Annotated in this window: 63 protein-coding genes and 2 tRNA genes (2 of these 65 only partly in view); 22 read left to right on the top strand and 43 right to left on the bottom strand. The window is 64.9% G+C overall.

Annotated elements, in window-relative coordinates:
- The 26 genes from G391_RS0103500 to rph form a co-directional block, all read right to left on the bottom strand.
- Positions 1–684, bottom strand: partial view of a ParB/RepB/Spo0J family partition protein gene (locus G391_RS0103500; protein ID WP_029086288.1) — the 5' portion only. 186 nt of this gene lie to the left of the window's left edge; the window shows 684 of its 870 coding nt (coding positions 1–684); the start codon lies at positions 682–684; its stop codon lies off the left edge, out of view.
- Positions 685–1,521: a ParA family protein gene (locus G391_RS0103495; RefSeq protein ID WP_029086287.1), complete on the bottom strand. Its 837-nt coding sequence runs from the start codon at positions 1,519–1,521 to the stop codon at positions 685–687.
- Positions 1,511–2,077 carry a 16S rRNA (guanine(527)-N(7))-methyltransferase RsmG gene (gene rsmG, locus G391_RS0103490; RefSeq protein WP_342663481.1) on the bottom strand — a complete coding sequence of 189 codons (567 nt, stop codon included), beginning with the start codon at positions 2,075–2,077 and terminating at the stop codon, positions 1,511–1,513. The genes G391_RS0103495 and rsmG overlap by 11 nt, the downstream gene beginning before the upstream one ends.
- Before the next feature lie 52 nt (positions 2,078–2,129).
- Entirely contained in the window at positions 2,130–4,007 is a 1,878-nt protein-coding gene (gene mnmG / locus G391_RS0103485) for a tRNA uridine-5-carboxymethylaminomethyl(34) synthesis enzyme MnmG (RefSeq protein ID WP_029086285.1), read from the bottom strand.
- A gap of 88 nt (positions 4,008–4,095) precedes the next feature.
- On the bottom strand, positions 4,096–5,373 hold the full coding sequence (mnmE, locus tag G391_RS0103480) for a tRNA uridine-5-carboxymethylaminomethyl(34) synthesis GTPase MnmE (protein WP_029086284.1): 1,278 nt from the start codon (positions 5,371–5,373) through the stop codon (positions 4,096–4,098).
- Between the two features lie 94 nt (positions 5,374–5,467).
- On the bottom strand, positions 5,468–5,707 hold the full coding sequence (locus G391_RS0103475) for a DUF6489 family protein (protein ID WP_029086283.1): 240 nt from the start codon (positions 5,705–5,707) through the stop codon (positions 5,468–5,470).
- A 90-nt stretch (positions 5,708–5,797) separates the two neighbouring features.
- The gene (pnp, locus tag G391_RS0103470; protein ID WP_029086282.1) at positions 5,798–7,951 is read right to left on the bottom strand and encodes a polyribonucleotide nucleotidyltransferase; all 2,154 of its coding nucleotides are present in this window, start codon (positions 7,949–7,951) and stop codon (positions 5,798–5,800) included.
- A gap of 206 nt (positions 7,952–8,157) precedes the next feature.
- Complete coding sequence (gene rpsO, locus G391_RS0103465) at positions 8,158–8,427, bottom strand: 30S ribosomal protein S15 (RefSeq protein ID WP_029086281.1); 270 nt, start codon at positions 8,425–8,427, stop codon at positions 8,158–8,160.
- Between the two features lie 10 nt (positions 8,428–8,437).
- Complete coding sequence (gene truB / locus G391_RS0103460) at positions 8,438–9,373, bottom strand: tRNA pseudouridine(55) synthase TruB (protein ID WP_029086280.1); 936 nt, start codon at positions 9,371–9,373, stop codon at positions 8,438–8,440.
- Positions 9,373–9,810 carry a 30S ribosome-binding factor RbfA gene (gene rbfA / locus G391_RS0103455; protein WP_029086279.1) on the bottom strand — a complete coding sequence of 146 codons (438 nt, stop codon included), beginning with the start codon at positions 9,808–9,810 and terminating at the stop codon, positions 9,373–9,375. The genes truB and rbfA overlap by 1 nt, the downstream gene beginning before the upstream one ends.
- 92 nt (positions 9,811–9,902) lie before the next feature.
- A complete protein-coding gene (locus tag G391_RS0103450; protein WP_029086278.1) occupies positions 9,903–10,676 on the bottom strand; it encodes a hypothetical protein in 774 nt (257 codons plus the stop codon).
- Positions 10,677–10,799: 123 nt separating this feature from the next.
- Positions 10,800–11,315: a hypothetical protein gene (locus G391_RS13705; protein ID WP_051257091.1), complete on the bottom strand. Its 516-nt coding sequence runs from the start codon at positions 11,313–11,315 to the stop codon at positions 10,800–10,802.
- Positions 11,316–11,430: 115 nt separating this feature from the next.
- Positions 11,431–14,367 (bottom strand): translation initiation factor IF-2, encoded by a 2,937-nt coding sequence (infB, locus tag G391_RS0103440; RefSeq protein ID WP_029086277.1) that lies wholly within the window; start codon positions 14,365–14,367, stop codon positions 11,431–11,433.
- 81 nt (positions 14,368–14,448) lie between these two features.
- Complete coding sequence (locus tag G391_RS0103435; protein ID WP_029086276.1) at positions 14,449–15,072, bottom strand: RNA-binding protein; 624 nt, start codon at positions 15,070–15,072, stop codon at positions 14,449–14,451.
- Between the two features lie 20 nt (positions 15,073–15,092).
- Positions 15,093–16,832, bottom strand: a complete 1,740-nt coding sequence (nusA, locus tag G391_RS0103430; protein WP_029086275.1) for a transcription termination factor NusA — start codon at positions 16,830–16,832, stop codon at positions 15,093–15,095.
- Between the two features lie 5 nt (positions 16,833–16,837).
- Positions 16,838–17,371: a ribosome maturation factor RimP gene (gene rimP / locus G391_RS0103425; protein ID WP_029086274.1), complete on the bottom strand. Its 534-nt coding sequence runs from the start codon at positions 17,369–17,371 to the stop codon at positions 16,838–16,840.
- A 149-nt stretch (positions 17,372–17,520) separates the two neighbouring features.
- The gene (locus G391_RS0103420; protein WP_029086273.1) at positions 17,521–18,024 is read right to left on the bottom strand and encodes a DUF1993 domain-containing protein; all 504 of its coding nucleotides are present in this window, start codon (positions 18,022–18,024) and stop codon (positions 17,521–17,523) included.
- A 69-nt stretch (positions 18,025–18,093) separates the two neighbouring features.
- A complete protein-coding gene (locus G391_RS0103415) occupies positions 18,094–18,744 on the bottom strand; it encodes a cyclase family protein (protein WP_029086272.1) in 651 nt (216 codons plus the stop codon).
- Positions 18,741–19,436 (bottom strand): tRNA (guanosine(46)-N7)-methyltransferase TrmB, encoded by a 696-nt coding sequence (gene trmB / locus G391_RS0103410; protein ID WP_029086271.1) that lies wholly within the window; start codon positions 19,434–19,436, stop codon positions 18,741–18,743. Before trmB ends, G391_RS0103415 begins: the two co-directional genes overlap by 4 nt.
- 85 nt (positions 19,437–19,521) lie before the next feature.
- Positions 19,522–20,715 carry a methionine adenosyltransferase gene (gene metK, locus G391_RS0103405; RefSeq protein WP_029086270.1) on the bottom strand — a complete coding sequence of 398 codons (1,194 nt, stop codon included), beginning with the start codon at positions 20,713–20,715 and terminating at the stop codon, positions 19,522–19,524.
- 77 nt (positions 20,716–20,792) lie between these two features.
- Positions 20,793–21,218 (bottom strand): helix-turn-helix domain-containing protein, encoded by a 426-nt coding sequence (locus G391_RS0103400; protein WP_035303516.1) that lies wholly within the window; start codon positions 21,216–21,218, stop codon positions 20,793–20,795.
- Positions 21,215–22,900 carry an apolipoprotein N-acyltransferase gene (lnt, locus tag G391_RS13700; RefSeq protein WP_245572025.1) on the bottom strand — a complete coding sequence of 562 codons (1,686 nt, stop codon included), beginning with the start codon at positions 22,898–22,900 and terminating at the stop codon, positions 21,215–21,217. Before lnt ends, G391_RS0103400 begins: the two co-directional genes overlap by 4 nt.
- Complete coding sequence (ybeY, locus tag G391_RS0103390) at positions 22,875–23,324, bottom strand: rRNA maturation RNase YbeY (protein WP_029086268.1); 450 nt, start codon at positions 23,322–23,324, stop codon at positions 22,875–22,877. Before ybeY ends, lnt begins: the two co-directional genes overlap by 26 nt.
- Positions 23,321–24,292, bottom strand: coding sequence for a PhoH family protein (locus G391_RS0103385; RefSeq protein ID WP_029086267.1), 972 nt, complete (start codon positions 24,290–24,292; stop codon positions 23,321–23,323). The genes ybeY and G391_RS0103385 overlap by 4 nt, the downstream gene beginning before the upstream one ends.
- On the bottom strand, positions 24,293–25,663 hold the full coding sequence (gene miaB, locus G391_RS0103380; protein ID WP_029086266.1) for a tRNA (N6-isopentenyl adenosine(37)-C2)-methylthiotransferase MiaB: 1,371 nt from the start codon (positions 25,661–25,663) through the stop codon (positions 24,293–24,295). It abuts the gene before it with no gap.
- 45 nt (positions 25,664–25,708) lie between these two features.
- On the bottom strand, positions 25,709–26,422 hold the full coding sequence (gene rph / locus G391_RS0103375; protein WP_029086265.1) for a ribonuclease PH: 714 nt from the start codon (positions 26,420–26,422) through the stop codon (positions 25,709–25,711).
- Positions 26,423–26,534: 112 nt separating this feature from the next.
- On the opposite strand from rph, the gene hrcA reads away from it, so the two are divergent.
- Complete coding sequence (gene hrcA, locus G391_RS0103370; protein WP_051257152.1) at positions 26,535–27,617, top strand: heat-inducible transcriptional repressor HrcA; 1,083 nt, start codon at positions 26,535–26,537, stop codon at positions 27,615–27,617.
- Between the two features lie 52 nt (positions 27,618–27,669).
- The gene (gene grpE, locus G391_RS0103365; protein ID WP_084169139.1) at positions 27,670–28,194 is read left to right on the top strand and encodes a nucleotide exchange factor GrpE; all 525 of its coding nucleotides are present in this window, start codon (positions 27,670–27,672) and stop codon (positions 28,192–28,194) included.
- Between the two features lie 62 nt (positions 28,195–28,256).
- Here grpE and lptB read toward each other — a convergent pair whose 3' ends face one another.
- The 5 genes from lptB to G391_RS0103340 all read right to left on the bottom strand — a co-directional run bounded on the left by lptB (position 28,257) and on the right by G391_RS0103340 (position 31,033).
- A complete protein-coding gene (gene lptB, locus G391_RS0103360; RefSeq protein WP_029086262.1) occupies positions 28,257–29,012 on the bottom strand; it encodes an LPS export ABC transporter ATP-binding protein in 756 nt (251 codons plus the stop codon).
- A gap of 16 nt (positions 29,013–29,028) precedes the next feature.
- A complete protein-coding gene (locus G391_RS0103355) occupies positions 29,029–29,535 on the bottom strand; it encodes an LptA/OstA family protein (RefSeq protein ID WP_029086261.1) in 507 nt (168 codons plus the stop codon).
- 13 nt (positions 29,536–29,548) lie between these two features.
- A complete protein-coding gene (gene lptC, locus G391_RS0103350) occupies positions 29,549–30,241 on the bottom strand; it encodes an LPS export ABC transporter periplasmic protein LptC (RefSeq protein WP_169719088.1) in 693 nt (230 codons plus the stop codon).
- A complete protein-coding gene (locus G391_RS0103345) occupies positions 30,238–30,885 on the bottom strand; it encodes a ribonuclease D (protein WP_084169106.1) in 648 nt (215 codons plus the stop codon). Before G391_RS0103345 ends, lptC begins: the two co-directional genes overlap by 4 nt.
- A gap of 61 nt (positions 30,886–30,946) precedes the next feature.
- A tRNA-Leu gene (locus G391_RS0103340) sits at positions 30,947–31,033 on the bottom strand.
- Positions 31,034–31,177: 144 nt separating this feature from the next.
- Here G391_RS0103340 and G391_RS0103335 point away from each other — a divergent pair.
- Together G391_RS0103335 and G391_RS0103330 are read left to right on the top strand one after the other, a co-directional pair.
- Positions 31,178–32,146, top strand: coding sequence for a complex I NDUFA9 subunit family protein (locus G391_RS0103335; RefSeq protein WP_029086258.1), 969 nt, complete (start codon positions 31,178–31,180; stop codon positions 32,144–32,146).
- Positions 32,147–32,154: 8 nt separating this feature from the next.
- Positions 32,155–33,009 carry an alpha/beta fold hydrolase gene (locus tag G391_RS0103330; protein ID WP_029086257.1) on the top strand — a complete coding sequence of 285 codons (855 nt, stop codon included), beginning with the start codon at positions 32,155–32,157 and terminating at the stop codon, positions 33,007–33,009.
- Here G391_RS0103330 and G391_RS0103325 read toward each other — a convergent pair.
- The 3 genes from G391_RS0103325 to G391_RS0103315 form a co-directional block, all read right to left on the bottom strand.
- Positions 33,006–33,968, bottom strand: coding sequence for a magnesium transporter CorA family protein (locus tag G391_RS0103325; RefSeq protein ID WP_029086256.1), 963 nt, complete (start codon positions 33,966–33,968; stop codon positions 33,006–33,008). The two genes, G391_RS0103330 and G391_RS0103325, sit on opposite strands and share 4 nt — an antisense overlap.
- A 62-nt stretch (positions 33,969–34,030) precedes the next feature.
- Positions 34,031–34,594: a CHAP domain-containing protein gene (locus G391_RS13695; RefSeq protein ID WP_051257089.1), complete on the bottom strand. Its 564-nt coding sequence runs from the start codon at positions 34,592–34,594 to the stop codon at positions 34,031–34,033.
- Positions 34,595–34,660: 66 nt separating this feature from the next.
- Entirely contained in the window at positions 34,661–35,761 is a 1,101-nt protein-coding gene (locus G391_RS0103315; protein ID WP_029086255.1) for an acyltransferase family protein, read from the bottom strand.
- 163 nt (positions 35,762–35,924) lie between these two features.
- On the opposite strand from G391_RS0103315, the gene ada reads away from it, so the two are divergent.
- The 6 genes from ada to G391_RS0103285 are packed head-to-tail and all read left to right on the top strand — an operon-like array spanning position 35,925 to position 40,731.
- Complete coding sequence (ada, locus tag G391_RS0103310; protein WP_029086254.1) at positions 35,925–36,968, top strand: bifunctional DNA-binding transcriptional regulator/O6-methylguanine-DNA methyltransferase Ada; 1,044 nt, start codon at positions 35,925–35,927, stop codon at positions 36,966–36,968.
- Between the two features lie 51 nt (positions 36,969–37,019).
- Entirely contained in the window at positions 37,020–37,889 is an 870-nt protein-coding gene (locus tag G391_RS0103305) for a TIGR01459 family HAD-type hydrolase (protein WP_029086253.1), read from the top strand.
- A gap of 53 nt (positions 37,890–37,942) precedes the next feature.
- Positions 37,943–38,332, top strand: a complete 390-nt coding sequence (locus tag G391_RS0103300) for a MaoC family dehydratase (protein WP_156893853.1) — start codon at positions 37,943–37,945, stop codon at positions 38,330–38,332.
- Entirely contained in the window at positions 38,333–39,283 is a 951-nt protein-coding gene (locus tag G391_RS0103295) for a bifunctional riboflavin kinase/FAD synthetase (RefSeq protein ID WP_029086251.1), read from the top strand.
- A gap of 9 nt (positions 39,284–39,292) precedes the next feature.
- Positions 39,293–39,871, top strand: coding sequence for a GTP cyclohydrolase I FolE (gene folE / locus G391_RS0103290; RefSeq protein WP_029086250.1), 579 nt, complete (start codon positions 39,293–39,295; stop codon positions 39,869–39,871).
- On the top strand, positions 39,868–40,731 hold the full coding sequence (locus G391_RS0103285) for a prolyl hydroxylase family protein (RefSeq protein ID WP_029086249.1): 864 nt from the start codon (positions 39,868–39,870) through the stop codon (positions 40,729–40,731). The genes folE and G391_RS0103285 overlap by 4 nt, the downstream gene beginning before the upstream one ends.
- Here G391_RS0103285 and fliE read toward each other — a convergent pair.
- Genes fliE through flgB form a run of 3 tightly spaced genes read right to left on the bottom strand, consistent with a single transcriptional unit; the run spans position 40,728 to position 41,888 of the window.
- Entirely contained in the window at positions 40,728–41,027 is a 300-nt protein-coding gene (gene fliE / locus G391_RS0103280; protein ID WP_029086248.1) for a flagellar hook-basal body complex protein FliE, read from the bottom strand. The two genes, G391_RS0103285 and fliE, sit on opposite strands and share 4 nt — an antisense overlap.
- A gap of 13 nt (positions 41,028–41,040) precedes the next feature.
- The gene (gene flgC / locus G391_RS0103275; RefSeq protein WP_029086247.1) at positions 41,041–41,460 is read right to left on the bottom strand and encodes a flagellar basal body rod protein FlgC; all 420 of its coding nucleotides are present in this window, start codon (positions 41,458–41,460) and stop codon (positions 41,041–41,043) included.
- 17 nt (positions 41,461–41,477) lie between these two features.
- Positions 41,478–41,888 (bottom strand): flagellar basal body rod protein FlgB, encoded by a 411-nt coding sequence (gene flgB / locus G391_RS0103270; RefSeq protein ID WP_029086246.1) that lies wholly within the window; start codon positions 41,886–41,888, stop codon positions 41,478–41,480.
- Positions 41,889–42,023: 135 nt separating this feature from the next.
- On the opposite strand from flgB, the gene G391_RS0103265 reads away from it, so the two are divergent.
- The 4 genes from G391_RS0103265 to G391_RS0103250 are packed head-to-tail and all read left to right on the top strand — an operon-like array spanning position 42,024 to position 45,314.
- Entirely contained in the window at positions 42,024–42,335 is a 312-nt protein-coding gene (locus G391_RS0103265) for a flagellar biosynthetic protein FliO (protein WP_029086245.1), read from the top strand.
- A gap of 3 nt (positions 42,336–42,338) precedes the next feature.
- Entirely contained in the window at positions 42,339–43,157 is an 819-nt protein-coding gene (gene fliP / locus G391_RS0103260) for a flagellar type III secretion system pore protein FliP (RefSeq protein WP_029086244.1), read from the top strand.
- A gap of 32 nt (positions 43,158–43,189) precedes the next feature.
- On the top strand, positions 43,190–43,909 hold the full coding sequence (locus tag G391_RS0103255) for a 16S rRNA (uracil(1498)-N(3))-methyltransferase (protein ID WP_029086243.1): 720 nt from the start codon (positions 43,190–43,192) through the stop codon (positions 43,907–43,909).
- A gap of 49 nt (positions 43,910–43,958) precedes the next feature.
- Complete coding sequence (locus G391_RS0103250; RefSeq protein WP_029086242.1) at positions 43,959–45,314, top strand: glutamate--cysteine ligase; 1,356 nt, start codon at positions 43,959–43,961, stop codon at positions 45,312–45,314.
- Here G391_RS0103250 and G391_RS0103245 read toward each other — a convergent pair.
- Positions 45,311–45,703: a GFA family protein gene (locus G391_RS0103245; RefSeq protein WP_029086241.1), complete on the bottom strand. Its 393-nt coding sequence runs from the start codon at positions 45,701–45,703 to the stop codon at positions 45,311–45,313. The genes G391_RS0103250 and G391_RS0103245 overlap by 4 nt on opposite strands.
- A 104-nt stretch (positions 45,704–45,807) precedes the next feature.
- Here G391_RS0103245 and G391_RS0103240 point away from each other — a divergent pair, with 104 nt between their 5' ends.
- Entirely contained in the window at positions 45,808–46,653 is an 846-nt protein-coding gene (locus tag G391_RS0103240; protein ID WP_029086240.1) for a CPBP family intramembrane glutamic endopeptidase, read from the top strand.
- 23 nt (positions 46,654–46,676) lie between these two features.
- Positions 46,677–47,429 (top strand): DUF72 domain-containing protein, encoded by a 753-nt coding sequence (locus G391_RS0103235; RefSeq protein ID WP_029086239.1) that lies wholly within the window; start codon positions 46,677–46,679, stop codon positions 47,427–47,429.
- A 15-nt stretch (positions 47,430–47,444) separates the two neighbouring features.
- Here G391_RS0103235 and G391_RS0103230 read toward each other — a convergent pair whose 3' ends face one another.
- The 4 genes from G391_RS0103230 to G391_RS0103215 all read right to left on the bottom strand — a co-directional run bounded on the left by G391_RS0103230 (position 47,445) and on the right by G391_RS0103215 (position 49,063).
- On the bottom strand, positions 47,445–47,699 hold the full coding sequence (locus tag G391_RS0103230; RefSeq protein ID WP_029086238.1) for a DUF1150 family protein: 255 nt from the start codon (positions 47,697–47,699) through the stop codon (positions 47,445–47,447).
- 106 nt (positions 47,700–47,805) lie between these two features.
- Positions 47,806–48,225, bottom strand: a complete 420-nt coding sequence (locus G391_RS0103225; protein ID WP_029086237.1) for an Hsp20 family protein — start codon at positions 48,223–48,225, stop codon at positions 47,806–47,808.
- Between the two features lie 164 nt (positions 48,226–48,389).
- Positions 48,390–48,465, bottom strand: a tRNA-Ala gene (locus G391_RS0103220).
- Positions 48,466–48,577: 112 nt separating this feature from the next.
- Entirely contained in the window at positions 48,578–49,063 is a 486-nt protein-coding gene (locus G391_RS0103215) for a TIGR02300 family protein (protein ID WP_029086236.1), read from the bottom strand.
- 132 nt (positions 49,064–49,195) lie between these two features.
- Between G391_RS0103215 and aroA the strand changes: the two genes are divergently transcribed.
- From aroA to mscL, 6 genes are all read left to right on the top strand, one after another.
- Positions 49,196–50,509, top strand: coding sequence for a 3-phosphoshikimate 1-carboxyvinyltransferase (gene aroA / locus G391_RS0103210; RefSeq protein ID WP_029086235.1), 1,314 nt, complete (start codon positions 49,196–49,198; stop codon positions 50,507–50,509).
- Positions 50,506–50,760: a hypothetical protein gene (locus G391_RS0103205; RefSeq protein WP_029086234.1), complete on the top strand. Its 255-nt coding sequence runs from the start codon at positions 50,506–50,508 to the stop codon at positions 50,758–50,760. The genes aroA and G391_RS0103205 overlap by 4 nt, the downstream gene beginning before the upstream one ends.
- A 44-nt stretch (positions 50,761–50,804) precedes the next feature.
- The gene (cmk, locus tag G391_RS0103200; protein ID WP_029086233.1) at positions 50,805–51,449 is read left to right on the top strand and encodes a (d)CMP kinase; all 645 of its coding nucleotides are present in this window, start codon (positions 50,805–50,807) and stop codon (positions 51,447–51,449) included.
- A gap of 144 nt (positions 51,450–51,593) precedes the next feature.
- Positions 51,594–53,294, top strand: coding sequence for a 30S ribosomal protein S1 (gene rpsA, locus G391_RS0103195; RefSeq protein WP_029086232.1), 1,701 nt, complete (start codon positions 51,594–51,596; stop codon positions 53,292–53,294).
- A gap of 168 nt (positions 53,295–53,462) precedes the next feature.
- Positions 53,463–53,744, top strand: a complete 282-nt coding sequence (locus G391_RS0103190) for an integration host factor subunit beta (RefSeq protein WP_029086231.1) — start codon at positions 53,463–53,465, stop codon at positions 53,742–53,744.
- A 32-nt stretch (positions 53,745–53,776) separates the two neighbouring features.
- Positions 53,777–54,190 carry a large-conductance mechanosensitive channel protein MscL gene (gene mscL / locus G391_RS0103185; protein ID WP_029086230.1) on the top strand — a complete coding sequence of 138 codons (414 nt, stop codon included), beginning with the start codon at positions 53,777–53,779 and terminating at the stop codon, positions 54,188–54,190.
- Positions 54,191–54,195: 5 nt separating this feature from the next.
- Here mscL and G391_RS0103180 read toward each other — a convergent pair whose 3' ends face one another.
- Positions 54,196–54,260 carry the 3' portion of a hypothetical protein gene (locus G391_RS0103180; protein WP_029086229.1) on the bottom strand. The gene runs 1,648 nt beyond the window's last position, so the window shows 65 of its 1,713 coding nt (coding positions 1,649–1,713); the start codon falls outside the window, past its right edge — the gene reads right to left on this strand; the stop codon is at positions 54,196–54,198.

The raw sequence follows: 54,260 nt of genomic DNA, 5'->3' as shown, positions 1-54,260 counted from the left end.
TGCCGGGCGTTCGGCGGCCCCCTTGGCCAAGGCTTCCGTCTGGCGCACGCTCAGGCCTTCAGCAATGATACGTTCCGCCAGGGCTTCGGCATTCTCGGCCGTTAGCAAGGCCCGGGCGTGGCCTGCCGAGATCAGGCCTTCCTCAACATGAACCCGCACGCCATCCGGCAAGCTGAGAAGGCGCAGTGTGTTGGCCACATGGCTGCGGCTCTTGCCGACGATTTCGCCCAGGCCTTCGTGTGTGCGCCCGAACCGTTCGATCAGGGCCCGATAGCCGAGGGCCTCTTCAATCGGGTTCAGATCGGCGCGCTGGACGTTCTCGATGATGGCGATCTCGAGCACCTGACGATCATCGAGTTCGCGAATGACCGCCGGGATTGTGGCCAGGCTGGCGCGTTGGGCTGCACGCCAGCGACGTTCGCCGGCGACGATCTGGTAGCCGTCGCCGTCCGGGGCCGGGCGGATCAGGATGGGCTGTAGAACACCACGTTCCTTGATCGAGGCTGTCAGGGCCTCCAACTCGGCCTCGGTAAAGGTGCGCCGGGGCTGGTCCGGGTTGCGACGGATCAACTCGATTGGCGTGTCGGTCGGAGCGGAAGGCGGGGCGACGTCGTGGGTATCGGAGGCGGCCTCACCCAGAAGGGCCGACAGACCTCGGCCAAGGCCTCTTTGGCGTTCGGACATTTACTCTGCCTTTTCGAGAATTTGCGTAGAGCGGCGACGCGCACGCTCGCGGCGGACCAGCTCCCGCGCCAGCTTGAGGTAGGCCTGGCTGCCGGCACATTTCAGATCATAGATGAGGGCGGGTTTGCCGAAGGACGGGGCCTCGGACACGCGGACGTTGCGCGGGATCATCGTCTCATAGACGGTGTCGCCGAAGTGCCCGCGTACGTCGGCCTCGACCTGGCCGGACAAGGCGTTTCTGCGATCATACATGGTCAGGACAATGCCCTGGATATCCAGGCGCGGATTGAGGCTGGAACGTACCAGATCCACCGTTCGCATCAGCTGGGTGAGCCCTTCGAGGGCAAAGAACTCACACTGAAGCGGGACCAGAACGGCATCGGCGGCTGACATGGCGTTGACGGTCAACAGATTCAGCGATGGCGGGCAGTCGATCAGCACATAGGTCGGCTTGAGCGTATCCTTGAGCTGCTTCAGCTTGTCGACGCCGTCGCGAAGTCGAAACGAGCGGCGCTCTGCCTGGCCTAGTTCAATCTCAATGCCGGACAGATCGGGATCAGACGGCACGAGCCACAGATTGGGAACCAGGGTTTCGACGGCGGCCTCATGCAGCGGGCGTTGGTCGACAATCACGTCATAGATGGTCACGCGCCGCTGTTCGCGCGGCACACCCAGGCCGGTTGAGGCATTGCCTTGGGGGTCCATGTCGATCAGCAGGACGCGCTCACCGACGGCGGCCAGGGCGGTGCCCAGGTTGATGGCCGTGGTCGTCTTGCCGACGCCCCCCTTCTGGTTGGCAATGGCTAGGACGCGGGGCGGTGGAACTTCACGCGACACGCTGGGAACTCCGGATGCGTAGGATGCGGCCCCGAGGGTCGCTGGCGGACGGTAGGACCTCGACATCGAATCGGTGGGACCGGCGTGCCGCGGCAATTTCTTCTTCGGCCTTTTCGCCCTTGAGGAACAGGGCCTCGGCACCTCTTTTGCGGTAGGGCGCTGCGAATTGCAGCAACCTGTCAAGCGGCGCGCAGGCACGGGCGGTAACGATATCGACCTGGAGGGCAAGGTCTTCTGCGCGGGCGTGGATAACCCGGGCTGGTAAAGACAGGGTGCTGACAACCTCATTCAAGAATCGAATTCGTTTGGCCTGGCTGTCGATCAGCCACACCTGACTTCCGGGGCTGTCTTTGAGGAGGACCGCCAGGACGACGCCGGGCAGGCCGGCCCCCGCACCGAGATCGGCCCACGTGCTGGCTTCTGGGGCCAGGGAGAGAAGCTGGGCGCTGTCGAATGCATGCCGGTTCCAATAGTCCGGCAGGCTGGCCGGCCCGACCAGATTCATGACCTCATTTCCGGCGACGAGCATCTCGCGATAGCGTTCGAGATCCGTCATGGCCGCGACGGAGGCTCCGGTCCGTGTCTGAAACTCTGCCGGGGTCATATGATCAGGCCGCCGCCTCGGGACGTGACCGGCGAACGTGCGCGAGGAGCGCGGTCAAGGCACCGGGGGTAACCCCCTCAATCCGCGCGGCCTGTCCCAGCGTTCGCGGCTGGACAGCGACCAGCTTCTCGCGGACTTCATTCGACAGACCGCCGATCGACGCGAAGTCAGTATGGGGTGGTATGACCAGATTCTCGTCGCGTCGAAGCGCCTCGGCATCGGCGGCCTGGCGTCCAAGATAGCCGGCGTAGGCGGCATCGATCTCTACCTGTTCGATGACCTCGCGGGACCATCCGCCGATCTCGGGCCAGGTGCCGACGAAAGCTGCGAGCGAGCCGCCGGGGTAGGCCAGAAGCTGGCTGAGCGACCGCCGTTGACCATCCTGATTCACGTTTAGTCCTAAGCGGTTGGCCTCATTCGGCGTCAGACGCGTATCGAACATCAGGCGGCGAGCGTGCATCAGGGATTCGGCTTTGGACTCAAAGGCCCGGCGTCGATCAGTGCTGACGAGGCCGTGATTGATTCCGACGGGAGTCAATCGTTGATCCGCATTGTCCGCACGGAGGGTCAGGCGGAACTCTGCCCGGCTGGTGAACATGCGGTAGGGCTCGGTCACCCCCCGCGTCACCAGGTCATCGATCATGACGCCGATATAAGCCTGGTCACGTCCCAGCACCACGCCGTCCTGTCCGCCAGCGGCTCGGGCGGCGTTGAGCCCTGCGATCAGGCCCTGCGCCCCGGCCTCCTCATAACCGGTCGTACCGTTGATCTGCCCGGCGAGGTAAAGTCCCGGCAGCGATCGCAGTTCGAGGGTCGGGTGCAGACTGGTCGGATCGACGTAGTCGTACTCGATGGCATAGCCGTAGCGTCGGACCCGGACCTCTTCGAGCCCCGGCATGGTCCGCAGGAAGGCCAGTTGGGTTGCCTCGGATACCGACGTCGAGACACCGTTGGGATAGACCGTTTCGCCGTCCGGGTTTCCGGGCAGGCCTTCCGGCTCAAGAAAGACCTGATGGCTTGTCTTGTCGGCGAAGCGGACGACCTTGTCCTCGATCGACGGGCAGTAGCGCGGTCCCTTGCCCGCCAACCGCCCGCCATAGACGGCGGATTCGGCGAGATTCTCAGCGATGATCTGGTGCGTGGCGGCGTTGGTGTGGGTGACCCCACAGGCGATCTGGTCGAGAATGGGGCCTGTTTCCAGGAAGGAGAAACGCGACGGCTGATTGTCAGCTTGCTGCATTTCCAGCTGATCCCAGGCAATGGTGTCGGCCTCAAGGCGTGCCGGGGTCCCGGTCTTGAGGCGCCCCATCCGCAGGTCCAGGGCGTATAAGCGTTCGGACAGGCCAATGGACGGGCGATCCCCGATGCGGCCCGCAGCGATCCGCTCATCGCCCCGATGGATCACGCCCTTCAGGAAGGTGCCGGTGGTCAGGATGACAGTCCGGCCATACCGGGTCTGACCTCGATCATCGACCACGCCGACGACACGGCCATCGGATACGATTAGATCCTCGATAGCCGCCGCTTCAATGTCCAGACCGTCGCTCTCGAACAGAGCTTGCTGCATGGCTTGTCGGTAGAGGCCGCGGTCGATCTGGGAGCGAGGGCCACGCACGGCGGGCCCCTTTGAGCGATTAAGAAGACGATACTGAATGGCGGCTCGATCCGAGATGCGACCCATCAGGCCGTCGAGGGCGTCGATCTCGCGGATGAGATGGCCCTTGCCGAGGCCGCCCATGGCTGGGTTGCAGCTCATCTCGCCGATGGTTTCGAGCTTGTGCGTCAGGAGGAGGGTACGGGCACCCGTCCGCCAGGCGGCATGAGCCGCCTCGCAGCCGGCGTGGCCGCCACCGATCACAATAACGTCCCAGGATGGGGTCAACACACAGCTCCGGAGAGGGAGGCGGGCCTATAGCAGACCGAGGGGCGCGACGGAACCGACCTCGCCCTGTTTCACGTGAAACACACGATCACTTTCCGATGCAGAAGCTGGAGAAGATCACATCGAGAACCGCCTCGACATCAACGCGTCCGGCGACCGCCTCAAGCGCCCGAATGGCCAACCGGACGTCCTCGGAGGCCAGCTCGGCCTCGTGGAGGTGATGAGCTGCCCGTTCGAGATGTTGGTGGGCGTCCCTCAAGCGGACGGCGTGCCGCGCTTGGGTCGCGGCTGGGAACTCCGATCCTGATGTGGCCGCCACGACAGCGGCCGTGAGTTCGGCGCGCAGGGCCGCTAGGCCATGGCCGGAAGCGATGCTGATGCCGACCCCGTCATTCGGGCGAAGATCGGCCTTGGTTCGGATCAGCCAGACGCCATCGGGAACCGCCGGCGGCGGCTCATCGACCGGCACGAGGTGGAGTTCCAGATCGGCAGCGGCGGCCCAGGCCCGCGCCCGAGCGACGCCCTCAGCCTCGATGACATCGTCCGTTTCGCGAAGGCCGGCTGTATCGGCGATCAGAACCTTGCGCCCGCCTAAGACGAGTTGGCCCTCGATCACATCCCGGGTGGTCCCCGCAATCGGGGTCACAATGGCGGCGTCGCGCTCGACAAGGGCATTGAACAGAGATGACTTGCCGGCATTTGGGGCTCCGGTCAGGGCAATACGGTATCCCTCGCGGATGCGGGTTCCGCGCGCACTTTCGGACAGGGCCTGCTCTAGATCGAGGAGAAGGGCGTCGAGGTCGGGGCGGGCGCGACCTGCGACATCTTCCGGCAACTCCTCGTCGGGGAAGTCGACGGCGGCCTCGAGCATCGCCAGCACATGAATCAGTCGCTGACGCCAGTCCTCATAGCGGCGGCTGAGCGCGCCCCCGAGCTGTTGAAGCGCTTGGTCCCGTTGAGCGGAGGTTTCGGCATCAACCAGATCCGCAACCGCCTCTGCCTGAGACAGGTCGAGCTTGCCGTTCTCGAAGGCGCGGCGCGTGAACTCTCCGGGCTCGGCGAGGCGCAGACCTGTGTGGAGGAGCGCCGCTGTCATCGTCTCGATCACAGCGAGGCCGCCATGCAGATGCAGCTCGGCGCTGTCCTCGCCCGTGAAGCTGGCTGGGCCCGGGAACCAGAACACAAGGGCCTGATCAATCTCGCGGTGATCAGCGTCGACAAGGCGGCGCAGAGAGGCCCGCCTCGCCGTCAGCGAGGTGGCTCCGATTTGGGCGAGCGCGCGCCCGGAAGCCGGTCCGCTGATGCGTATCACGGCAACCGCTCCCCGGCCGGGCGGGGTGGCGAGGGCAAAGATGGTGTCGGTCATCTGGGCGTCGGCGTTCTGAAGAAGGCCCCTCCACCCGTCCCGGCTGTGGTGGGCATGGGATGGTCCCGCTCCGCATAGGCGGGGAAGGGGTGGCTCAGGGCTTAGTGGTTCCGGTGGTGGCCATGTTCATCATCGACCGAAACTGCTCGGTCGCCTGAACGCCAAACGACGCCCAGGTTCTCATCAGCTCCTCGGGCTGCATCCGGGCCATGTTCTCATCCATCCGCCGCTGCATCTCTGCGACGAGATGATCGTTGAGAGGGGCGACATCGGGCAGACCGAGAAAGGTCCGGGCTTCCGCTGGGGTACAGTCGATCTCGACATTGATCTTCATGGGGCGCTCCCTAGTTTCACGTGAAACAGTGGCGATATGCGAAGGGGGCCGCAAGGGCCCCCTTCCAGTTTCCGGCGATGTTGGACCAGCCTATTCGGCCGACGCCTTCTCGCGCTCGGCGGCCAGCTTGTCGGTGATGTCCTCACCGGTCTCCTGATCAACCACCTTCATCGACAGCTTGGTCTTGCCGCGATCGTCGAAGCCGAGGAACTTCACCTTCACGGTGTCGCCTTCGTTGACCACATCACTGACCTTGGCGACCTTGCGCGGGGCCAGTTGGCTGATGTGAACCAGACCGTCCTTGGCACCGAAGAAGTTCACGAAGGCTCCGAAGTCGACGACCTTCACGACCTTGCCGGTGTAGATGGCGCCGGGCTCCGGCTCCGAGGCGATCGACTTGATCCAGTCGCGCGCAGCGTCGATCTTGGACTGCTCCGAGGCCGCAATCTTGATCGTGCCGTCGTCGCCAATGTCGACCTTGGCACCCGTTTTCTCGACGATCTCGCGGATCACCTTGCCGCCCGAACCGATCACTTCGCGGATCTTGTCGGTGGCGATCTTGATTGTCTCGATCTTCGGCGCGAACTCGCCCAACTCGGTGCGGGCACCGTCGATGGCCTTATCCATCTCATCGAGGATGTGCAGACGGCCGGCCGAAGCCTGGGCAATCGCCTTGCGCATGATCTCCTCGGTGATGCCGGGGACCTTGATGTCCATCTGCAGAGAGGTGATGCCCTCGCGCGTGCCGGCGACCTTGAAATCCATGTCGCCCAGGTGGTCTTCGTCACCCAGGATGTCCGACAAGATGGCGTATTCACCCGACGGCTCGAGGATCAGACCCATGGCGATACCTGAAACCGGGCGGGCCAGCGGCACCCCGGCGTCCATCAGGGCCAGCGACGACCCGCAGACCGTGGCCATCGAGGACGAGCCGTTCGACTCGGTGATCTCGGAGACCAGGCGGATAGTGTAGGGGAAATCTTCCTTCGACGGCAGCATCGGGCGGATCGCGCGCCAGGCCAGCTTGCCGTGGCCGATCTCGCGACGACCCGGAGAGCCCATGCGGCCCGCTTCGCCGACCGAATAGGGCGGGAAGTTGTAGTGCAGCAGGAAGCTCTCCTTGTACGTCCCCTGCAGGGCGTCGATCCACTGCTCGTCTTCGCCGGTGCCGAGGGTGGCGACGACGATGGCCTGGGTCTCACCGCGGGTGAACAGGGCCGAACCGTGGGTGCGCGGCAGAAGGCCGACTTCCGAGACGATGTCGCGAACCTTGTCCAGCGCGCGACCGTCGACACGGTGGCTGTTCTCGATAATGTCGCGACGCAGGACGTCGGCTTCGCATTCCTTGAAGGCGGTGCCGAACTTGGTGGCGTCGACGCCATCCGGATTGTCATCCGAGGCGACGAGGGCTTCGGCGGCCTTCTTCTTGGCGGCACCGATGGCTTCCTGGCGGTCCTGCTTCTTGGTCAGGGCGTAGGCGGCCTTGATGTCATTGCCGACCAGGTTCTTGATCGAAGCGACGATGTCCGAGACATCGGCCGGCACGAAGTCGAACGGGTCCTTGGCGGCGTGCTCGGCCAGCTCGATGATGGCGTCGATCACCGGCTGCATCGACTGGTGCGCAAAGACCAGGGCGCCGAGCATGGTGTCGTCCGGAAGCTCCTTGGCTTCGGACTCGACCATCATCAACGCGTCCTGGGTGCCGGCGACGACCAGGTCCAGGCTGCTGTCAGCCATCTGGTCGAGCAGCGGGTTCAGAACATACTCGCCGTCGATATAGCCGACGCGCGCGGCGCCGATCGGGCCCATGAAGGGCACCCCCGAAAGGGTCAGGGCGGCCGAGGCGGCGACCATGCCGACGATGTCGGGATCGTTCTCCATGTCGTGCTGGAGCACGGTCACGACGACCTGGGTCTCGTGCTTGAAGCCCTTGACGAACAGCGGCCGGATCGGACGGTCGATCAGGCGCGAAACCAGGGTCTCCTTTTCCGACGGGCGGCCTTCACGCTTGAAATACCCACCCGGGATCTTGCCGGCGGCAAAGGTCTTTTCCTGGTAGTTGACGGTCAGGGGGAAGAAGTCGACGCCGGCCTTGGGCGACTTGTTGAAGACGGCGGTGGCCAGAACCACGGTGCCGCCATAGGTGGCCAGGACCGCGCCATCGGCCTGACGGGCGATACGCCCCGTTTCGAGCGTCAGCGGGCGCCCGGCCCATTCGATGGTCTTGCGTTTGATATCAAACATTTTTCTGATCTTTCAGGAGGCCCACGGGCGAATTCCTCGCGGGCGACGGACGGGAGGGACTTCAGTCCTTCAGTCCAGTGAGCCGCCGGTCCCAGGACCAGCGATTTGGAAGTTGAGGACCGTTGGGGCCCTCGCGAGATCACCGACCTGAACGGCCGATGGAAATGCGAAAGGGGCCTGACGGCCCCTTTCTGGTGGATCCGGCCTTAGCGGCGCAGGCCCAACTTGGCGATAAGGGCCTGATAACGGGCCTCGTCGGTCTTCTTGAGGAAGTCCAGCTGACGGCGGCGCTGGGAAACCAGCTTCAGAAGGCCGCGGCGGCTGTGATTGTCCTTCTTGTGAGTCTTGAAGTGCTCGGTCAGGTTGACGATCCGTTCGGTCAGGATCGCGACCTGGACTTCAGCCGACCCGGTGTCGCCCTCTTTGCGGGCATTGTCGGCGATGACGGCGCTCTTGCGCTCGGCGGTAATCGACATCGAAAACTCCTTAGGTCTGGAGATTGAAAACGCGGTCCGGCTCAAGCCGTCCGGCCTTCAGGCTGCACAGGGCCACCGGCTCATTTCCCTGGACGGCGGAAACGGTCTGCGAGCCGGCCGAAAGCCGGGCCTGGATCGCTTCCATTTGCCGGGGAAGGAGAACGATGGATCGTCCCTGCCTCAGCCGGAAGGCATCTTCGTCGGTCACGGCCAGGTCCGGGATGTCGTCCAGAGCGGTCGTGATCGGAAGCAAGCCCTCCGAGGCGGCGCCCCTATGCACCAAATCCTCGAGGAATTCCAGCCCTACCGCGTTTTCCAGGCCGAAGGGGCCGACCCGTTCGCGCCGGAGCAGAGAGACATGACCCTCCGCTCCAAGAACCGAGGCCAGGTCGCGCGCCAGCGACCGGATATAGACACCCTTTCCCGTCAGGACGGTGATCTCGATATGGTCGAGGTCAGGAACGGCTGTGACCGATGCCTGATGGATGGTGACCGGCCGGGACTTGAGTTCCACCGTCTGGCCGTCACGGGCCAGATCATAGGCCCGCGCACCATCGACCTTGATGGCCGAAAAGGCCGGAGGGACCTGATTGATGTCGCCGACGAAGGCGGTCAGCGCCGCCGCGACCTGTTCAGGGTCGGGGCGAACATCGGAACGGGCGACGACTTCGCCTTCGCGGTCCTGGGTGGTGGTTGACGCCCCCCATTCGATGACAAAGCGATAGGTCTTTCGGGCGTCCTGCATGAAGGGCACGGTCTTGGTCGCCTCGCCCAGGGCGATGGGCAGGATGCCGGACGCCAGGGGGTCGAGGGTTCCGGCGTGTCCGGCCTTCCGGGCGTCGAAGAGCCGCCGAACGCGGCTGACCGCCTGGGTCGATCCCATCTCCAGGGGCTTGTCGAGACAAACCCACCCATGGACCGGCAGACCGCGTTTGTGGCGACCCATCAGTCCTCGTCGCTCCGTTCGAGGTCGGCCCGCACCCGCGGATCATTGAACAGACGGTCCATATGGCTCGCCGCATCGAAGCTCTCGTCGTGCCGGAAGCGCAAATCGGGCGTGAACTTCATGTCGATGTGTCGGCCCAAGGCCCCACGGATGAATTTGGCATGACCATTCAATGCCTTGACGATCTCGTCGATATGATCCCCGACCTCGGCGTCGGCCACGCCCGCGCCAAGGGGCTCGACGAAACAGGTCGCATGTTTGAGATCCGGGCTCAGGCGAACCTCGGTCACCGTCACCGACACACCCTTGAGGGCTGGGTCGTGAATCTCTTCCTCACGCAGGACTTCAACCAGCGCATGACGGATCAGTTCGCCGGCGCGTAGCTGGCGCTGCGAGGGTCCGGTGGTGTTGCGATCATGATGGCGATGGCGGCTCATGGCACGCTCCGTAGACGGGCGGCACCGGGGATCGGACCCGGTTGACGCGGAAAAAGGGGCGGGGTCTAGGCCCTGGGCGACGACTTGTCCAGTCAGCAGCCCGAAAGGCGCGGCTGACCCGAGGCCCGATAGGTCCCCGCGTCGGTGAGGATCCAGGTCGCCTTGGCTTCCGAGGCCCCGGAATACTGGACCGCGAAATCGCGCCCCGCCCGCCCGGCTTCCGGTTCGCCCTGCCAGCCCTGGCCAGAACCGGATGCCTCAAAGCCCAGTGGCAAATTCACAACGCGCAAGACAGGCTGGCTCGGCGCGAGCTCAACGATCTGGGCGACGGAACAGGCTCCGGTGCGACCCTCGGTCCGTGTGGTGACCACAACGGCAGGGGCGGGCATCAGGTCGCGGTGGACGGTGAAGGTCGGCGGTTGGCCGTTGACGCCGCCGGCAATAAACAGGGGCTCGGCCCCCACGCGCCGGAAACCGTCGGCCGTTCGAGTCAGATAATGAAAGGCGAGGACCCCCTTGCCGGTGCTGCCCTGGCCATAGCCGCGCGACACCAGCGCATAAAGGTCCGTCGAGAGCTGGATGACGTCGCCATCCCGGAATTCGTAGCTACCGGCGGTGGGCTCCGGCCAACGAACATCCTCCTCGTCATTCAAGCGGGGATCAGAGGCGGTTACGGGTGCGGCCGCCTCCCAGGCCGCGAAGAAGGCGCGGGTGTCTGCCTCTTCGGCGGTCAACTCTGGCGTCGCGATCTCGTCTTCGGCCGCTCCGGTCGAGACGGCCTCGTCTTCCTTGGCCTCGGATTGCCCCTGACAGCCTGCCATGCCCAGGGCCAGGACCAGACTCGTCAGGACTGCCAGACTACGCATCGGATCAGATTCTCTCCCCGCTGTGGGCCCCGTCGCTTCCGCAATAGCCACTATGCGACATCCAGCCCAGCGAGATAGTGATTTCTGTCGGAAAACGACCGATCCACACCGAATGAACCGGATCTACTGAGGCGGGCGCGCGGGGATCAGGTCGGGCCGCGTCGGTGCGCGCGCGTCCCACTCGCCCCGATAGCGATACTCCATGGTCCGGCACAAAAGAACCTGACCACTGGCCCCCTGGCCGACGGCATGAACCGTGAGGTCCCTCACCGCGCGGATACGTCCCATGATCAGCCAGACCGTGGTTGCACCGGGGCACAGGGCCCGGCCCAGCGCGGCACCCTGACCTTCCGGCATGACCCGATAGACGTTGGACTCGTCGGCTCCGTCCGGCAGCACGGCGCGCGTGCCGCCGGGCAGCTCGTCACGCTCAAGACTGGCAGACCCGGCTCCGACCGTAGAATACAGGCGTTCCGCCCGCACACCGCCGAACAGGCCCCGCTCGACCTGAAGCGTAATCCCGCGCGTCATCAGCCTGGCGGCGTCATTGGCAGGGTCAAAGGCGAAATATCGGTCCTCGGCCCGAGCGGGTGCAGCCAAGGCGATCAGGGGCAAGACGAGGAGCAGCAAGCGGCGCATGAGGGTTCCCCTGCCGCTCTCTCGCGGCGACAATGGGGCCGCCGAAGCGACCCCCAGAGCCTGATTCAGCTTTCCGTTGGGGCCGTGACGCGGTCCCAACGGAAATCACCATACTCTAGTCGAGGGTCCGGGCGACTTCCTCGAGATTGAAGCACTCGATGAGGTCGCCGACCTTGATGTCCTGGAAGCCCTGGAAGTGCATGCCGCACTCATAGCCATTGGTGACTTCCGCCACATCGTCCTTGAACCGCTTGAGCGTCTGCAGGGTGCCCAGTTCGAGCACCACCACGTCGTCGCGGACGATACGGACGCGCGCACCCCGGCGAACAACGCCCTCGGTGACGCGGCAGCCCGCGATGCGACCAACCTTCGAAATATCGAAGACCTGAAGCACCTCGGCATTGCCCAGGAAGGTTTCGCGCTGGATCGGCGACAGCAGGCCCGACAGCACGCCCTTGAGGTCGTCCAACAGGTCGTAGATCACCGCATAGTACCGGATTTCGACGCCTTCACGCTCGGCCAGTTCGCGCGCCTGTTTCGACGCACGAACATTGAAGCCGATGATCGGCGCCCCGGCACCCTTGGCCAGGGTGACATCGCTTTCGGTGATGCCGCCGACGCCGGACAGGATCACGCGGGCGCGCACCTCGTCGGTCGCCATCTTGTCCAGCGAGCCGATGATGGCCTCACCCGAGCCCTGGACGTCGGATTTGAGAATGAGCGGCAGCTCTTTGAGCTTGTTGGTCTGTAGCTTGGACATCATGTCCGACAGCGACACAGCGGCGACCGGGGAAACGGCCAGATCGCGGCGCTTGCGCTCGCGGTGGTCGGTCAGCTCGCGGGCGCGCGCCTCGTTTTCGACCGCGGCGAAGGCGTCGCCAGGCGACGGGGCTTCATCCAGGCCGAGGATCTCGACCGGCGTGGCCGGACCCGCCTCGGTCAGCTGAGCATTGCGCTCATCCAGCAGGGCTCGAACCCGACCCCAGGATGAGCCTGCCACGACGACATCGCCACGCTTGAGCGTGCCGCGTTTGACCAGAACCGTTGCCACCGGACCCCGGCCCTTGTCGAGCTTGGCCTCGATGACCACGCCATCGGCGCTGCGGTCCGGGTTGGCCCTCAGGTCGAGCATCTCTGCCTGGAGAAGGATGGCGTCCACCAGATTCTCCAGGCCTTGACGGGTCTTGGCCGATACCTCGATGATCTGGGTGTCGCCACCGAGGCTTTCGGCCACGATTTCGTACTGGAGCAGTTCATTGACCACGCGCGTGGAGTCCGCGCCGGGCTTGTCGATCTTGTTGACCGCGACGATCAGCGGAACCCCGGCAGCCTTGGCGTGCTGGATGGCCTCGATCGTCTGGGGCATGACCCCGTCATCGGCCGCCACCACCAGAACGACGATGTCGGTGATGTCGGCCCCGCGGGCCCGCATGGCCGAGAAGGCGGCGTGGCCGGGGGTGTCCAGGAAGGTGATGCGCTGGCCGTCCTTCAGGCGAACCTGATAGGCCCCGATATGCTGGGTAATGCCGCCGGCCTCACCCGAAGCCACATCGGTGGTCCGCAGCGCGTCGAGCAGCGACGTCTTGCCGTGGTCGACGTGGCCCATGATGGTGACCACGGGCGGGCGGGGCTCCAGGGTTTCGTCGGCGTCGACGGTTTCGTCGATGAAGCCGTCCTCGATGTCGTCTTCCGAAACGCGCGTGACCTTGTGGCCAAATTCCTGCGCGACCAGCTCGGCCGTGTCGGAATCGATCACATCATTGATCTTGAGCATCATGCCCTGACCCATCAGGAAACGGATGATGTCGACGCCGCGCGTAGCCATACGGTTCGACAGTTCCTGAACCGTGATGACGTCCGGGATAATGACGTCGCGCACAACCTTGGGGGCTTCGGTCTGGCCACCGCGGCGCTTTTCCTTCTCCCGCTCTCGGGCGCGGCGCACCGAGGCCAGCGAACGCATGCGTTCGGCGGCATCCTCATCTCCACCAGCCAGTGCCTGGATCGTCAGGCGGCCTTCGCGGCGCTGGGGCGCGCCCTTCTGACGGCTGACGGCTCGGTCGTCGCCCCCCGCCGGGCGCCGACGAATATCGCGTTCGCTCTCGGCCGGGCGGCGGTCACCGCTCGTACGGCCACCGGCTCCCCGCGACGGGCGAGCCACCTCCGGCGCGGCGGGTGCGTTCTCGGGTGTGCTGCGATAGCCGCCCCCGTCGCGCGACCGCGGAGCCGGGCGCGGGGCCAGGGCCGAATAGCGGACCGTTTCGCCACCGCCGGCACCACCACCGGCACCAGCCGGGCGGGGCCGACCGGCCGGACGCTCGCTCGAGGACTTGCCAGCCAGGTTGCCACCGTCCGTGCGCATGGCATGGCTGGGCCGCTCGCGATCACCACCCCGGTCGGGGCGCGGTGCACGCTGGCCAAAATTGGGCGATTTTTCGCGCGGCGCGCGTTGACCGAAGCCGGCGGTCGGGCGGCGTTCCTGACGCTCGACGGGCTCGACAGCAGGGGCCTCAGTCTTGGCGGGTTCGGCCGGCTTGTTTTCGACCGGTTTGGGTGCCTCGACCTTGACCGGTTCGGCGGCCTTGGGTTCAGCGACCTTCGGCGCCTCAGCAGCCACCTTGGCCGCCGCAGCGGCAGCGGCTGCCGCCTTGGCGCGTTCGTTGCGCTCGGCTTCCTGGCGGACCCGATCCTGTTGCGCGGCCTGAGCCGCCTCAATAGCGCGAACGCGAGCGGCCTGTTCGTCACGCGACAAGCCGCCGGCGTCTGCGGTCGCAGCGGCGGGCGCAGCCGGCTTGGCTGGGGCGGGCGCGCTCGGGCGCGGACGCGCAACATCAAAGCCCTGGGGCTGAGGGCGCGGGCGCGGGCCCGCACCGGCGCGGCGCTTGACCTCAACCTCGACCGTTTTGGAGCGGCCGTGGCTGAAGCTCTGGCGAACCACGCCGCTGGACACGGAGCCCTCCTGGCGCGGACGCAGGCTCAGCGGCGCACGCGGTCCGGTGGCGCTGGGCTTGGGTCCGTCGGTCTTGGGCTTATCGTCGTTCGTATCGCTCATTCGGTCGCTTCGTTCGGCCCGATAGGCAGGGCCATTCTCCAACAAAAAAATCGGGCCGGGACGACAATGTCCCGCCCGCCTCTAGTCTCGTCCACGCCACTCCAAAGGAAGGAGAGGACGAAATCCCGCCAGACGCCGCGCCTCAAAGGCCCACCGTTCAGCCCGCCGTCCCAAAGGAAGGACGTGGTGTATCGCATTTTCGAGGCCCAAGGCCAAACCCAAATCTGAACTGGAGAAAACCCCGCAGACCTCGACGGGTCTTTCAGACTTGTCGACGGCGACCAGAAGTTTGGTCCGCCCGTCCTCGGAGCCGTCGCTCGCCTCGATCAGCCAGGTGGCCCGGCCGGCCTTCAGCGCCGCATGGCATTTCTCAAAGCCAGAGATAAGAACGCCCTCGCGACGCGCCAAGCCCAACTGGTCCAGGCACCGCTTCATCAGGATGCGCTCGATCTGGTCCGACAGGTCCGGCGCGGCCTTGACCCCGGCCTTGGCGGCGCGCGCAAACAGGCCCTTTTTCGCTGCCGTATCAACAGCTTCCCGATTCGCGGCGACCCACAGGCCGCGGCCCGGCAGCTTGCGACCGAGGTCGGGAAAGACCTGGCCGTCGGGTCCGGGCACGAAGCGGATCAGGCAGGCCTCATCCATGACCTGGCCCGAGACCAGATCCTTGCGCTCCCGTTCAGCTGCCGGCGTCTTGCGATCCAAGACGGGCGTCCGAAGAGGCCTTAAGCCTCTTCGTCCTCCTCGGTGACTTCGGCGACCGCTTCAGCCTCTTCGGCCTCTTCGTCGCCGAATACGGCCTCGGCCTCGTCATAGCCCTCTTCGGCGTAGTCCTCTTCGTACTCGGGCTCGGGCTGCGGCAGGTCCGAGGCGTCGATCCAGCCGGCCGCGACGCGGGCCTGCAGGATCAGCATCTCGGCGTCCTCGGTCGACAAGGCGGCCTGTTCCAGAACGCCCGGGACGCGCACGCGCTCGCCGTCCTTGAACTCAAAGCCCCCACGCAGTTCGTCCGTGGCCAGTTCCGCCAGGTCCTCGACGGTCTTGACCCCGGCCTCGCCCAGCCAGACGGCCATCTGAAGGGTGACACCCGGGACGTCCATGACGGCATCGTCGACGCCCAGTTCCTTGCGCTTGGCATCCATTTCGGCAGCCTGACGCTCCAGGAAGTCGGTGGCGCGGGCCTGGATCTCGGCGGCGGTATCCTCACCGAAGCCTTCGATCTCCGAGATCTCATAGGCCTCGACATAGGCCACGTCCTCAACGGTGGCGAACCCTTCGGTCACCAGCAGCTGGGCGATGACCTCATCCACATCCAGGGCTTCCTGGAACAGGGCGGTCCGCTCGGCGAACTCCTTCTGGCGACGCTCTGAATCCTGGCTCTCGGTGATGATGTCGATCTGCCAGCCGGTCAGCTGCGAGGCGAGACGCACATTCTGGCCGCGACGGCCAATGGCGAGCGAGAGCTGTTCGTCCGGGACGACGACTTCAACGCGGCCCTCGTCCTCGTCCATGACGACTTTGGACACCTCGGCCGGAGCCAGGGCGTTGACGATGAAGGCGGCCTCGTCAGAATTCCACGGGATGATGTCGATCTTCTCGCCCTGCAGCTCGGCTACAACCGCCTGCACGCGAGAGCCGCGCATACCCACACAGGCTCCGACCGGATCGATCGAGCTGTCGTTCGACAGAACCGCCATCTTGGCGCGCGAACCCGGATCACGAGCCGCCGCGCGGATCTCGATCACACCGTCATAGACTTCAGGCACTTCTTGGGCGAACAGCTTGGCCATGAAACCCGGATGGGCTCTGGACAACATGATCTGCGGGCCCTTGGTCTCGCGCCGGACGTCATAGATGTAGGAGCGAATGCGGTCGCCCATGTTGAACTGTTCGCGTGGGATCGACTGGTCGCGGCGCATGACGCCCTCGCCCCGGCCTAGGTCGACGATGACATTGCCGTATTCGACGCGCTTGACCGTGCCGTTGACGATCTCGGTGACGCGGTCCTTGAACTCTTCGTACTGGCGCTCACGCTCGGCCTCGCGGACCTTATGCATGACGACCTGACGGGCCATCTGGGTCTGAACGCGACCAAACTCGAACGGCGGCAGATCCTCGACATATTCCTTGCCGACCTCGGCCTCGGCGTCGGTCTTACGGGCGATGGTCAGGCGGACCATGGCATCGTCGTTGAACTCGGCGGGCTCCATCTCGCCTTCAGCGGCTTCGGGCTCCCAGTCGTCGGCGACGACCGTGACGTGGCGCGTCAGGGCCAGTTCGCCGGTCTTGGGATCGATCTTGGCGCGGATGTCGTGATCGCTGCCGTAGCGGGCCTTGGCCCCTTTGACGATCGCATCCTCGATGGCTTCGATCACGATTTCCTTCTCGATCGACTTCTCGCGCGCGACGGCGTCGGCGATCTGGAGCAGCTCGAGACGGTTTGCGGAAACGCCAGTCAGGCTCATGTCCGTCAGTCCTCTTCAGTCAGGTTTTCGGCGGGGCGCTTGGCGGCCCCGAGTTTCATAAGTTCGTCGTTCAGCACCAGCTTGGCCTCGGCCAGCCAGGCAAAGGGGATCAGGGCCGTCTCGTCCTCGCCGTCCAGGTCGATCAGGATGTCCTCATCCTCGATCCCGGCCAGCCGGCCCTTGAAGCGTTTGCGGCCCTCGACCAGCCGGTCGGTTTCCAGCCGCGCCTCCAGACCCGCAAAGGTCTGGAAATCGGCCAGACGGGTCAGCGGCCGGTCGATGCCGGGCGACGACACCTCCAGCATATATTCGCCGGCGATCGGGTCGGAGGCGTCCAGCACCTCGGAAACGGCGCGCGACAGGGCCGCGCACTGTTCGACATCGATCTCGTGATCGGACGGGCGCTCGGCCATGATCTGCAACCGGCGTCGCTGGGTTCCGCCCATCATCCGCAGGCGCACGATCTCCAGCCCCAGCCCCTCGGCCACGGGCTCGAGCAGCTCGAGCAGCTTGCGATCCTCGCCGGTCTTGGCCTTCACGGTTCCTCAGCCCAACAAAAAAGCGGCCGGCCCGGTGTCGGGACCGCCGCTCTCAGAGGCGTCGTCCGACGCCTGCCGATAACGATGTGAGAGGCCATATAGCGAGGCGCGGGGGCTTTGTCAGCCCCCAACGCCGCCGTACGTCGGAATCACGTCAGTTCGATCGCGCCGAGGAAATCCCGCTTGCCGACATCGACGCCCCGGTTGCGCAGGATCGCATAGGCCATGGAGATGTGAAAATAGAAGTTCGGCAGGGCAAAGCTGGTCAGGAAGCCCTGACCCCGAAAGTTCAGCTCCATCGACGGAACCTTGACCACGATCTGGCGGTTCTCGGCCCCGTCCACGGCGTCCGGTGCCATCTGGCTGATGAAGGACCGGGTCAGGGCGACGGTGGCGCGCAGGTCGGCGATGGAGGCCTCGGTGTCGTCGGTTCTCGGCCAGTCGATCCCGGCCAGCCGCGCCATACAGGCGCGCGCCCCGAAGGCGGCCATGCGGATCTGGTTGGGGAAGGGGTGCATGTCCTCGGCCAGCCGGGCCTCGAACAGCTCGGCTTCGCTCAGGGACGAGGCCTCGGCCTTGTCCAGCAGGTTGGACAGCACGTCCAGACCACGAATGAACAGGGGCGCGGACGCTGAATACAGGGTGATGGCCATGCGCAGTCTCCTGGACCAGGGGGTGACGAACCTGACCTTGCTAGGCCGATCCTGGCGTCGCAGCCAGTCTCAATCAACCATGGCGAAGGCGCGTACCGGAAAGGTCCCAAAGGCCTTCACCTTGGGCGGCGCGGCGAAGAAGCGGAACGGCCCGTCCGGCAGCTGCTCCAGCCCGCGCAGATGTTCGACAATCAGCACCCCCTCGCCCAGCAGCCGCGAATGCACCGGCCGGGTCCGACTGCGGGTGTCGTCGATATTGTGGGAATCGATCCCCACCAGCATTGCCCCGCCCTCGGCCAGCCGGTCCGCCGCCGCCTCGGTCAGGAAGGGGTGGTTCTCATAATAGGCTTCGGTCCGCCAATGCCGGTCCCATCCCGTGTGGACCAGCACCGCCCGACCGGCCACATCCAGTCCCTCGAAAGCATCGACGTCGACCGCGCCGTCGGTCCGCGCCCGCACCACCAAACCCGGCAGATCCACAAGTCGCTCCAGCCCGACATCGGCCAGATCCTCGCCGTCGGCGTATCGGTGAAACGGCGTGTCCAGATAGGTGCCGGTATTGCCCACCAGGGTGATCTGGCCGATCTGAAACTCGGTCCCGGCCTCATAGTTCGCCTGCGATGCCTCGCGGCTCAGGAAGTCACAGACGTGCGGGGCCGGCAGACCCTTGTAGGTGACCAGGCCGTCCTCGATGACGTGGCTGAGATCGATCAGCCTCATGTCCGGGTGAACTCCAGGAAGATCGGCGGGGTGTCGCCAAGCCGCTTTTCCTCGTAGCGTGTGACCACATGATCGGTCGGGGCGGTGCGCCAGTCGTCGGCCTGTTCGGCGCTCCAGGCCAGGCCCGGCGTCCGGTTCAGGATCTCCAGCGCCCAGTCGGCATAGGCCTTCCAGTCGGTGACGAAGCGCAAGCGCCCGCCCGGCTTCAGTAGCCGTACGATCTCTGCGGCGGTTTCCGGCTGGATGAAGCGGCGCTTGTTGTGCCGGGCCTTCGGCCAGGGATCGGGGAACAGGATCATCACCCGGTCCAGCGATCCGTCCGGCAGGGCCGCCATGACGGCGCGGGCGTCATCGGCGTGCAGGCGCACATTCTTCAGGCCGCGCTCGTCGATGTGACGCAGGGCCGAGCCGACGCCGTTCAGAAACGGCTCGCAGCCGACCATCAGGGCCTCGGGGTGGCGCGCCGCCTGTTCGGCCAGATGCTCGCCGCCGCCGAAGCCGATCTCCAGCCAGGCCTCTTTCGCCCCGGGCATCAGGGCCTTGGGGTCGATGGGGCCGTTCGCTGGGTCGGGCACAGCGATATTCGGCAGCAGGCTGTCAAACAAGGCGGCCTGGCGAGGCTTGAGCGTTCGGGAGCGGATGCGCCCAAAGGACCTGAGCGGTCCCCAGGTTGGGGTATCGGACGGGGTCATGGCGAGGAGGTTCTAGGGGGTCAGGTTCTAGGCTCTAGGGAGGACGTCCCTAGCATCTGTCCTCTCTTCCCTCGAACCCTTTCGATCAGGCCAGGGCCCTGAGGCGCTCGATCAGATCCGTCTTCTCCCAGGAGAAGCCGCCTTCGGCATCGGGGGCCTGGCCAAAATGGCCATAGGCGGTGGTGCGCGCATAGATCGGGCGGTTCAGACCCAGGTGCTCACGAATCGCACGCGGCGTCGCGCCGCCGATCATGCCGGGCAGTTCGCGCTCGAGCACCGCCTCATCGATCCGGCCTGTGCCATGCAGGTCGACGTGGACCGACTGCGGTTCGGCCACGCCGATGGCATAGCTGAGCTGGATGGTGCAGCGGTCGGCCAGGCCGGCGGCGACGACGTTCTTGGCCAGATAGCGGGCCGCATAGGCCGCTGAGCGGTCCACCTTGGTCGGATCCTTGCCCGAAAAGGCCCCGCCGCCGTGGGGTGCCGCGCCGCCATAGGTGTCGACGATGATCTTGCGGCCGGTCAGGCCGGTGTCTCCGTCCGGCCCGCCAATCTCGAAGATGCCGGTCGGGTTGATGTGCCACACCGTTTCATCCGTGATGAAGCTGGCGGGAAGAACCTCACGAACGACCGGTTCAACGACCTCGCGCACCTGGGCCTGGGTCAAGCCTGCGGCATGCTGGGTAGAGACGACGATTGATGTGGCGCGAACAGGCTTTCCATCTTCATAGAAGAGGCTGACCTGGCTCTTGGCGTCGGGCTCAAGTCGCGTCTCGCCGCCGTGGCGCAGGGCGGCCAGTCGACGCAGGATGTTCTGGCTGTACTGAAGCGTCGCTGGCATCAGCTCTTCAGTTTCGTTTGAGGCGTAGCCGAACATGATGCCCTGGTCGCCGGCCCCCTCGTCCTTGTTACCCGCAGAATCGACGCCGACGGCGATGTCGGCCGATTGTGGATGCAGATGGTTGTGGAAGGCGAACGTCTCCCAGTGGAAGCCGGACTGGGCATAGCCGATATCCCGCACAGCCTGGCGCACGGCGGCCTCGATCTCATCCTCGACACCCGGGGCCCAGTTCCCGGCGGTATCCATGATGCCCTTGCCGCGAATCTCGCCGGCGATCACGACCAGATTGGTTGTGGTCAGGGTTTCACAGGCAACGCGCGCTTCAGGATCCTTGGACAGAAAGAGGTCGACGATCGTATCCGAGATACGATCCGCGACCTTGTCGGGGTGGCCCTCCGAAACGCTTTCGGAGGTGAAGATAAAGGACGTTCGGCTCACGCGCGCGCTCTCCTGAGGCTAGGGCGCGCGGAACATATAAAGATATCTTTATATCCGCAAGCGTGTGGCCGACAAGATCAGTCGTCGTCGTCGGCCAGGGTTCGAACGAGTTCCAGAATCCGCCGGCGTTGCTTGGGAGCGAGGCGCGGGAAGAGCGACGCCAGCTCCACACCTTCGGTCGTCATCAGGAATTCATGCGTGTAGCGTTCGGACTCGCTCTCGGCGAAGCCGGCGGCGGGATCACGGTTCGCGAGCCCATCAAAGAAGTAGCTGACTTCAACGCCGAGGAAATTCGACGTTTCAAAGAGCTTGGAGGCCGACACACGGTTCACGCCGCGCTCGTACTTCTGGACCTGTTGGAAAGTTAGCCCCAGGGCCTCGGCCAACTTTTCCTGGCTCACCCCCATCAGCTTGCGGCGCATCCGTACCCGCGAGCCAACGTGAATATCGATAGGATTGGGCTTTCGCTCGCTGGCGGCTTCGGACGTGGTCAAGGCTTTCATTCCCCCCGATCAGCCGACGCGCCGGCGGCATCATGCCCACCCCCATCAGCGTGGCGGGAAGAAATGCGCGTTTTCATGCTGAATCTCAAGCCAGAAATCAGCAAGCCGAGCATTACAATAAGGAAAGCGAAATCGCCAATTTTCGCATAGAGGGTCGGCGGGGCTGGTTCGGGCAGTCGAACATCCAGAACCCCACTCTCGCCTGGCTCCAGATGGGCCCCAATGCGTCCCCAAGGGTCAATGAGGGCAGAAATGCCGGTGGGCGTCGCGCGAACCATAGGTAGTCCGGTTTCGATGGCCCGATAAGCCGCCAGATTAAGGTGCTGCCGAGGCCCGGATGTGCGACCGAACCAGGCGTCATTCGAGATGTTGACGATCCAGCCGGGACGACCTCCGACGGTCGAGGTGAAGCCGGGATACAGGCTTTCGTAGCAGATCAGGGGCTGGGCTCTCGGGGCACCGGGAATATCCACCGGCTCGGGACGTGGTCCTGCCGAGAAATCGGCCGGAACATGAACCAGTGATCGAATTCCGGTGGCCGACATTATGCCACCGAGTGGCAGGAACTCGCCGAAAGGCACCAGACGATACTTGTCATAGACGTCCGCCACGCGAAGCTGGCCATCATCCTGCAGCACGAACAGGCTGTTGAAATACCGGGGTGTGCCATCCGGGAGGGCATCTGCACGGCTGAAACCGGCGATCAGGGTTTGGCCGGGCTCCAGCGCCTGGTCCATGGTGGACCCGACCCAGGAGGTGAAGGCCTCGTTGGCGCTGATCGGCAAGGCTCCCTCAGGCCAAACAATAATGTCCGGCCGCGCCCCGCTCTGGCTGGCGGACAGATTGGCGTAGCGACGAACGACGGCTTCGAACTGGTCCGGTTCCCATTTGGCCTGCTGGTCGACGTCGGGCTGGACGATCCGCACCACCGTTGGTGTCAGTCTCAGATCGGCCTGGGACAGGCGTTCGGCACCACCCAGGAAAAGCCCGGCGACCAGCAAGGCACCGCCGACCAGATAGCCTGCCTTCACCTTCCAGCGACCGGGGCCGATGGCCAGGCCCAGGGTCGACACTGCCAGTACCGTGATGAGGCCCAGCCCATAGACGCCGACATAGGCGGCGATCTGTGACGGCGCGGAGCCGGCAGGCCAGACGGCTCCCGCCGGGTTCCAGGGCATGCCCGTGAGGACGTGGCCGCGCAGCCACTCGAACAGTCCAAACAGAGCCGCGAACAGGAAGACCCTCTCAGCCCCGCGATTTGGTGCCAGCCATCGGTAGGCGGCGCTCGCCCCGCCCCAGAACAGCGCCAGTCCGGCCGGCAGCAGGGATCCGGCAAAGGGGGCCATCCAGGCCTGATCGGGATTGACCAGAAAGGCTTCGGCCACCCACCAGCAGCTGACGAAAAAATAGCTGAAACCTGCCGCCCATCCGACCCCGAAGGCTCCTCGCACCGTCGCGGTACGCTCCGACAGGCCCATCAGAAGCGGGTATCCGAGCAACCCAAGCCAGATCGACCAGGGGGGATGCGCCAGGGCGGCACCAATCCCGGCCAGCAGGGCCAGGGCCACGGCCGTCAACCGCAGAAGGTGCCCGCGTGGGCGAAAGGGGAACGCGGGTCCAGCCGCATTCTCGCTCACCTCCTCGGGAATCTGGTCGTCAGCCTGGTTCATCTCGGAACGCATAGGGGTCCTTCAGACCCAGCTGTGCAAGGATCATGCGCTCGCGCGATTCCATGATCTCGGCCTCGTCCTCGTCCATGTGGTCATGGCCCAGCAGATGCAGGACGCCGTGCACGACGAGATGTTGCATGTGGTCGCTCAGCGACTTTCCTTGTTCGCCAGCCTCCCGCGCGCAAACGCCGTAGGCCAGAATAACGTCACCCAGAAAGGGGCGGGCCGTCTCCGGGGCGGGAAAGCTCAGGACATTGGTCGGCCCGGCCTTGTCGCGAAATCGTTGGTTCAGATCCGCGACGGTGTCATCGTCGGACAGGCTGATGGTGACAACTCCGGCCTCCTCCAGCGCAAGAGTGGCCGCTGCCTCGACCCGGCTCTGAACGTCGAAGAGGATCTCGTTCCAGGCCTCATCGTCGATCTCAACCTCGATCATGCACCCTCAAGGTCCGGGCGAGGCCGGCGCGCTTCGGCATCGGCGTCGTAGGCGCGCACGATGCGGGCCACAAGCGGATGGCGGACAACATCATCGGCGGTGAATTCGGACACGCCCACGCCCTCGACGCCGCTCAACAACCGGATGGCATGAGACAGGCCGGAATCGCGCGGGTTCAGCAGATCAACCTGGCTCGGATCGCCGGTGACAACCATGCGTGCGCCCTCGCCCAGACGCGTCAGAACCATCTTCATTTGCAGGCGCGACGTGTTTTGGGCCTCGTCCACGATGACGAAGGCGTGGGCAAGGGTCCGACCGCGCATGAAGGCCAGGGGCGCGACCTCGATTTCGCCCTTGTCGCGACGACGCCGAACAGCGTCCGCGCCAATGATCTGATCCAGGGCCTCCCAGATGGGGGCGAGATAAGGGTCAACCTTCTCGTTCAGGTCGCCTGGCAGAAAGCCGAGTCGTTCGCCGGCCTCGACCGCCGGACGTGTGATGACCAGTCGGTCGACCTGTCCCTTGAGCAGAAGCGTCGCCCCATATGCGGCGGCCAGAAAGGTCTTGCCGGTCCCCGCCGGCCCGACCCCGAAGGTCAGGTCGCAACGCTCGAGCATGTCGAGATAGGACGCCTGCGCAGCAGTCTTGGGCGCAATGGGGCCGCGCCGACCGGAAATCAGAGCCTGACCGCCCGCGCCGGATTTGCCGGTACTTGTCAGCGAAAGGCTGACGCGAACATCGGCCTCGGATAGATCAACACCCGCATCGGCCCGCTCAGCCAACAAGAGAACGGCCCGCTTGGCGTCGGCGCGCTCCCGTGTCGAGCCCGTGATGGTCACCCCGCCGCCCGGGCTTTCGATCAGGACGCTGAAGGCATTCTCGATCAGGGCCAGGTGGCGGCTATTCGGCCCGATGACGGCGCGCAACGCGGCGTCGGACAGGGCGATAAACTCTTCGCCGCGCGCCACTCAGGCTGTCTCCACGATGAGCTCGCCCGCCAGGGAATTCTGCTGACCCGAGGTAATCTTCACCGGGACGATCCGACCAATCAGGCCCTTGGCATCCTCGACATGGACGGACTGCAGGTACGGTGAGCGTCCAATGGCCTGATCGCGATGGCGGCCGGGCTTCTCGAACAAGACGTTGAGCGTCTTTCCCGCTTGGCTGGCGTTGAAGGTCGTCTGTTGCTCGAACAGAAGGGCCTGAAGCCGTTGTAGGCGGTCTTCGGCGACCTCGTCAGGCACCTGTCCGGGCATGGCGGCGGCAGGCGTGCCGGGCCGTCGCGAATAGCGGAAGGAGAAGGCTGAGGCGTGGTTGACCGCTCGCACAAGATTCATCGTGTCTTCGAAATCGCGTTCCGTTTCACCGGGGAAGCCGACGATGAAGTCGCCCGAAATCGCCAAGTCGGGCCGGGCGACGCGGACCTTGTCGATGACCTTGAGATAGCTGTCCGCCGAATGTTTGCGGTTCATCAGCCGGAGAATCCGGTCCGAGCCTGACTGCACCGGCAGATGCAGGTAGGGCATCAGGGCGTCCAGCTCGCCGTGGGCGGCGATCAGGTCGTCGGACATGTCGTTGGGATGGCTGGTCGTATAGCGAATGCGGTCCAGCCCCGGGATCTCGGCGATGGCGCGGGCCAGCTTCGCCAGGGTCCAGACCGAGCCATCGGCACCCGTCCCGTCATAGGCGTTGACGTTCTGGCCCAGCAGAGTGACTTCGCGCACCCCCTTGTCGGCCAGCGCCCGCGCCTCATCGAGAATGGCCCCGGCCGGGCGGCTCCACTCGGCCCCACGGGTGTAGGGCACCACACAGAACGAACAGAATTTGTCACAGCCTTCCTGAACCGTCAGGAAGGCGGTGACGCCCTTGACCGCCCGATCGGCGGGCAGACTGTCGAACTTGGCTTCAGCTTCGAACGCGGCGGCCAGCCGTTCGCCCTTGTCGCGGGCCGCGCGAGCCAGAAGCTCGGGGATCTGGTGATAGGCCTGGGGGCCGACGACCATGTCCACGGCGGGCTGGCGGCGGATGATTTCCTGGCCTTCCGCCTGGGCGACACAGCCGGCGACCGCGATCGTTGAGCGCGGCAGGCCCTGCTCGATCCGCTCGGCCCGGATCGCCTTCAGACGACCGAGTTCCGAATAGACCTTCTCGGCAGCCTTCTCGCGGATGTGGCAGGTGTTGAGGATGACAAAGTCCGCATCCTCGGGCCGGTCGGTGGCGGCATAGCCCAGCGGGCGCAGGACATCAGCCATGCGCTCGGAATCATAGACATTCATCTGGCAGCCGTAGGTCTTGATGAACAGACGTTTTGACGGCTGGCCGGTCGGCTGATCGGTCATGGCGGGCGTTATGGGGACGCCTTGCGGCGGAGGCAAGGCGGGAGGCTATTCGACCGCCGACCGCTGCAGGGCGAACAGCTCGGCGCAGCCGATCCCCGCCAGCTCGAACAGCCGGTCGAACTCAGCCCGCGAGAAGCCGCGCTTCTCGCCGGTGGCCTGGATTTCGACGATGCCACCCTGGCCGGTCAGAACGAAATTGGAATCGGCCTCGGCCGCCGAATCCTCATCATAGTCGAGGTCCAGCACGGGAACGTCGTTGAAGATGCCGCACGACACCGCCGCGACCTGATCGAGGATGGGGTCGGTTGTCACGGCACCCTTATCCTTCAAGGTCTTAACGGCCATCGCCATGGCCACCCAGGCCCCGGTGATGGAGGCCGTGCGGGTACCGCCGTCGGCCTGGACCACATCGCAGTCGATGAGGATTTGCCGTTCGCCCAAGGCCTTCAGATCGACGACAGCGCGCATCGAGCGACCAATAAGGCGCTGGATCTCCTGGGTCCGGCCCGACTGTTTGCCGGCGGCGGCCTCGCGGCGACCCCGCGTGTGGGTGGCGCGCGGCAACATTCCGTATTCCGCCGTCACCCAGCCCTGACCCTTGCCGCGCAGCCACGGCGGCAGGCTTTCCTCGACCGAAGCGGTGACCAGAACCCGCGTATGACCAAAGCTCACCAGACAGGAGCCTTCGGCATAGCGATTGACGCCGGTTTCCAGGGTGACGGCCCGCATCTGGTCGGGGCGGCGGTTCGACGGGCGCATGGGCGATGTCCAGAAAGGCTTGAAGGAGACGTTGCGCGGCTTATCCTATCGGCGTGAACGTCGCCACCGCCAAGACCCGGACCAGCAGAGCGCGCGGCGCGGAGACGCGGGCATGAGCGGCTTCATTTCACCAGCAACGCCGTCGGCCTCGGGTCTGGCCGGACTGGACGCGCGCGCACGCGACATTTTTCGGCGGATCGTCGAGTCCTATCTGGAAACGGGCGAGCCGGTGGGATCGCGGACCCTGTCGAGGGGCGGAATTCAGCTGTCGCCCGCCTCGATCCGCAACACCATGCAGGACTTGACGCACCTGGGCCTGTTGGCGGCACCCCATGTGTCGGCGGGGCGCGTGCCGACTCATGCGGGGTTGCGCCTGTTCGTGGATGGCCTGCTGGAAATCGGTGACCTGTCGGCAGAGGAGCGCCGCGCCGTTGATGCCCGGCTGATCGGCAAGGGGCGTGGGTTCGATGAGGCGCTGGAGGCGGCGTCTGACCTCCTGAGCGGTCTGGCCGGGGGAGCCGGGGTCGTGGCCGCCCCCGTGCGAGAAGCGGGCGTGCGCCATGTTGAGTTCGTCTCGCTGTCGTCCGAACAGGCACTGGTCGTGCTGGTATTCGATGATGGTGCCGTCGAGAACCGCCTGATGAAGCTGGCACCCGGTGTGACGCCATCGAGTCTGCAGCAGGCCTCGAACTTTCTGAACACGCGCCTGCGCGGGCGGACGCTGGGGGAGGCTCAGGCGGAGATGGCGGTGGAGCTTCAGGCCGCGCGGGCGGCGCTGGATGCGACGGCGGCGGGGCTTGTCGAAGACGGTTTGGCGGCCTGGTCCGGCGGCGAGGCGAAGGATCGGGCGCTGATCGTGCGCGGTCGGGCCAATCTGTTGCAGGACCCAGAGGCGCTGGCGGATCTGGAGCGGGTGCGCCAGCTGTTCGAGGACCTGGAAGAGAAGGAGCAGCTGATCGGCCTGCTCGATGGGGTGCGTGAGGCGCAAGGGTTACGCATCTTTATCGGCTCCGAGACACGATTGTTCTCCCTGTCGGGTTCCGCTGTGGTCGCGGCGCCCTATATGACCGGGCAACAGAAGGTGGTTGGGGCGATCGGCGTGATCGGACCGGCGCGCCTGAACTATGCTCGCGTGATTCCCTTGGTGGACTATACGGCGCGGGTGCTGGGACGAATGCTGGACAGACAGGACTGACGTGACCGAGACCCCTGAGAACCCGATTGACGAGACTGACCTCGAAGCGGCGATGGACGGTGATGATCTGGCTCCGCTCGACGCGGTCATCGCAGAGCGGGATGACTGGAAAGACAAGGCCATGCGCCTGGCCGCCGAGGTCGAGAACATCAAGCGCCGGGCCGAGCGCGAGGCCAACGATGCGCGCGCCTATGCCATTCAACGCTTCGCGACGAGCCTCCTGGGCGTAGCTGACAACCTGCAACGTGCTCTGACAGCGGCACCGCAAGGCTCGGTCGATGCCGGAGTGCAGGGGTTGGTGACGGGCCTGGAGATGACTGAGAAATCGCTGATCCAGGCATTTGAGGCCAATGGCCTGACCCGCGTGGCACCGGAACCCGGCGACAGGTTTGATCCGAATATCCATCAGGCCATGGCCGAACAGCCCTCGACCGAGGTGCAGGCCGGGACGGTGATCCAGACCTATCAACCAGGCTATGTCCTGTTCGGGCGGACCGTCCGACCCGCCATGGTCATCGTCGCGGCCCGCGGTAGTGCGGCGGCCCCGCCGGGCTCATCGGTGGATACGCAGGCCTGAGAAGGGCTTGGGGTCAGGTCCTAGGGAGGAACGCCGCGTCCCTGGAACCGGATCCCCAGAACCTAGAAGGCTTCGCCCAGATACACCCGACGCACTTCGGGGTTGGCGATGATCTCGGCCGGCGTGCCTTCGAACAGAACCTCACCACCGTGGATGATCGAGGCCCGGTCGATAATGTCGAGCGTCTCGCGCACATTGTGGTCGGTGATCAGCACGCCGATGCCGCGCGTGGCCAGATATACAATGACCTCGCGGATATCGGCAATCGCCAGAGGGTCGATGCCGGCGAACGGCTCATCCAGAAGCATGAAGCTGGGTTCAGAGGCGAGGGCGCGCGCGATTTCCACCCGTCGCCGTTCACCCCCTGACAGCGCCATCGCCGAGGCCTGGCGCAGATGGCTGATCCGAAGTTCTTCCAGCAGGCGGGTGGTATCGGCCATCGCCTTGGCGCGGTCGTGCTCTCTTAGCTCGACGACAGACAGGACATTCTCTTCGACGGTCATTCCGCGAAAGATCGAGGCCTCCTGAGGCAGGTAGCCGACGCCCAGACGCGCGCGCTGGTACATGGGCTGGCCGGTGATGTCCTCGCCGTCCAGATAGATGCTGCCGTACTCGACCGGGACGAGCCCCGTTATCATGTAAAAGCAGGTGGTCTTGCCGGCCCCGTTTGGCCCCAGCAGCCCGGCGACCTCGCCGCGACGCAGGCGCAAGGACACGCTTTTGACGACCGCCCGCCCGCCGAAGGAGCGACCGATCGAATCGACGAACAGGCCCTCGTTATCGGCCTCAACACCGGCGGAATCTGGTTTCAGGGTCAGGGTGCTCAAGCGAAGATCACTCGTCGGGATAGAAGACGCCACGCACCCGCTGGCCGGCGGAGGAGGGCGCGCCGTCCATGACGGCGTTGTTGGTGGCGACCACGACGGTCAGGCGGCTGCCGGTCATGACGTTCTCCCCCTGGGTCAGGATGACGTCTCCGGTCACGACAATGGTGTCGCTGGCGGCGGTGTAGACCGCACGATCTCCACGCACGACCTGGGTCGGGGTGACGAAATAGACATTGCCGGTGGCGACCACCTCGCGGACATCACCGCCGCCGCTGCCGTTGCGGGCGGGTGTCGTGAACATGTCGATGGCATCGGCCCGGAGCCGATTCTCGGCCTGGATGAGTTCGGCGCGCCCGATCAGTTTGAGCAGGCCCTGAGCCTCCACATACTCGGTTCGGTCCGCCCCCCACGCGACCGGTCCGCCGCCGGGCGCGATCTGGGCACCGGCCGGTCCGACCAGCAGAACGGTTGAGGCCGCCAGGGCGACCGGGAGGCTGCGAATGAGAAACCGCATCACGAAATCCTGTTCAGTCGGCCATGTTGATGACGCCGGTGACCTTGCGGTCGCCGTCGCCTTCGAAAACGAGACGAGCACCTTGATCGTAGATGGCATAGGACGCGGCGTCGATGGTTCCAAGACGTCCGCGTCCACGGATGTTGGACCGGCCCGAAATGACGCCGGTGCTCGTGTCAATCACGGCGGCTCCGGTGTCGAACCTGAACCCGGTCCCGCCATCAATGACCGTGACCTCGCCGGACAACTCGATCCGGTCCTCCCGCTCATTGTAGATTCCCGCTAGGGCCGTAATCTCTGTGGGGCGCTCGCCTGTCGCATTCAAGCGCAATGCCGGACGGGTGAGGTGAATCAAGGTTGCTTCGCCCCGATCCTGAACGGCTTCGGCAGCGGCCAGGACGAAGGATTGGCCCTGAGCATCCTGACCATAGAAGCGCGGATTGGTCATGCGGATGTCTGACTGTTGAGCCGCCTGGTCGGCCATATCTGCCAGAACGGTTCGGGCGATGACCCAACCCACTGTTCCAAGCGTGATCACCGCCAGGGCAATCGGCAGGGCCCGGCGAAAGAAATGGATCATGCGCGACCGCTTGCGCCAGGCCTCCATAGCCTCCACGACGCGCCGGGCGTCCTCACGCCGAACCGTGGCCAGGTCGGTCGGGGCCTGTTCGAGCAAGGAGGGGACGGGGCCGGCGGGCTGGGTCATGCGTGAGCGAAGATATCCATCTCTTCCCATCCGCCAAGATCAAGGCGGGCGCGGGTCGGCAGAAAATCGAAACAGGCCTGAGCCAGGCCGGCGCGGCCTTCACGAGCCAGCATTAGGTCCAGCTGGTCGCGGATACGGTGCAGATGCAGGACATCCGAGGCGGCATAGGCCAGCTGATCCTTCGACAGGGTCTGATTCCCCCAGTCCGAGCTCTGCTGAGCCTTGGACAGTTCGACCCCGGCCAATTCGCGTGCCACATCCTTCAGGCCATGGCGATCCGTGTAGGTGCGCGCCAGCTTGGACGCGATCTTGGTGCAGTAGATCGGCCAGGTATCCACATCCAGATAGAGCTGGAACATGGCGATGTCGAAACGGGCGAAGTGGAACAGTTTCAGCACCGCCGGATCAACCAGCAGCCGCTTGAGGTTCGGGCAGTCATAGTTCGGGCGGTTCAGACGCACGATATGGGCGTTGCCATCCCCGGATGACAGCTGAACGACGCACAGTGGATCGCGCCGATAGCGCAGGCCCATGGTTTCCGAATCGACCGCCACCACCGGCCCCAGATCGAGGTCGTCGGGAAGATCGCCGAGGTGAAGATGGGTGGCCAAGGTCAAGCGCCCCTGTGAATCATTGTGGACCATATACGCGAACGGCGCCGGTCCAAAGAACCAGCGCCGTCTCGTGGGCCGTCGCCCGAAGAATTGGTGCCCAGGAGAGGACTCGAACCTCCACGACCTTTCGGCCACTGGCACCTGAAGCCAGCGCGTCTACCAATTCCGCCACCTGGGCCCGACCCGCCAGGGGCCGAAGGCGCGGACACATAGGGCGGAAGCCAGGGCGGGTCAACGGGTCTGTTGGGTTTCTCCGCATTGCCGTTCGCGGACACCTCGGCTATCCCCGGCTCGACTTCCCCTCGGTGAGAGATTTCCGGCAATGGCGCGTTCCGATTCCCTGGTCACAGTGTTTGGCGGTTCAGGCTTTCTGGGTAGCCAGGTGGTGCGCGCCCTGTTGCGCGGCGGCCATCGGGTTCGGATCGCTGTGCGCCATCCCAACCTGGCCTTTGAAAGCCAGACCCAGGGCCGGGTCGGGCAGATCCAGCGGGTCGCCTGTGATGTTCGCGACGACACCCAGGTCGCCGCTGCCCTGGAGGGGGCGACGGCTGCGGTCAATCTGGTCGGCGTCCTGTTCGAAAGCCCCTGGCAGAGCTTCTCGGCCCTGCATGGTGACGCCCCAGAACGGATCGCCAAGGCCTGTGCCAAGCGCGGCATCAGCCGTCTGGCTCATGTGTCGGCCCTCGGGGCCGATGCCGGGTCGTCGTCGAAATATGCAAGGACGAAAGGCGAGGGCGAGATTCGGGCTCGCGCCGCCCTGAAGTCTACGACCGTAGTTCGCCCCTCGGTGATCTTTGGCCGCGGCGACGGGCTTTTGAACCGGTTCGCGAGCCTCGCGACCGTGTCTCCGGCCCTGCCGATGCCCGGTGGTGGTGAGACCCGCTTCCAGCCGGTCTATGTGGGGGATGTTGCGGAAGCTGTGTCCAGGACGGTCGACGACCCCACTGCGGCAGGCAAAACCTATGAACTGGGCGGTCCCGAGGTTCTGACTCTGCGCCAGATCCTCGAACTGGTGAATCATGAAACGCGGCGGGACCGCGCCCTGTTGCCCCTGCCTGCGGCGGCTGCAAGCGCGCTCGGTCTGATGCTGGAGCCGCTGAGTTGGGTCGGCCTGGCCCCTCCTCTGACCCGTGATCAGGTCGCCCTGTTGAAGGTCGACAATGTGGTGAGCCAGGGCGCGCCCGGACTCGCCGATCTTGGGATTGAGGCTACCGGGGTCGAAGCGATCGCGCCCACCTATCTGTGGCGCTATCGTGTGGGCGGCCAGTTCGCTGACATGGCCCCCGCCTAGGGTCGGCCGTGCGACAAATCCTTTCGCCGGAAGGTCTGGCGCGGCTGGAATGGGGAGACGTTGGTCGCCCCGTCGACCTGATCTTCGTCCACGCCAACGGTTTCAACGCGCGCACCTATCGCAACCTGCTGGCCCCCTTGGGAGATGCCTGGCGGGTGCTGGCCCCGGATCTTCGTGGCCACGGCTTGACCGACCTGCCGACGGTGCCGACTAACCGGGCCAGCTGGAACGATATGCGAGGAGATCTGATTGATCTGGTCGCGAGCCTGAGCGGACCACCCGTCGTGCTGGCCGGGCATTCGATGGGCGGAACCCTGGCCTTGCTGGCGGCGGCCCAAATGCCCGAGCGGGTTCGTGCCGTGGTCATGCTCGATCCGGTGATCCTCGCGCGCTCAGCGGCAACGGTGATGCGGCTACCGGGCGGCTGGCGGATGGCGAAACGACATCCGTGGGCTGTCGCTGCGCTCAAACGTCGTTCCCACTTCGAGAATCTGGACGTGGCTTTTACGACTTATCGGGGGCGCGGCTCGTTCAAGGGCTGGCCCGATGCGACCTTGCGGGACTACGTCGATGGCGGATTCCGACCGACATCAGATGGCGCGGTCGAGCTGGCCTGTGCGCCGGCGTGGGAGTCCTCGAACTATTCCGCCCAGGCCAATGATGCTTGGGGGGCTCTGCGGCGACTGGACCGCCCGGTTCACATCCTGAAGGCCGAGATCGGCTCGACCTGTGCGGTGACACAGGGCGATGCTGCCCGCGTGCCACAGCTGAGTGTCTCGGCCCTGCAAGGCGGAACGCATTTCTTTCCCATGCTGATGCCGGAACAGGCCCGGGCAACCCTTGAGACGGCGATCACAAGTTAGAGCCAGCGCCGCTTCTTGAAGTACCAGAGCGGGAACAGGGCCGAGACGATCATCGCCAGCAAGGCCGCCGGATAGCCCCAGATCTGCGAGAGCTCGGGCATGTGGTGGAAGTTCATTCCATAGATTGAGGCGATCAGGGTCGGTGGCATGAAGGCCACCGCCGCCACCGAGAAGATCTTGATGATGGCGGACTGTTCAATGTTGATCAGACCCAGGGCGGCTGACAGCTGGAAGCTGATGGTCTGCACCAGACCACCGATATGTCCTTGCAGCGACTGAATGTCGCGCGACAGCGATCGATGATGCTCACCCGCCTCAGGGTGCAGGTCGAACCGGGAATCAAGCTGGATGAAGGTGAGGGCGCGTTCGATGCCGGTCAGGCTGTCAGAAATGCGTGACGAGGCATGCTGGGCGACGCCCAGGCGTTTGATGGCGCGTGCATAGTTGGTCTTTCCGGGGTCGACAAAGATGTCATTGGAAACATCATCCACCTCGCGAGAGAGCCGTTCGATGACATCCGCCGTGCGGTCAATGATGGCCTCGAACAGGTGCATCAGCACCATGACGGCTCCCGAACAAAGTTCAGGATCGCGATCAAACCGCTCGCCCAGGATCTTGAAGGCCCGGGGCTCAAAATAGCGGACCGTGACCAGGGGGCCTTCCGAGAGGATGAAGGTAACCGGACCTACCAACGGTAGCAGGGCGTCGGTGTTGTACAGGAGATCGGTCGTCAGATAGGTCGCCTGATCCTGGCGATAGAGGCGCGACGAGGCCTCGATTTCCGCCATCTCATCTGGTGTCGGGACGGGACGACCTAGAATTCGCTCGATGGCGAGTTCCTCGGTGCGGCTGGGCTCAACCAGATCGATCCAGACCGTGGCGTCCGGCACGGTCCATCCGTCTGGCGGATCGGACACTTCGGTCGGAGACGGTTCGCAGGACTGGAAAAGTCGGATCATAGGCGGCCCCCGTCTGGCGCGAACCCGACCTCAAGCCGCTCCGAATGTAAAGGGGGCAGGTGTCAGGGCTGGCCGGAGGCGGCGCTCAGCGCAGCAGTCTGATAGCCGCTGGCCTGCATGCCTTCGGCCTGGGCCGAGATGCGCTGCATGGCGGCGGCATCGTCCTGGTAGATGAAGCCATAGGTCGGATAGACACTGATGCCCAGGCCGTTTGACGGGTTGTGCCAGACGCGAACCTGGCTCCAGTCGTTTTCGGGCGAGACATCGACCACCGTGACGTCACGTTCGATCCGCCCGCGCGATCCACCCCAGTTGGCGTGGCTGATTCGCATGACACGCTCGGTCAGAATCTGGCTGACGACCGCCACATGTCCACGGGTCGAGGCTCCATGGGGTTGAAAGACGAGAACCGCCCCGACCTCGGGGGCGCGACCGGTCCGCAGGCCGCGGGTCTGGGCCGAGGCCCACCAGGTCCAGGCATCGCCATAGATCTGAATGCCGGAGAACTCCCGGGCGAAGCGCACGCACTGGTAGTAGGTGTCCTGCGCCACCGCGGCCGTCGCCGGCACCAGGGCCGACACGGCGACAACGGCCGCAAACAGGGCGGTGCCCAGGCGCTTGAACATGGAAGGTCCCGACGACGTTTATCCTAGGACCTGATCTAGCGGGGAGGTCTTAAGATCGAAAAGGCGTCAGGTCGCCGCAGGCTGAATTTGCCTGCGACCTTTCGACGCGCGCTGTTCAGCCCAGCGGCGCATGGCCGCCCGCGCCGGGCGTTCGATCAGGTGATGGGTCAGACCGGCCAGCGGCACAATCGCCAGAACGGCCGGCACCCACATCCACGAGGGCAGGTGCTCTGACCCACCATTTAGACGCGCCAGTCCATTGATGGCGAGGAGCTTCCACGGCACGCAGACCATGTAGACGGAATAGCTGATCTCCCCCAGCCAGACGCCGGTTTTTGATTCCAGTGGACCGCCGCGGCCCGCCAAGCCGGCCAGGGCGAGGATCAGAACGCTGAACAAGGTCACGGTGATTCCGTCCCAAAGCTGGAAGCCGGCGCAGGCCAGGATGAGGCTCGTGGTCATGACCGCCCACACACCCGGCCGACGCAGCCCACCGGACCGCCAGACGAGATAGGCCGCGCAGCCCAGGGCGAAACAGGGAACGATCCGTAACGCGCCCCAGTCGATCGTCGCCTGGGTCAAGGGGAAGCCCGCGACAGTCTCAAAGACGGCATAGGTCGCGCACAGGCCAGCCGTTGCCAGAACCAGTGCCAGCCCGGGGCGCGAGCGCAGTCGCCAGGTCGCCCAGGCGAAAACCGGGAAGCAGAGATAGGCGAACCACTCTGCCGAAATTGACCATGACGGATGGTTCCAGGCGGCCTCGGGGGCCAGACCCCAGGCCTGGGTCAAGGTCAGGTTCGCCGGCAGAGATGCCCAAGACAGGATGCTGTCGTCGATTGATATTCCAGCCAAGACGGCGGCCAGTCCCAGAAGACCTACCCCGATCAGGGTCGCCAGATGCAGCGGATAGACACGGGCCAGTCGTGCCCACAGGAAGGAACCGTAGCGGAAGGAGCCGTCTGCGGTGCTGGCCAGATAGACGTGACACAGGATGAAGCCGGACAGGACGAAGAACAGTTCAACGCCGAGATAGCCCTGGGCGACAAGGCCGGGGGTCCAGCCGGTGGCCGGCCCCAGGTCGAGCTTGGGCCAATAGTGGAACATGACGACCCAGAAGGCCGCCAGGAACCGCATAGAGGTCAAGGGCTTGAGGTTTTCCGGCGTCATGGCGGTGGTCCGACATCCCGATGATTGACGCGGCAAACTACCGTAGAGGCGATGAGGAACCGTTAAGCGGCCGACATTGACCGCAAGAGGCGGGACGCCGGGCCTCCTTTCGACGGGCAAGACGGCCCTGCTGAAATCGGAGATATGGCCTATGTTGATGGCAATGGATCGTTCCCAGACAAATGACAGTCGGTATGCGGCGCTGGCGCGTCGAGACGCGTCCCAGCGGTTGGCTTTTGTTGTCGGCGTCACGACAACGGGCATCTACTGCCGATCTGGCTGCCCCGCCCGAACGCCACGACGCGAGAATCTCGAGTTCTTCGATACGGTTGAACAGGCCCGGTCGCGCGGATACCGCGCCTGTCTGCGTTGCAAGCCGGACGAGGCGGCCCCCCAGGCTGATAGGGTCGCCAGAGCGTGCCGGATCATTGAGGCCGCGGAAACACCGCCATCTCTGGAGATGTTGGCGGCGAGCGTGGGGCTGTCGCCGCATCATTTTCACCGGATGTTCAAGGCAAAGACGGGCGTGACCCCGGCGGCCTACGCCCGACAGATTCGCGACGGCCGAGCCAAGGCGGCTCTGACGGAGGGGGGGCGCGTGACGGATGTGATCTACGATTCCGGTTTCGGCGCGCCCAGCCGCTTCTATGATTCAGCCGATCGGCGCTTCGGCATGACGCCCACGGCCTGGAAGAAGGCGGGGGCCGGAGAGCGCATCCGGGTGACGGTCGCGGCCTGTTCGTTGGGCCGGGTCCTGGTGGCGGCAACAGACAAGGGCGTGTCTTCGATCGAGCTGGGCGATGATGCCGATTTCATGCTGGCGCGGTTCAAGGCCCGGTTTGCCGAGGCCGAGACGCTGGCCGAGGACGGATATCTTCAGGCGCTGGTCAAGCGCGTCGTCGAATTGATCGACGATCCGAAGGATCCGGGTGCCGATCTGCCGCTGGACGTTCGTGGTACCGTCTTTCAGCAAAAGGTCTGGCAAGCCCTGCGGACCATTCCGGCCGGCCAGACCTGGACCTATGGGGAGCTGGCGGCGGCTATTGGCCGCCCCGGTGCCGCGCGCGCGGTCGGAGCGGCGTGTGGGGCCAATCCCGTGTGCGTTGTGGTGCCCTGTCACCGCGTTGTCGGGTCCAGCGGTTCCTTGACCGGCTACGCCTGGGGTACGGACCGCAAGAGAGAGCTTCTGCGCCGCGAAAGGGGCTGATGTGCTTTTTTGAGGTGGCCCGGTCAGGGGTGTCCCGGCTAGAGACGGGCCATGTCCGAGCTTCAAACCCTGACGGGTCTTTCCGAGATCGCCGACCGTTATGACGTCGTCCTGTGCGATGTCTGGGGCGTGGTGCATGACGGCAAGGTGCCGTTTGCGGCGTCGGTGGAGGCTCTGCGCCGCTTTTCGGAACAGGGTGGCGTGGTGGTGCTGATCTCCAACTCGCCGCGCCCGCGCGAGAGTTTCGTCGTCCAGCTGGATGACATCGGCGTGGATCGCAAAGCCTGGGCTGCTGTGGTGACGTCGGGCGACGCGACGCGGGCGGAACTGGCCAAACGCGCGCCGGGCCCCGCCTGGCGCGTTGGTCCCGAACGGGATGCGGGCATCTATGATGGCACAGGCGTCGAATTGACCGACGATCTGTCCGAAGCGGCCTTTATTTCCTGTACCGGTCTGTTCGATGACGATGTGGACCAACCCGAAGACTACAGAGACGGATTTTCGGATTGCGCGCGGCGCGGGCTCGAAATGGTCTGCGCCAACCCAGACAAGGTCGTTCACCGTGGCAAGGATCTGATCTGGTGCGCCGGTGCCCTTGCCGATGTCTATGCGGCGGTGGGCGGAACGGTCGTCATGGCCGGCAAGCCGTTCTCGCCCATCTATGAGTTGGCGTTGCGAGAGGCGGGCCGGCTACGGACCGGGGCCCTCGACAAGAGCCGCGTTCTGGCAATCGGGGACGGCCTGCCCACCGATGTCCTGGGGGCGAATCGACAGGGCCTGGACTGTCTGTTTGTCGCGGGTGGGATCCATGGGGCCGACGTCGTGGACGCCGCCGGCCGTCTCGACCCGTTGCTGGCCGAGGCTCGTCTGGCCCAGTCTGGGGCCACTGCCCGCTATGTTCTCAAGGAGCTGACCTGGTGAGCGCGCACGCAACCCCCGACGGGGGCTATATTCTCGATGAGTTGTCGGTCGGCATGACGGCAGAGCTGTGCGTGCCGATCACGCATGAGCGCATCATGGCCTTTGCCGAGGCCTCGGGGGACTTCAATCCGCTACACGTTGATGAGGCCTTCGCAAATGCCAGTGCCTATCGGGGCCGCGTCGCCCACGGCCTGCTGTCGGCCTCGTTCGTCTCGGCGGTCGTCGGCACCATCCTGCCGGGGCCGGGCGCGATCTACCTCGGTCAGACGCTGAACTTCCACAGGCCGGTGCGTATCGGCGATGTCGTGGTCGCGCGCGTCACGGTTCAGTCTATCGATCCCTCAGCGCGCGTCATTCTGCGGACCGAATGTCTGGTCGACGGCGACGCGGTCCTTGAGGGCGAGGCCACGATCCGGGTCCCGCGTCGGCGCAGGCGGACCTAGGTGCCGGTGGAGATCATCGAGGGCTGGAAGGACCTGACCACGCGACAGCGGGGTGCGTCCCTGGCGCTGGGCAATTTTGACGGCGTGCATCAGGGCCATCGGGCCGTGATTGAGGCGGCTGTCGTCAAGGCCCGCGCCCTGGGGGTTCCTGCCGGGCTGGTCAGTTTCGAACCTCACCCGCGCCGCTACTTCCAGCCGGATGCGGAGCCCTTCCGGCTGATGACCGCAGGGCAAATGGCGCGGGCCCTGGAAGGATGTGGCATTGATCGCCTGTATCTGCTGCCCTTCGATGCCGAGATGGCGAGCATGACCGATCGAGACTTTGCCGCGCAGGTTCTGGCGGACGGACTGGGCGTGCGCCATGTGGCGGTCGGCTTTGATGTGACCTTCGGCAAGGGGCGGACCGGTTCGCCGGCGGCACTGGCCGACTACGGGCGAGCATTTGGCTTCGAGGTGACGGCCATCCCGGAATTGTCCGCCGACGATGGGACCAAGCTGTCGTCCTCCGGCATTCGCGAGGCGCTGATGGGCGCCCGACCCGACCGGGCCACCGCGATCCTGGGTCGACCTTTTGCCATCGAAGGCGAGGTGGTTCACGGTGACAAGCGTGGTCGGACCATCGGTGTGCCCACAGCCAATGTCCGCCTGGGTGACTATGTCCGACCGGCCTACGGTATTTATGCGACGCGGACGCGCCTGCCTGATGGTCGGATCTTCGACGGCGTGGCCAATCTCGGCGTGCGACCGATGTTCCAGACCGAAGAGCCGCTGCTCGAGGTCTGGCTGTTCGATTTCGACGAAGATATCTACGGCCAGGTCATCGAGACTGAACTGATCGCCTGGATCAGGCCTGAACTGAAGTTCGACGGCCTCGAAGCTCTGAAGGCCCGTATCGACCAGGATGCCGCAGAGGCGCGCCAGGCCCTCGCAGAGCTCCCTGCGCAAGGATAGAATAGCTGAATGACTGACCGCTCCATTAGCCAGGCCGAAGCCGAGGCCGCCGTTCGCACCTTGATCCAGTGGGCCGGCGACGACCCGACGCGCGAGGGCCTCCTGGATACGCCGGCCCGCGTCGCCCGCTCCTATCGCGAGCTGTTTGCCGGCTATGACGAGTGCCCCCGCTCCTATCTGGAACGTACCTTTGAAGAGGTTGCCGGTTATGACGAACTGGTCGTGCTGCGCGACATCCGGTTCGTCAGTTTCTGCGAGCACCACATGCTGCCGGTGGTCGGCAAGGCCCATGTCGGCTATCTGCCGACCAATCGCGTCGTCGGCATTTCCAAGCTGGCGAGGGTGGTCAAGGGCTTTGGCCGACGACTCCAGATCCAGGAAAAGATGACCGCTGAGATCGCTCAGGCGATCCAGGAGGTATTGGAACCCCAGGGCGTTGGCGTGGTCATCGAGGCCGAGCATTCGTGCATGACCCTGCGGGGGGTCGCGGTGCCGGGCGCGTCCTTGAGCACCAGTTGTTTGTTGGGTGTCGTGCGTGACGATCCGCGCACCCGAGAAGAGTTTCTCAGACTGGCGCGCGGCGGATGAGGTCTGACGATCAACTCGACCGGGATCATACGCCCGAGGTGTTGATCGCCGAGGCTGACGCCGGGGACGCAGAGGCGGCGCATCATCTGGCATTGATGTCGGCGGCCGGACTGGCTCGACCCCAGGACTGGTCGGAAGCCTTTCGGCGGCTGGCTCAGGCCGCGGCCAGCGGGCATGTCCTTGCCGATGAGACCCGTCGAATTCTTGGGCCGAACCCGGATCTAGCGAGTTGGCTTCATTCGCCGTCGCCCCGGATTCTGGCCCAGGAGCCCCACGTTCTGGCGATTGATGGCTTTGTGTCGCATGAGGCGTGTGACTGGCTGTGCGCTCGTGCCCTGCCGCATCTCGAAAAGGCCCCGGTCTATGACCCGGAAACCGGCCAGCCCCTGATCAAGTGGAGCCGTTCAAACTCGGCGACCAGTTTCGACCTCCTGGATTGCGATCTGGTGATGATGTTGGTGCGCGAGCGCATCGCCAGGGCCACTGGGCTGCCCGTCGTTGGCCTGGAATCCGTTCAGATCCTTCACTATGCGGTCGGTGAAGCCTTCACGCCGCACTATGACTGGCTGGACCCTGAAAAGGCAGGCCACCGTCCCGACCTCGAGGAGCGGGGTCAGCGTGTGGCGACCTTCCTCACCTATCTGAATGACGACTACGAGGGCGGCGAAACCGAGATGGAGGCGATCGGCCTCAAGCATCGCGGGCGCAAAGGCGACGCCTTCTTCTGGGCGAACATCAAGCCCAATGGTCGTATTGACCTTGCGACGCGCCATGCCGGGCGTCCGCCGACAACCGGTGAGAAATGGGTCTATTCCCAGTGGCTCAGGAACCGGGCCCCGCGCGGTCTGATGAAATCCTAGATCGGCATTCGCATGATCTCCTGATAGGCGGAGATCACCTGATCACGGACCGCGACAACGGTTTCCAGGGAGGCCTCGGCCGAAGCGATGGCCGTGACGACGTTGACCAGATCCGTCTGACCCGCCGAATGGGCGGCCATCTGGGTTTCGGCGGCACGCGTCGCTTCGCCGGCCTGCCCGATGAAACCGGCCAGCATGTCGTCGAAGCCGGGCGCTGCGGCTTCCTGCGGCCCCGATGTCGGCGAGGCGCTGCCTTGAGCGGCCGAATAGGCGCGGAGCGCAGTCAGGGCATCCATGTCCTAGGGGTTCCTATCGCTTGAGCAGGTCCAGCGTGCGCTGTTCCATCGCGCGCGCTGTTTCGATGACGTTGAGGTTGGCCTCATAGGCGCGTTGGGCTTCGCGCATGTCCATCGCCTCGATCAGGGTGTCCACATTGGGTCGTCGGACATAGCCCTCGGCGTCTGCGGCCGGGTGGCCGGGTTCATAATCGAGACGGAAATCGCCCTGATCCTCACGGACCCGGGCCAGTTCGACCCCCGTGGCACCGTCGATTTCGCGGGTCTGGAAGACGGGAACCTGACGACGATAGGGGTCGGCCCCATCAATGGGTGCCGTCGATTCCGCGTTGGCGATGTTCTCGGCGATGATCCGCATGCGCGATTGCTGGGCCCGCAGGGCTGAGGCGGCCACCGCCATGGTCGAGTTTCTCGGGGCAACGGGATCAGTCATCTGTCACGCCTCCAGGATCATCCGCCCGGCTTGCGCGAGGCAAGCCGCAGCATGTTGAGGGACTTCTGATAGAAGCCGATGGCGGCGTCATATTCCATGCGGCTTTCGGCCATGCGCAGCATCTGTTCTTCGACCACGACCGAGTTGCCGTCAGGCGTGGTTTCGGAATCCGGCGTCCGTTCGATGATGAACGGCGAGGTTGTCGCTCCGGGAGCCGTCGGAATGTGGCTGGCAGAGGTCCGGGCCATGGCCAGTCGGTTTGCGCCGCTCAGCGCATCGGCAAAATCTGTCGGTCGAGCCAGATCGCGGGCGGCATAGCCGGGGGTATCGGCGTTGGCGACGTTCTGGGCGACCACGCGTTGACGCTCCGCGAGCCAGCCGAGCCGACCGCGCAGGTTCGAAAACAGGGGGATGTCGTCGATGCCCATAGCGGGCCCTTCCTCATCTACCGGGCATAAAATGCCGCAGCCATGGTTAACCGGACCTTTCAGCAAGACGACGTTAACCATGTTCGAAGAGGTTAGAGCCTTGCCCGGAACGGGCGCGTAAGGCCGGTTCGCCACATGAATTTTCTGAATTTTGCCTGGGCCGTCTTCAGCCTGGCCATCACCTTGGGTCTGATCGGCCTGGTGGCGGTGGGCCTGCGTCGGTATGCGCCCCAGTGGCTTGAGAAGCTGCAGGCGGATCGTGGTGAGCGCCGCCTCAAGGTCACCGAGACGCTGGTGCTTGACCCCGCACGGCGACTGGTTCTGGTTCAGATTGACAATGAAGAACGGTTGCTTCTGCTCGGCGAAGGCAAGGAGCTGACGGGTCCGCAGGCGGTCCGACCCTTGCGCGCCATGCCGTTGGGCGACCGCCCCGAGCGGGGGGCCTAGGCGATGGGCCGGTGGCTCGCCAAACCGACGCAAGACGAACTGATCCGGGCGGCGCGCCTGTCATTGGTTGTGACTCTGTTCTGTCTGGCTTGGCCGGTTGCAGCCCTGGCCCAGGACCTGGTGACCCAGTCAGGCCAGGGGTCATCGATCAATATTGATCTGGGCACCGGGGCCGGTCTGTCCGAGCGGGTCGTTCAGCTCATTGGCCTGATGACGGTGCTGTCGCTGGCTCCGTCCATTGTCATCATGACCACCAGCTTCGTGCGGATCGTGGTGGTGCTTAGCCTGTTGCGAACGGCGCTTGGCCTCCAGCAGTCGCCGCCCAATGCGGTGCTGGTGTCCCTGGCCTTGTTCCTGTCGGCCATCGTAATGGCCCCCACCTGGACGGCGGCTTACGATTCCGGGATCCGACCCCTGCTGGATCAGCAGATGGAGTTGCCGCAGGCCTTCGATCTGGCGGCCGAGCCAGTCAAGACCTTCATGCTCAGCCAGGTGGGAGAGGCCGATCTGGCCCTATTTACGCGACTGTCGAATGTCGAGGCCGGAACCACGGCCCAGGACCTGCCGCTGCGGGTTGTGACGCCCGCCTTCATGATCTCGGAACTGAAGCGCGCTTTCGAAATCGGATTTCTTCTGTTCGTGCCGTTTCTGGTCATCGATCTGGTGGTGGCCAGCGTCCTGATGTCGATGGGCATGATGATGCTGCCGCCGGTGATCGTGTCCCTGCCCTTCAAGCTGATCTTCTTCGTTCTGGTGGACGGTTGGCGGCTGGTGGCGGGGTCCCTTGTCGAGAGTTTCCAGCGAGGTCTGGGCGGCGGATAGCCGCCCGCCCCGTCTGCCGCTAAGGTCGCGGCATGATCCGCCTGTTTGTCGACCATCCGCTGTCACCGGGCGTTGTGCTGGAACCGTCTGCCGATCAGGCACGATATCTGACAGGCGTCATGCGCAAGGGCATTGGGGACAACCTGCTCGTCTTCAATGGCCGCGACGGGGAATGGCGGGCTGAAATCACCGAGGCGTCGAAACGCTCCTGTGTGCTCACCGCGCTCGAGCGCACGCGCGAACAGGCGGTCACACCGGACCTCGAGCTGATCATCGCCCTTGTGAAGCGCAATCGGCTCGAAACCATTGTCGAAAAAGGAGCGGAGCTTGGCTGCCGTCGCGTTCGGCTGGCGATCACGCGCTACACCCAGGCCGATCATGCGCGCACAGACCGGCTTGCCGCCATCGCCATGGAGGCGGCCGAACAGACCGGGCGGCTCGATGTGCCGGAGATCGTCGCTCCCGAGAAGCTGGATCAGATCCTTGAAGAATGGCCTCAGGGGCGCCGTCTGATGTTTTGCGACGAAGGCGGCGGCGTTCAGCCGGCGCTCAAGTCCCTGCCAGACGATGAGGCCCCATGGTCGGTCCTGATCGGCCCTGAGGGGGGCTTTTCGCCGGAAGAGCGGACGCGGCTTCGCGGTATGGACTTCGTCGTGCCGGTTGGGCTCGGACCTCGAATCCTGCGGGCAGATACCGCGGCGATCTCGGCCCTGACGCTCTGGCAGGCCGCCAAGGGTGACTGGCGCTCTTGAGCCGGAGGCCGGAACGGCCCATCTAGCGGCCACGACAAGGGCCCGACTGATGAGCGAACCACTTTCCCGTAATGATCTGGTTTCTGCCCTGGACAAGGGCATGAAGCCGCGTGACCAGTGGCGGATTGGGGCTGAGCATGAAAAGTTCATGTTCGAGCGCTCGGACCTGCACCGGCCCTCCTACGATGAACCGGCGGGAATTCGGGCCATGCTGGATGGCTTGACCCGGTTCGGCTGGGCTCCGGTGCGCGAAGGTGAAAACGTCATCGCCCTGGAGCGGCGGAACGCCGAAGGCATGAGTTCGTCTATCAGTCTGGAGCCCGGTGGCCAGTTCGAGCTGTCCGGTGCGCCGCTGAAGACCGTACATGACATCTGCGACGAAACAGGCCGTCACCTGGTTGAGGTCAAGACGGTGGCCGACGAGCTGAGTTTGGGGTGTCTGGGACTTGGATTTGATCCGCTATGGCGGCGCGACCAGATCCCGGTCATGCCCAAGGGCCGCTACGACATCATGCGCGCTTACATGCCCAAGGTGGGGAAGTTGGGTCTGGACATGATGCTGCGCACCTGCACCATCCAGTCGAACCTCGACTTCGAGTCCGAGGCAGACATGGTGCTGAAATTTCGTACGGCCTTGGCGCTACAGCCGATTGCAACGGCTCTGTTCGCCAACAGCCCGTTCACGGAAGGCAAGCCGAACGGATTTCTGTCCGCCCGCGCCAATGTCTGGACCGACACCGATCCCGACCGCACCGGCATGATCGACTTCGTCTTCGAGGACGGCTTCGGTTTCGACCGCTATGTCGACTATGCGCTCGACACGCCCATGTATTTCGTCAAGCGCGACGGACGGTATGCCGACGCCTCGGGCCAGTCGTTTCGGGATTTCCTGGAGGGCAAACTGCCGGCACTTCCGGGGGAGTATCCAACCATGAAGGACTGGGAGGATCACCTGACCACCCTGTTCCCCGAGGTGCGGCTGAAGTCCTATCTGGAAATGCGTGGGGCCGACGGCGGGCCGTGGAGCCGCATCTGTGCCCTGCAGGGCCTGTGGGCGGGGGTGCTCTATGACGCGCCGTCGCTGGCGTCATGCTGGGACCTAGTCAAGGGCTGGGATATCGAGGATCACGAACGTCTGCGCCGCGACGTAACCCGCCTGGGCCTCAAGGCCGAGGTGGCGGGGCGCTCCGTGCGCGATGTCGCGCGTGACATGGTGGCCCTTGCCCGCATGGGCCTGAAGAACCGCGGGCAATTCTCGGGCGGCATGGTTGATGAGCGCGGCTATGTGTCAGAGCTGGAAGACATCGCCGACAGTGGCGTCACGCCCGCCGAGCGTCTGCTGGATCTGTACCACGGTGATTGGCAGGGCGACGTCAGCCGGGTTTATCGGGACTTCGCCTACTAGGGCGGCGGCGCCGGCTCCTGGGGCGTCTCGTCGCCGTCGATCCGGTAGTAGTCACCTTTGTCGGCGGTGAAGATGTGAACGCCCAGCTCGGTTTGCGTCGGTCGGTCGAAACAGCCCATGGCTACGGCCATACTGGTCCGCGCCGGCGGGTCCCAGAACATTACCGAGCCGCAGGTGCCGCAGAAGCCTCGCCGGACCCTGTCTGACGACTGAAACCAGCGGATCTGGTCCTCTCCGGAGAGGGTCAATCTGTCGCGAGGAACATCGGTCGAGGCCCAAATGTGACCCGACCAACGCCGGCACTGGCTGCAATGACAGGCATCCGGCGCGTGCAGGTCGCCGCGAACCTCGACGCGGATCGCCCCGCAAAGACATGATCCTGTGTGCATGCAGCCCTCCCTCGTGTCGGTCCGACCCTAGTGGTCAAGGCGGAAATGGCCAGCTTGCTGTTTCAGCAGTTGTCAGATGTGCAGCATCGCGGCTCAATCAACCCATGTCGAACCGCACCCAGATCTGGCTCTTTCTCGGCCTCGTTGTCGTCGCCTCCATCGTCTTCAACACCTTGATCATCGGTGGTGGTGGCCTTGGCAATCCGGCCACCCACAAATGGGTCGTCTACATCATGTGGGCCCCGGGCCTGGCGGCCATCCTGACAACGTTGTTGGCGACCCGATCGCTGCGGGGGCTGGGCTGGTGTCCCTGGCCCGTCGGCCAGTTGGCGGTCGGCTGGGCCGTGCCGGTGATCTATGCCGCGCTAACCGTGGCCGGGGCCGTTCTCCTCGGGGCCGGCGGGTTCGATATTTCGCGCTGGCAGGAGGCGGCGGTGGCCCGGCTGGGGCTGAACGTCGGGCCATGGGTTGGACTGCTGGCCTTGTCCGCGGTGGGAACCCTGACCAGCCTGACCCGGGCCGTCGGTGAAGAGATCGGCTGGCGCGGCTTCCTGGTCCCGGCGCTCGGGCGCGAAATGGGTTTCTGGCGGCTCAGCCTGGTGTCCAGCCTGATCTGGCTGGCCTATCACTTGCCGGTGCTGCTGTTTGGTGGCTATGCGGGAGAGGGGACGCCGGTCTGGTACAGCCTGATCTGCTTTACCGCCCTGATTTTCATCATCACCCCGTTCTTCAACGCCATCCGCTTGCGATCCAACAGTTTCTGGCCGGCGGCCCTGGCCCATGCGTCGCACAATCTGTTCATCCAGGGGATCCTGGTGGCCGCCTTTGTCCCCGGCCCACAGGCCAAGTGGCTGACGGGGGAATTTGGTGCCCTCACCTCGCTGGTGGCCCTGGGGGTGGTGGGGATCTATTTTGTCGTCGTGGGTGTGCCACGCACGGCGCACGAGTAAGCCCCAGCGGGAGGCGAAACCCAATGACTCATCCCATTCGCATTGGCGTTGGCGGCTGGACCTATGAGCCGTGGCGCGGTGTCTTCTATCCAGAGAAGCTAAGCCAGAAGAAGGAACTGGCCCATATGGCCGGTCGCCTGACCTCCATCGAGATCAACGGCACCTACTATTCCAGCTTCAAGCCCGATACCTGGATGAAGTGGCGCGACGAGACGCCGGATGATTTCGTCTTTGCGGTCAAGGCCAGCCGGTTCTGCACCAATCGCAAGGTGCTGACGGATGCCGCCGGGTCAATTGAGATGTTCCTGAACCAGGGGCTCACGCATCTGGGCCCCAAGCTGGGGCCGATCAATTGGCAGTTCATGGCAACCAAGACGTTCGACCCGGAAGACTTCGAGGGCTTCCTGAAGCTGCTTCCCGCCGAGAAGGACGGTTTACGGCTGCGCCATGCTCTGGAAGTTCGCAACGGCACGTTCGAAGGCCCGGCCTTCTACGACCTGGCCGCCAAGTACGGTTGCGCGATTATCTATGCCGAAGACCCCGAGGCACCGGAATGGCCGCGCATGGATCAGAACACGACCGACTTCCGATATGCGCGCCTGATGACCAGCCGTGAAGACCAGCCCACCGGCATGACTTCGGAGGAATTGGACGCCGTGGCCACGCGGGCTCTGGCCTGGGCGCAAGGTGGTGATGTCTTTTCCTACTTCATCTCCGGAGCCAAACTGCGCAATCCGGCCGCTGCCGAGGCCCTGATTGAAAAGATGAAGGCCTGACCTGCGCCGCGACCGTCAGTGCACCGACACCGGGGCCAACTCATAGGCGACGGCGGCTGCAAAGGCCTCCTCGCGCTTGAGAAGTACGGCCAACCGCTCGCCGTCCGCGCCATAGACGCCATAGATGATCTGGTCCGGTCGGATCGTTACGCCGGGCCGCGTCTGAATGCCGGCTTCCTGCCCGAGATCCCCCGCGCGCAGCGGGCGGACATAAACGAGGTTTGGGGCCCCGAGTTCGGCAAAAGCCTTTCGCGAAAAAGCAGTCGTCATCGTGTCTGGTCCTTGACCAAAGGAACGCCCATGCGGCCTGCGGGTTCACGCCAGCCGGACATTCCGAGTTTCAATTGTCCTGCGAAAAGGGGCGGAAGTAGGGACTCTATCCGGCCCGGATGGGGATCTGCCGCACCACCTGGCTGGCCGGGGGCTGAGTCAGATCGACGTGTAACAGGCCATGTTCGACCGTCGCGCCGACAACCTCCATTCCATCCGCCAGGACAAAGGCCCGGTTAAAGCCCCGAGCCGCTATGCCGCGATGAAGATAGGTGCCTTCGGGGGCCGAGGGTTCGCTGTCGCGACGCCCCGAAATGGTCAGCTGGCGTCCCTCGACGGTGACGGACAGCTGGTCTGGTGAAAAGCCGGCCACGGCCAGTGAAATGCGGACGCCGTCGTCTCCGACAGCCTCGACATTGTACGGGGGATAGCCCTCCGCCGCGATCTTGGCGGCGCGGTCGATCAGCGACCGGGTCTGCTCGAAGCCGAGCAGGAACGGGCTGTCAAAAAAGACAGAGCGGGACATGAGCCCTCCTTGGGAAGCGACCCTTGCACAGGTGAGGCCCTCCGAAGAAGCGCCTCGTTAGGCTCTAGGTGGGGTCCGCGGAGCTTCTGGTCAAGCGGCCTAACCCGCGCTTCCGCTAGGCCCGGATAGGACGAAGGCCCGGCGGGGGTCCGCCGGGCCTTCGATGGTGGAGCTAAGCGGAGTCGAACCGCTGACCTCTTGAATGCCATTCAAGCGCTCTACCAACTGAGCTATAGCCCCGATCGTCTCGGGTTTGCGGGATGGCCTCCCGCAAGGCGGCGGAACCTAGTCGCACCGGCCCGCCCGATCAAGCCCCGCTGAGCGCGAAATTCGACCGGGCGGATCAGGGCGATCAGTCGTCGTCGTCCTCGCCGGGAATCCCGTCGATTTCGTCGTCGAAATCCTCGTCGTCGTCGTCCTCAAGGAAGGGCACAGAATCGTCGTCGTCATCGGCGACGTCATCGTCGTCGTCAGCGTCGCCCATGCCTGGCGCGACCTTGTCGGTGTCGTCACCGTCGTCGTCGTCGTCGCCGACCGGGATCTCGTTGGCGGCTTCGTCGATCTCCGGGGTCGCCGGCTCGTCCTCTTCCTCGTCCTCGTCGTCGTCCTCCGAGGTCTTGGGCTTGGACTTGACCTGATCCTCGGTGTCCTCGTCCTCATCGGTCTGGTCGTCATCGGCCACACCGGGGCGCCCGCGCCCGCGGCGCAGACGGATGGCCTCTTCGGCTTCGAATTCGGTGTCGCACTTGGGACAGTGCGCGGGGCGACGATTCAGATCGTAAAACTTGGCCTGGCAGTTCGGGCAGATCTGCTTGGCGCCGAGCTCGGGATTAGCCACGGTCAAAGCCTTGCTGTTCGTGAGGTGGGGTTTGACCCCAGACGTATCGGGCGGCTCCCTTGCCACCGGATTTGGCCGCTGTCAAAAGCGATTTCATCGTCACGCGTTGAGAGGCCCATGGCCCGGGATCAGATGGACCGCCAAAGCCTGACCGCCAGGCCCTCGACAGCCCTGTCTGGAAAGGTGCGTGCGCCAGGCGACAAGTCGATCTCGCACCGAGCCTTGATCCTATCGGCCCTGGCGGTCGGAGAAGGCCGGATTGACGGCCTGCTGGAGAGCGATGACGTCCTGGCCACGGCCGCCGCGGTGGCGGCGATGGGGGCTGAAACCGAACGGCTGGGGCCGGGCGTGTGGCGCGTGGTCGGTCAGGGTGGCCTGCGACAGCCCGACGGGATTATTGACTGCGGCAACTCAGGAACAGCCGCGCGCCTGCTGATGGGGGCGGTTGCCGGCTACCCGATCGCGGTGCGGTTTGACGGGGATGAAAGCCTGAGGGGGCGTCCGATGGCGCGTGTCAGCGAGCCCCTGGTCCTGATGGGCGCGCGGGTGTCTGCAGACCGTCTGCCGCTGACGGTGGGCGGCGGCGGGCATTTTGGCGCCCCGCTGAACGCCGTCCAGTGGACGTCTCGAAACGCCTCGGCGCAGGTCAAGTCCGCCATCCTGCTGGCAGGCTTGCGGGCAGACGGCGTGACCTCGGTGACCGAGCCCTCAGCCAGCCGGGATCACACCGAGCGAATGTTGCCCCTGTTTGGCGTGGAGGTTCAGCGCGACGGACTGACGGCAGCGGTCGGAGGCGGTCAGGCCTTGTCGGCGACGGATCTGAGCGTGCCGGGTGATCCGTCGTCGGCCGCCTTTCCGTTGGCGGCGGCTTTGCTGATCCCGGGCTCTCGCGTGACCGTTGAGGGGGTGATGCTCAATCCAGCCCGGACAGGCCTGTTTGAAACCCTGGTTGAGATGGGAGCCGATCTGACCATTGCGAACCGGCGCGAGCAGGGTGGCGAGACGGTCGGCGACATCACCGCACGCGGATCGCGCATGCGGGGCGTGGAGGTGCCCCCCGAGCGCGCCGCCTCAATGATCGACGAGTACCCCATTCTGGCGGCCCTGGCCTCGGCTGCCGAAGGACCGACAATCATGCGCGGTCTCGAGGAGCTGAGGGTCAAGGAGAGCGATCGGATCGCCGGAACGGCGGCGATGCTGAGGGCCTGTGGGGCCATCGTCGAGGAAGAACCGGCGGGCCTGATTGTTCAGGGACAGGCGCGCGCGCCCTCCGGCGGCGGTCGCGTCGAAACCCACGGCGATCACCGTCTGGCCATGAGTGCCCTGGTGCTGGGTCTGGCGGCGTCACGCCCCGTCAGCGTGGACCGGCCCGACATGATCGCGACCAGCTTTCCCGGCTTCGTCGATCTGATGACCGGCCTCGGCGCGCAAATGGGTCCGTCATGAGGCTGGTGACGGCCATTTGTGCGACGGCGGTGGGCGGCTTGATGTGGCGCGGGCTCAGCGGGGCCATGCAGAACGGCGAGATCATCGCCTTCTCACGCCGGCGGTTCGTGGACATGGTGTCGATGGCCGATGACCCCACGCGCTTCGGCTTCAGTTTGATCGCCCATGCGGTCATTCTGATCGCCGCCGTGGTAGTGACCTTTCGGGCCCTGGTCGAGAAGCCCAGCAACCGGATACGGCGTCGGCCTTGATGGCGTGCTTGGCAAAGCCACACTTCGGCGGCTAAGGGCGAGGCGTGAGCACCGACCTTATCATCGCGGTTGATGGCCCGGCAGCATCGGGCAAGGGTACGATCGCGGCGCGGCTCGCGGCGCATTATGACCTACCGTATCTGGACACCGGCTTGCTCTACCGGGCGGTCGGGCTGGCGGTTCTGGCGGCAGGGTGCGATCTCGACGATCCCGAGCAGGCTGCCGTTGCAGCCCGGTCGTTGGATCTGGCGGCTCTGGATGACCCGGCCCTGATCGGGCGCGCCGCCGGCGACGCGGCCAGCCGCGTGGCCTTTCATCCGCCGGTCCGAGAGGCGCTTCTGGCCTTGCAGAAAGACTTTGCCGCCCAACCCGGCGGTGCGGTGCTGGATGGGCGTGACATCGGCACGGTGATCGCGCCTGAGGCCGATGTGAAGATCTATGTCACCGCTGATCCTGACGTGCGCGCCGAACGCCGCTGGAAACAGCTGGTCAACCGCGGCGAGACGGTCGCCTTTGAAACCATCCTGGAAGACATCCGCGAACGCGATGCCCGCGACGCCGGGCGAGACGCGGCACCGATGGTGGCGGCGCAAGACGCGGTCTTGCTGGATACGTCTGACTTGGCTATAGACGCCGCCTTCGAGGCGGCCTGCCGCATCGTCGAAGAGGCGCGAGCCCGCAAGGGCTGAAATCAAACGCACCTCCGCTCGACGGCCGCAGGCGTTCGGGACCCCCCGGTCCCCGTCCGAGACCTTTCAAACCCTAACCGAACGAACGGGCGGATTCCCGTGTTGGCTTCGCGCCGCACGTCCGCCCCTGGAGCAACCTCAAACATGACTGACACCCTCAACCCCACTCGCGACGATTTCGCCGCCCTGCTGGACGAACAGCTCACCGGCCGCGACTTCAACGAAGGTCAGGTCGTCCACGGCCTGGTCGTCGGCGTCGAAAAGGACTTCGTCATCGTCGACGTCGGCCTGAAGACCGAAGGCCGCATATCGGTGCGTGAGTTCACCGGCGGCGACGCCTCGGCTGCGCCCAAGGTCGGCGACACCGTCGAGGTCTATCTGGAGCGCGTCGAGAACGCGATGGGTGAGGCGGTCATCAGCCGCGACAAGGCCAAGCGCGAAGAGGCCTGGAACCGTCTGGAAGGCGTCTTCGCCTCGGAAGAGCCGGTCATGGGCACCATCGTCGGCCGCGTGAAGGGCGGCTTCACCGTCGACCTGGGTGGCGCTTCGGCCTTCCTGCCGGGCTCGCAGGTGGATATCCGCCCGGTCCGCGACGTCGGCCCGCTGATGGGCAAGGAGCAGCCGTTCCAGATCCTGAAGATGGACCGTCCGCGCGGGAACATCGTCGTCTCGCGTCGCGCCATCCTGGAAGAGGCTCGCGCCGAACAGCGCACCGAGCTGGTCAGCCAGCTGGCAGAGGGCGAAATCCGCGAAGGCGTGGTCAAGAACATCACCGACTACGGTGCGTTCGTGGACCTGGGTGGCATCGACGGCCTGCTGCACGTCACCGACATGAGCTGGAAGCGCGTGTCGCATCCGTCGCAGGTCCTGGCGGTCGGCGACACGGTCAAGGTCCAGATCGTCAAGATCAACCCGGACACCCAACGCATCTCGCTGGGCATGAAGCAACTTCAGACCGATCCGTGGGATGGTGTCGAGGCCAAGTATCCGGTCGGCGCCAAGATGACCGGTCGCATCACCAACATCACCGACTACGGTGCGTTTGTTGAGCTGGAAGCCGGCGTCGAAGGTCTGGTCCACGTTTCGGAAATGTCCTGGACCAAGAAGAACGTCCATCCGGGCAAGATCGTCTCCACCTCGCAGGAAGTGGACGTCATCGTGCTGGACGTCGACGCCTCCAAGCGCCGCATCTCGCTGGGCCTCAAGCAGGCCCAGGCCAATCCGTGGGATGCCTTCCTGGAAGCCCACCCGGTCGGGTCCACCGTCGAGGGCGAAGTCAAGAACGCCACCGAGTTCGGTCTGTTCCTGGGCCTGGACAACGACATCGACGGCATGGTGCACCTGTCGGACATCGACTGGAACACGCCGGGCGAAGAAGCCATCCAGCGTTACCGCAAGGGCGAAATGGTCAAGGCCAAGGTGCTGGACGTTGACGTCGAGAAGGAACGTGTCTCGCTCGGCATCAAGCAGCTGGGCGGCGATCCGCTGGAGGGCGACGCCTTCGTTCGCGGCCAGACCGTCACCGTGACCGTCACCGAGGTCACCTCGGGCGGTATCGAGGTCAAGTTCGGCGATGACGATGCGCCGGCCACCGCCTTTGTCCGTAAGTCGGATCTGTCGCGCGATCGTGCCGATCAGCGTCCCGAGCGTTTCGCCGTGGGCGATCGTGTCGACGCGCTAGTCACGGCCGTTGACCGCGCGACCCGCCGCATCTCGGTGTCGATCAAGGCGCTGGAGATGAAGGACGAGAAGGAAGCCGTTGAGCAGTACGGCTCGCAGGATTCGGGCGCTTCGCTCGGCGACATCCTGGGTGCTGCCCTCAAGGAAAAGGCCGACAAGTCGTAAGACTGCAGGCCAACGTCAGGAAATTGCCCCGTCCGGTCCGCCGGGCGGGGTTTTTTCTGAATCGACTTCAGGTCGAATCCCCCTTTTTCCCCCGCACGGTGAAGGCTAGTGTGGACGGATGGATCGGGGCCCGATCGAGGGGAGAGCTGCGCGAGCGGCGAAAACGAGATGATCAAGTCCGAGCTGATCGACCGCCTGGCGGCCGAAAATCCACACCTCACGCAAAAGGACGTCGAGCGCATCGTCAATGTCATCCTTGATGAGATGACGGACGCGCTGGCTGACGGGGGCCGGGTGGAACTGCGCGGCTTTGGGGCCTTTTCCGTTCGCAGCCGACCCGCGCGTCAGGGGCGTAACCCACGTACCGGCGACGCCGTGCGTGTGCCGGCCAAGTCGGTTCCGTTCTTCAAAAGCGGCAAAGAGCTGCGCGAACGGCTCAACGCCGACTAGAGTCATAGTTGAAGACAGGGGACGGCACCGGCATGAGCGTTTTTTCCGAGTTTCGAGAGTTCATCTCGCGCGGCAACGTCATCGATCTGGCAGTGGGCGTGGTCATCGGCGCGGCCTTCGGAAAGATCGTGACCAGCCTGGTCGACCAGGTGGTCATGCCGCCGATCGGCTGGCTGATTGGTGGCGTCGATTTCACCGCCTTGAAGGTTGCGCTGCCGGAGAACCCGGCCAATCCGGGGGCCGATACGGTCTTTATCGAGTACGGGGCATTCCTGAACACGATCATCCAGTTTGTGATCGTGTCCTTCGTCATCTTCATGGTGGTCAAGGGGATCAACAAGCTGCGGCGTCAGCAGGCGGCCGAGCCGGATGCGACACCCGAGGCCCCGACCCCGACCGAGGCCCTCCTGGTCGAGATTCGCGACGAACTGCGCGCCCGCAAATAGGCCGATCAGGCCGCCAGCCCGGCGGCCTGCATCAGGGGCTTGAGCGTCTCCACTGCCTCCCGGTCGCCGG

Source organism: Brevundimonas aveniformis DSM 17977 (assembly GCF_000428765.1).
GTDB classification, from domain to species: Bacteria; Pseudomonadota; Alphaproteobacteria; order Caulobacterales; family Caulobacteraceae; genus Brevundimonas; species Brevundimonas aveniformis.
The sequence above is the reverse complement of the archived record's forward strand: the minus strand, read 5'-3'. Positions and strand labels throughout refer to the sequence as shown.

What these genes read in the sequence shown, in the direction of transcription:
- rsmG (WP_342663481.1), bottom strand. Translation starts at nt 2,077, where the DNA reads ATGACGGATCTCGAACGCTATCGCGAGATGCTCGTCGCCGGAAATGAG.
- mnmE (WP_029086284.1), bottom strand. Translation starts at nt 5,373, where the DNA reads ATGACCGACACCATCTTTGCCCTCGCCACCCCGCCCGGCCGGGGAGCG.
- G391_RS0103475 (WP_029086283.1), bottom strand. Translation starts at nt 5,707, where the DNA reads ATGAAGATCAATGTCGAGATCGACTGTACCCCAGCGGAAGCCCGGACC.
- pnp (WP_029086282.1), bottom strand. Translation starts at nt 7,951, where the DNA reads ATGTTTGATATCAAACGCAAGACCATCGAATGGGCCGGGCGCCCGCTG.
- rpsO (WP_029086281.1), bottom strand. Translation starts at nt 8,427, where the DNA reads ATGTCGATTACCGCCGAGCGCAAGAGCGCCGTCATCGCCGACAATGCC.
- truB (WP_029086280.1), bottom strand. Translation starts at nt 9,373, where the DNA reads ATGGGTCGCCACAAACGCGGTCTGCCGGTCCATGGGTGGGTTTGTCTC.
- rbfA (WP_029086279.1), bottom strand. Translation starts at nt 9,810, where the DNA reads ATGAGCCGCCATCGCCATCATGATCGCAACACCACCGGACCCTCGCAG.
- G391_RS0103450 (WP_029086278.1), bottom strand. Translation starts at nt 10,676, where the DNA reads ATGCGTAGTCTGGCAGTCCTGACGAGTCTGGTCCTGGCCCTGGGCATG.
- G391_RS13705 (WP_051257091.1), bottom strand. Translation starts at nt 11,315, where the DNA reads ATGCGCCGCTTGCTGCTCCTCGTCTTGCCCCTGATCGCCTTGGCTGCA.
- infB (WP_029086277.1), bottom strand. Translation starts at nt 14,367, where the DNA reads ATGAGCGATACGAACGACGATAAGCCCAAGACCGACGGACCCAAGCCC.
- nusA (WP_029086275.1), bottom strand. Translation starts at nt 16,832, where the DNA reads ATGAGCCTGACTGGCGTTTCCGCAAACCGTCTCGAGCTGCTCCAGATC.
- G391_RS0103420 (WP_029086273.1), bottom strand. Translation starts at nt 18,024, where the DNA reads ATGGCCATCACCCTGTATTCAGCGTCCGCGCCCCTGTTCATTCGTGGT.
- G391_RS0103415 (WP_029086272.1), bottom strand. Translation starts at nt 18,744, where the DNA reads ATGAGGCTGATCGATCTCAGCCACGTCATCGAGGACGGCCTGGTCACC.
- trmB (WP_029086271.1), bottom strand. Translation starts at nt 19,436, where the DNA reads ATGACCCCGTCCGATACCCCAACCTGGGGACCGCTCAGGTCCTTTGGG.
- G391_RS0103400 (WP_035303516.1), bottom strand. Translation starts at nt 21,218, where the DNA reads ATGAAAGCCTTGACCACGTCCGAAGCCGCCAGCGAGCGAAAGCCCAAT.
- lnt (WP_245572025.1), bottom strand. Translation starts at nt 22,900, where the DNA reads ATGCGTTCCGAGATGAACCAGGCTGACGACCAGATTCCCGAGGAGGTG.
- ybeY (WP_029086268.1), bottom strand. Translation starts at nt 23,324, where the DNA reads ATGATCGAGGTTGAGATCGACGATGAGGCCTGGAACGAGATCCTCTTC.
- miaB (WP_029086266.1), bottom strand. Translation starts at nt 25,663, where the DNA reads ATGACCGATCAGCCGACCGGCCAGCCGTCAAAACGTCTGTTCATCAAG.
- rph (WP_029086265.1), bottom strand. Translation starts at nt 26,422, where the DNA reads ATGCGCCCGTCGAACCGCCGCCCCGACCAGATGCGGGCCGTCACCCTG.
- hrcA (WP_051257152.1), top strand. Translation starts at nt 26,535, where the DNA reads ATGAGCGGCTTCATTTCACCAGCAACGCCGTCGGCCTCGGGTCTGGCC.
- grpE (WP_084169139.1), top strand. Translation starts at nt 27,670, where the DNA reads ATGGACGGTGATGATCTGGCTCCGCTCGACGCGGTCATCGCAGAGCGG.
- G391_RS0103355 (WP_029086261.1), bottom strand. Translation starts at nt 29,535, where the DNA reads ATGCGGTTTCTCATTCGCAGCCTCCCGGTCGCCCTGGCGGCCTCAACC.
- lptC (WP_169719088.1), bottom strand. Translation starts at nt 30,241, where the DNA reads ATGACCCAGCCCGCCGGCCCCGTCCCCTCCTTGCTCGAACAGGCCCCG.
- G391_RS0103345 (WP_084169106.1), bottom strand. Translation starts at nt 30,885, where the DNA reads ATGGTCCACAATGATTCACAGGGGCGCTTGACCTTGGCCACCCATCTT.
- G391_RS0103335 (WP_029086258.1), top strand. Translation starts at nt 31,178, where the DNA reads ATGGCGCGTTCCGATTCCCTGGTCACAGTGTTTGGCGGTTCAGGCTTT.
- G391_RS0103325 (WP_029086256.1), bottom strand. Translation starts at nt 33,968, where the DNA reads ATGATCCGACTTTTCCAGTCCTGCGAACCGTCTCCGACCGAAGTGTCC.
- G391_RS13695 (WP_051257089.1), bottom strand. Translation starts at nt 34,594, where the DNA reads ATGTTCAAGCGCCTGGGCACCGCCCTGTTTGCGGCCGTTGTCGCCGTG.
- G391_RS0103315 (WP_029086255.1), bottom strand. Translation starts at nt 35,761, where the DNA reads ATGACGCCGGAAAACCTCAAGCCCTTGACCTCTATGCGGTTCCTGGCG.
- ada (WP_029086254.1), top strand. Translation starts at nt 35,925, where the DNA reads ATGGATCGTTCCCAGACAAATGACAGTCGGTATGCGGCGCTGGCGCGT.
- G391_RS0103305 (WP_029086253.1), top strand. Translation starts at nt 37,020, where the DNA reads ATGTCCGAGCTTCAAACCCTGACGGGTCTTTCCGAGATCGCCGACCGT.
- G391_RS0103300 (WP_156893853.1), top strand. Translation starts at nt 37,943, where the DNA reads ATGACGGCAGAGCTGTGCGTGCCGATCACGCATGAGCGCATCATGGCC.
- folE (WP_029086250.1), top strand. Translation starts at nt 39,293, where the DNA reads ATGACTGACCGCTCCATTAGCCAGGCCGAAGCCGAGGCCGCCGTTCGC.
- G391_RS0103285 (WP_029086249.1), top strand. Translation starts at nt 39,868, where the DNA reads ATGAGGTCTGACGATCAACTCGACCGGGATCATACGCCCGAGGTGTTG.
- fliE (WP_029086248.1), bottom strand. Translation starts at nt 41,027, where the DNA reads ATGGATGCCCTGACTGCGCTCCGCGCCTATTCGGCCGCTCAAGGCAGC.
- flgC (WP_029086247.1), bottom strand. Translation starts at nt 41,460, where the DNA reads ATGACTGATCCCGTTGCCCCGAGAAACTCGACCATGGCGGTGGCCGCC.
- flgB (WP_029086246.1), bottom strand. Translation starts at nt 41,888, where the DNA reads ATGGGCATCGACGACATCCCCCTGTTTTCGAACCTGCGCGGTCGGCTC.
- G391_RS0103265 (WP_029086245.1), top strand. Translation starts at nt 42,024, where the DNA reads ATGAATTTTCTGAATTTTGCCTGGGCCGTCTTCAGCCTGGCCATCACC.
- fliP (WP_029086244.1), top strand. Translation starts at nt 42,339, where the DNA reads ATGGGCCGGTGGCTCGCCAAACCGACGCAAGACGAACTGATCCGGGCG.
- G391_RS0103255 (WP_029086243.1), top strand. Translation starts at nt 43,190, where the DNA reads ATGATCCGCCTGTTTGTCGACCATCCGCTGTCACCGGGCGTTGTGCTG.
- G391_RS0103250 (WP_029086242.1), top strand. Translation starts at nt 43,959, where the DNA reads ATGAGCGAACCACTTTCCCGTAATGATCTGGTTTCTGCCCTGGACAAG.
- G391_RS0103245 (WP_029086241.1), bottom strand. Translation starts at nt 45,703, where the DNA reads ATGCACACAGGATCATGTCTTTGCGGGGCGATCCGCGTCGAGGTTCGC.
- G391_RS0103240 (WP_029086240.1), top strand. Translation starts at nt 45,808, where the DNA reads ATGTCGAACCGCACCCAGATCTGGCTCTTTCTCGGCCTCGTTGTCGTC.
- G391_RS0103235 (WP_029086239.1), top strand. Translation starts at nt 46,677, where the DNA reads ATGACTCATCCCATTCGCATTGGCGTTGGCGGCTGGACCTATGAGCCG.
- G391_RS0103230 (WP_029086238.1), bottom strand. Translation starts at nt 47,699, where the DNA reads ATGACGACTGCTTTTTCGCGAAAGGCTTTTGCCGAACTCGGGGCCCCA.
- G391_RS0103225 (WP_029086237.1), bottom strand. Translation starts at nt 48,225, where the DNA reads ATGTCCCGCTCTGTCTTTTTTGACAGCCCGTTCCTGCTCGGCTTCGAG.
- aroA (WP_029086235.1), top strand. Translation starts at nt 49,196, where the DNA reads ATGGACCGCCAAAGCCTGACCGCCAGGCCCTCGACAGCCCTGTCTGGA.
- G391_RS0103205 (WP_029086234.1), top strand. Translation starts at nt 50,506, where the DNA reads ATGAGGCTGGTGACGGCCATTTGTGCGACGGCGGTGGGCGGCTTGATG.
- rpsA (WP_029086232.1), top strand. Translation starts at nt 51,594, where the DNA reads ATGACTGACACCCTCAACCCCACTCGCGACGATTTCGCCGCCCTGCTG.
- G391_RS0103190 (WP_029086231.1), top strand. Translation starts at nt 53,463, where the DNA reads ATGATCAAGTCCGAGCTGATCGACCGCCTGGCGGCCGAAAATCCACAC.
- mscL (WP_029086230.1), top strand. Translation starts at nt 53,777, where the DNA reads ATGAGCGTTTTTTCCGAGTTTCGAGAGTTCATCTCGCGCGGCAACGTC.